The organism is Deltaproteobacteria bacterium (assembly GCA_035063765.1).
GTDB lineage: Bacteria > Myxococcota_A > UBA9160 > UBA9160 > PR03 > CAADGG01.
Genome location: JAPSFT010000006.1, coordinates 57,672 through 114,592 on the forward strand (window position 1 = coordinate 57,672; position 56,921 = coordinate 114,592).

The window sequence follows — 56,921 nt, forward strand, 5'->3', positions numbered from 1 at the left end:
CGGGGCCGAGGCGCCGAAGCGGTCGATGCCGACGACGAGGCCCTTCGGGCCGACGAAGCGGCGGAAGCTCTCGCCGCGTGCCGCCTCGACGGCGACGACCGGCGTGGCCCCGCCCGCCAGGAGCGTGCGGCGCCAGTCCTCGGGCTGCGCGGCGAAGAGCTCGAGGCAGGGAGCCGAGACGACGCGCGCGGCGATCCCGTCGGCGGCGAGCTTGGCGGCGGCCTCCACCGAGAGCGAGACCTCGGAGCCCGTCGCGAGCAGCACCACGTCCGGCTTGGCCCCGGGCTCCACGACCCCGTAGCCGCCGCGCCAGACGTCCGCGGGCACGAAGCCCTTCGGCCGCACGAGCGGCGGCAGGTCCTGGCGCGTGAGCGCCAGCGCCACCGGGCCGCGCGCGCGCTCGAGCGCCCACGCCCAGGCCATCGCAGTCTCGACGCCGTCGGCGGGCCGGAACAGCGTCAGGCCCGGGATCACGCGCAGCGCGTCGAGGTGCTCGATCGGCTGGTGGGTGGGGCCGTCCTCGCCGAGGAAGATCGAGTCGTGCGTGAAGACGTAGACCACGCGCACGCCCATCAGGCAGGCCAGCCGGAGCGCCGGGCGCAGGTAGTCGCTGAAGACCAGGAAGGTGCCGGCGTAGGGCACGAAGGTGCCGTCGAGCGAGATGCCGTTCGAGGCCGCGGCCATGGCGTGCTCGCGGATCCCGTAGTGGAGGTTGCGGCCCGCGAAGGGGTCGGTCCCGCCGCCAGCGGCCGGCCCCACGTCGCCGCCGTCCTGGATGCGCGTCACGTTCGACTCGGCGAGGTCCGCCGAGCCCCCGACGAGCCAGGGCAGCGCCTGCGCGGCGTGCTGGATCACCGCGCCGGAGTGCTTGCGCGTCGAGGCCTTCTTGCCCTCGAGCGCCGCCGCCACCCCGGCTGCGAAGCCCTCGGGCACGTGCTTCGCGCGCAGCGCGTCCCAGCGTGCCGCGCGCTCGGGATCGGCCGCGCGCCAGCGCGCCAGGCCGGCGTCCGCCTCGGCGCGCTCGGCGCGCTTGGCGGCGATGCGCGCGTCCAGGTAGGCGCGCACGTCCTCGGGGACCAGGAAGGTGGGCTCGAGCGGCCAGCCGGCCGCCTCCTTGGTGGCGCGCGTCTCGTCGGGCCCGAGCGGTGCGCCGTGGGTCTTCGACTGGCCGGCGAGATGCGGGCTGCCGTAGCCGATCGTGGTGCGCAGCAGGATCAGCGAGGGACGCGCGGTCTCGGCGCGCGCGGCCTCGAGCGCGCGGCGCAGGGCAGCCGCGTCGTTGCCGTCGGCGATCGACTGGACGTGCCAGCGCTGCGCCGTGAAGCGCATCGCCACGTCCTCGCTGAACGCGATCGTGGTCGGGCCGTCGATCGTGATGTGGTTGTCGTCGTAGAGGTAGACGAGGTTGCCGAGGCCCAGGTGCCCGGCCAGCGAGCCGGCCTCGGCCGAGATCCCTTCCATCAGGTCGCCGTCGCTGACGATGCCGTAGACGAAGTGGTTGCCCGGCCCGTCGGGGCCGAAACGCGCGCGGGTCATGCGCGCGGCGATCGCCATCCCGACGCCCGTCGCGAAGCCCTGGCCGAGCGGGCCGGTGGTGGTCTCGACGCCGGGCGTGTGGCCGTGCTCGGGATGGCCGGGCGTCCGCGAGCCGAGCTGGCGGAAGCCGCGCAGGTCGTCGAGCGTGAGCCCGAAGCCGAACAGGTGGAGCAGCGAGTAGAGCAGCATCGAGGCGTGCCCGTTCGAGAGCACGAAGCGGTCGCGCAGCGCCCAGGCCGGGTCGCCCGGGTCGAAGCGCAGGTGCTGGTCCCAGAGCTCGAAGGCCGCGGCCGCGAGCCCCATCGGCGCGCCGGGATGCCCGCTCTTCGCGCGCTCGACCGCGTCGATCGCGAGGAAGCGGATCGTGTGTTCGATGCGCGCGCGCAGCGCGGGAGAGGGGGGCGTCATCGCGGCTCCGCGGAAGGGTCGAAGAGGGAGTCCGACGATACCGCTCCGTCGCGACCGGGCAACGCCCGCGGGGGCTAGACTGCGCCGGCGCCGTGCCACGAGGAGCTGCTCGGATGGGACGAGGGCTGCGAAGACGATCCGCCGCGCTGGTGCTCACGGCCGCGCTCGCCGGGCTCGCCGGCGCCGGCGCTCCCGGCTGCGCGTCGCTCGGCGTCGGCGCGGAGCCGATCGAGGTGAACCTGGCCGGGCTCACGCCGTTGCCGAGCACGGCCTTCGAGCACCGGCTGCGGGTGGACCTGCGCCTGCGCAACCCGAACCAGCGCGCCTACCGGATCGACGGGATCCGCTTCCGGCTGCTCGTGAACGGCGAGCGCCTCGCGTCGGGCCAGGCCGAGGTCGAGGCCGTGCTGCCCCGCCTCGGCGAGGTCGTGGTGCCGGTGACCGCCACCACGACCCTGCTCGACCTCGTGAACCAGGTGGTCGCGCTCGGGATCCGGGAGGAGGCGGGCCAGAGCGAGCTCGACTACGAGCTCACGGGCCGGATCTTCCTCGCCGGCTCGTGGGGCGGCATCGACTTCGAGCGGCGCGGCAGCACGGCCGACCTGCGCCGCCCCCGCTGAGCGGCTCGCGATCGGTCCGGAAGAGCCGCTCCGCGAGGGGATGGTCGGGGTGGTGGGATTCGAACCCACGACGCGGAACCCCCAAAGTTCCGGCTCTAGCCGCTGAGCTACACCCCGAGGTCCGGAAGGCTAGCAGGCGCGCCGCTCAGGCGAGCTGGATCAGGCCGAAGACCTTCTCCTCGATCCACTCGACGAGCGCGCGCAGCGCGTCGGGGGAGATCTCGTGCCCCATGCCGAGCTCGCGGTAGGTGAGCGACACGCCGTAGGAGAGCAGCGCGTCGCGCGACTCCTGGGCGCGCGCGACCGGGATCATCGGGTCGTCGCTGCCGTGCACGACGAGCACCGGGAGGTTCTTGTGCGCATCGGCCGGCGGGGCCTGCGCGGCCAGCTCGGGCGGCAGCCACGAGGAGAGCGCCGCGAGCCCCGCGAAGCGCTCGGGGCGGCGCAGGAAGAGGTCGTAGGCCATGACGCCGCCCTGGCTGAAGCCGAGCAGCAGGACCTTGCGCCGGTCGGCCGGATAGCGCTCGAGCGCCTGGTCGACGAAGGCCTCGAGCGCGCGGGCCGCCCTCCCCACCTCGCTCGGGTCGGGCTCGCGGCCGCCGGCCAGCGGGAACCACGCCCAGCCGATCACGACCCCCGGCCGGTCCGGCATCCCGACGCCCACCGGGCCCTGCGGGCAGACCATCAACGCCTCGCCGCCGCGCAGGAACGGGGCGAGCCCGAGCAGGTCGTTGGCGCTCGCGCCGAAGCCGTGGATCGCGAGGATGGTGGGAAACGGGCCGTCTCCCTCGGGGACGTAGGCGGTGTGGACCAGGTTCATGGCCGCGCACCGTAGCGGCGCGCGCGAGGCGCTGCCTGCTTCACGAGCCCTTCCCCGGAGTGCTATCCCCACCGCTCCATGCCCCGAAGCCTCCTCGACAAGGTCTGGGACGCCCACACCGTCCGCGAGCTGCCGGGCGGGCAGACGCAGCTCTTCATCGGCCTGCACCTGATCCACGAGGTCACGAGCCCGCAGGCCTTCGCCGCCCTGCGCGAGGCCCGGCTCGGGGTGCGCTTCCCGAAGCGCACCTTCGCGACCGTCGACCACATCATCCCGACCGATTCCCAGCGGCGGCCGCTCGGAGACCCGCTCGCCGAGGAGATGCTCCAGCACCTCGAGCGCAACTGCGCCGAGCACGGGATCGCCTTCTTCGGGCCGGGCAGCGGCCGGCAGGGGATCGTGCACGTGATCGGGCCGGAGCTCGGGCTCACCCAGCCCGGCCTGACGATCGCCTGCGGCGACTCCCACACCTCGACCCACGGCGCCTTCGGCGCGGTGGCGTTCGGGATCGGCACGAGCCAGGTGCGCGACGTGCTCGCCACCCAGTGCCTCGCGCTCGCGCGGCCGAAGGTCCGGCGCATCGAGGTGACGGGCAAGCTCGCGCCCGGCGTCTACGCGAAGGACGTGATCCTGACCATCATCCGCCGGCTCGGCGTGAAGGGCGGGATCGGCTACGCCTACGAGTACGCGGGCCCGGTCGTCGACGCGATGACGCTCGAGGAGCGCATGACCGTGTGCAACATGTCGATCGAGGGCGGCGCGCGCTGCGGCTACGTGAACCCCGACGAGACCACCTTCGCGTACCTCCAGGGGCGCGAGTACGCGCCCGCCGGGGCGGCCTTCGAGCGCGCCGTCGCCTGGTGGCGCGCGATCGCGAGCGACCCCGGTGCGGCCTACGCCGACCGCGTCGAGATCGAGGGCCACGCGCTCGCGCCGACCGTCACCTACGGCATCACCCCCGGCCAGGCGGTGGCCGTGGACGAGCGCGTCCCCTTCCCCGCCGACCTGCCCGCCGAGGAGCGCGCCGGCGTCGAGGAGGCGCTCGGCTTCATGGAGCTGAGGCCCGGCGAGCCGATCGCGGGCGTCAAGATCGACGTCGCCTTCATCGGCTCGTGCACGAACGGCCGGATCTCCGACCTGCGCGAGGCCGCCCGCGTGGCGCAGCTCGGGCGCGTGGCGCCCGGCGTGCGCACCTTCGTGGTGCCCGGCTCGCAGGAGGTGCAGCGCCAGGCCGAGGCCGAGGGCCTGCCCGAGATCTTCCGCGCCGCCGGCTTCGACTGGCGCGAGCCCGGCTGCTCGATGTGCCTCGCCATGAACCCCGACAAGCTGCGCGGCCGCGAGCTCTGCGCCTCGACCAGCAACCGCAACTTCAAGGGCCGCCAGGGCTCGCCGACCGGCCGTACGCTCCTGATGTCGCCGGCGATGGTGGCGGCGGCCGCGATCCGGGGCCACGTCGTCGACGTCCGCGAGGTGCTGGGATGAGTTCGGACGCCCGGGTCGTTCGCGTCGAGGGCCGCGGCTGCGTGCTGCGCGGCGACGACATCGACACCGACCGGATCATCCCGGCGCGCTTCCTGCGCTGCGTCACCTTCGACGAGGTCGGCGCGCACGCCTTCGAGGACGACCGCCTCCAGGCCAAGGGCAACCACCCGCTCGACGACCCGCGCTTCGCGGGCGCCCGCCTCCTGCTCGTCGGACGCAACTTCGGCTGCGGCTCCTCGCGCGAGCACGCGCCGCAGGCGCTCTGGCGTTTCGGCTTCCAGGCCTTCGTCGGCGAGTCGTTCGCCGAGATCTTCTTCGGCAACTGCGTGGCGCTCGGGCTGCCGTGCGTGACCCTGCCGCGCGCCGAGCTCACGAGGCTGATGGAGTCGGTGGAGCTCGACCCGCGCCAGGAACTGGTCCTCGACCTCGCCAAGGGCACGCTCGCCTCGAAGCTCGGCGCACAGGCCGTCGCGATGCCCGACGGCGCGCGCCGCCAGCTCGTGGAGGGCGCCTGGGACGCTACCGCCGTGCTGCTGGCCGCGGGCGACGCGATCGAGGCGACCGCGGCGCGGCTGCCCTACGTCGGGGGCTACACCGCGTAGCGACGCGCCATCCCTCTCCGCGCCGCCTCGAGCACCTGGTGCCTGCCGAGCAGCCGCAACGCCTCGGCGTTGCTCGCCGGCGGCCCCCAGCCCTCGGACGCGCACAGGTGCTGCGCCACGTTCAGGCAGCCCTCGATCGCGGTGACGAAGCGGTACTTCAACGCCGCGAGCCGGTCGGCGTCGGCGCTGAGCGCGGCGCGGTCCTCGCTCGCACGCCCGCGCAGCCACCCGAGATCTTCGCTCACCCGCTGGAGGAGCCGCCGGACGCGCCGCTCATCGACCACCCGCGCGCTCCTCGAAGAAGATCCGGTCGAGCGCGCGCTGGCGGTCCTCCTCGTCGAGGTAGACGAGCCGGGTCTGCGCCTGCCAGGCCACCCGGGCCGGCGGGTCGTCGTCGAAGAGCAGCTCGCCGTGAAGCGCGACGCGGCCGGCCAGCTCGAGCGGCGCTCCGTTCAGGACCAGCAGGTCCACGCCGTCGGGCAGGCTCAGGTCCCAAGGCGCCGGGGCGGCGCCGGGCCACCAAGCGGCCACGTCGAGGTCGGAGTCCGGGCGCGCCGTCCCCGTCGCGCGCGAGCCGTGCACGAAGGCGAAGCGAGCACCCGCTCTACGCAGCCCGGTGACGATGGCGTCGCGCGAGGGACCGCTCACGGGGGCCGAGCTTAGCGGCCCCGGAACTTCGCGTCGCGCTTCTCGAGGAAGGCGTCCATCCCCTCGGCGTGGTCCTCGCTCGCGAAGACGAGGCCGAAGGCCTGCTGCTCGAGGGCGTGGGCGACCCGCAGGTCGGCGTCCTGCGCCTCCTGCAGGACGCGCTTGGCGAGCGCGACCGCGACGGGGCCCTTCGCCGCGATCCGCTCGCCGGCCGCGACGGCGGCCGCGACGAGTGCGTCCGGCTCGAAGACGCGGTTCGCGAGGCCGATGCGCAGCGCGGTGTCGGCGTCGATCGGCTCGCCGCCGAGGACCAGCTCCTTCGTCCACGCGGGCCCCACGCGGCGCACGAGCCGGCTCGTGCCGCCGAAGCCGGGCAGGAGACCCAGGTTCACCTCGGGCTGCCCGAAGCGCGCCTTCGCGGAGGCGTAGATCCAGTCGCAGGCGAGCGCCAGCTCGCAGCCGCCGCCGAGCGCGAAGCCGTTCACGGCGGCGAGGGTGGGCACCGGGAGCGCTTCGAGCGACGCGAAGGTCTCGTGCCCGAGCCGGCTGAAGGCCTCCGCCTCGACCGGCCCGAGCCGCCGCATCCCGGCGATGTCGGCGCCGGCCGCGAAGGCACGACCCGCCCCGGTCACGACCACCGCGCGCACGCTGCCGTCGGCCGCGAGCTCCGCGACGCGCGCGCGCAGCCGCTCGAGCGTGGCGCGGTCGAGGGCGTTCAGCGCCGCGGGCCGGTCGAGGGTCAGGAGCGCGACCGCCCCACCCGCCCCCCGGCGCTCCGATCGTACGAGCTCGTCCGCCATCGGTGTCGCCCTCCCTTCCGGACCGTGGAAACGCCGCAGGGTAACAGCCCGCGAAGCCCTCCGATCGGAGCGGGCGCGAGGCCCCGCGACGCCGTGGTATCGTGCGCGGGCGCCGGCCACGGAGGAGCCCGCGTGCCCGACGATCGACGCCCCTCGGCCCTTGCCGTCCTCGCCGCCGGAGCGGCCGACGCCGGCGTCACGCTGGCGGTCGCGGGCCCGCTCCTCGCGCACCTCGCCCTCGTGCGGCCCCTCACCGGCTTCGCGACCTTCGCGCTCGGAGCGCTCCTCGCGCTCGCCGGCCTCGTGCTCGGCGGCTTCGGGCTGCGCGCGACGCGCGGCGGCCGGCCCGGCCGGCGGCTCGCCTGGTTCGCGGTTGCGGCCGGGGCCGCCGTGCTCGCGGCGCTCCTCGCCGGCGCGCTCCCGGGGCGCGGCGCGCCGCGCATCAACGACGTCACGACGAGCCCCGACGATCCCCCCACCTTCGAGGCCGCGGCCGGCGAGGCGGCGAACCGCGGGCGGGACATGGCCTATCCCGCCGAGTTCGCCGCGATCCAGCGCGCGGCCTACCCGGACCTGGCCCCGATCCGGCTCGGGCTCGCGCCGGCCGAGGCCTTCGCGCGCGCCCAGGAGACCGCCCGCGCGCTCGGCTGGGAGGTGACGCTCGTCGATCCTGCTCGCGGCATCCTCGAGGCGCGAGCGGTGTCGCGCCTGTTCCGCTTCGTCGACGACGTCGCGGTCCGGGTGCGTCCCGCCGACGGCGGCAGCGTGGTGGACCTGCGCTCGAAGTCGCGCGACGGCCAGGGCGACCTCGGTGCCAACGCCGCGCGGATCCGCGCCTTCGCCGCCGCGCTGAAGGGCTAGGCGCGGGCAGCCCGCTCCCCGAGCTCCTCCAGCGCGCGCTGCTTCGCCCACCGGTAGTCGGCCTTCCCGCTCGGCGCACGCACCATCTCGTCGACGAACACGAAGGCCTTCGGGAGCTTGTAGTGCGCGACGTGCTCCGCGGCGGCGGCGCGCAGCGCCGTCTCGTCGGCCGCGTGGCCCGGGCGCAGCTTCACGAGCGCCGTTACCTGCTGCCCCCAGCGCTCGCTCGGCGTACCGACGACCACGCAGTCGTAGACGCCGGGGTGGTGCTTGAGGGCGTGCTCCACCTCCTCGGCGAAGATCTTCTCGCCGCCCGAGTTGATGCACACCGAGTCGCGGCCGAGCAGCTTGAGGACGCCGTCGGGCCCGACCTGCGCGCGGTCGCCGGGCACGGCGTAGCGCCGGCCGCCCACCACCGGGAAGGTCGTCGCGGTCTTCCCGGCGTCCTTCAGGTAGCCGAGCGGGATGTGGCCCTCGCGGGCGAGCCAGCCGATCTCGTCCGAGCCCTGCTCGACGAGCCCCGAGAGGTCGTCCTTCAGGACCACGTTGCCGGAGGAGAGCGCGAAGTCGCCGGTGGAGGCCTTCTTGCCGCCCTCGGAGAACTGGGCAGCCTGCGCGCCACTCTCCGAGGAGCCGAGCGCGTCGAGGATCCGGAGGCTCGGGAGGCGCGCCAGGAACTCGTCCTTCAGCGCGGCGGTCAGGATCGCGCCGCCGGAGGTGAGCAACGCGAACGAGGAGAGGTCGTAGGTCTTGCGCCCGAGCTGGTCGACCAGGGGCCGGCCGAAGGCGTCGCCCACGATCGTGAGCAGGTTCACCTTCTCGCGCTCGATGGTCGCCCAGATGTCGTCGGGGTCGAGGCTGCGCGGCTTCGACTGCACCACCACCGTGCCGCCCGCCGCGAAGATGTTGAAGGCCACCCAGTGCGCGGCGCCGTGCATGAAGGGCGGCGCCGGCAGCGAGCGCACGCTGCCGGCCTGCGCGCGCGCCACCGCCTCCTCGAGCGTGGCGGGCGGGAAGGGCCCGCCCATCGCGGCGCGGAAGATGTCCTCCTGGCGCCAGAGCACGCCCTTCGGCATCCCGGTCGTGCCGCCGGTGTAGAGGATGTAGAGGTCGTCGGGCGAGAGGCCCTGGGGCGGCTCGGGCTTCGCGGCGGCGAGCGCGGTCTCGTAGTCGAGCGCGCCGGGCAGCAGCGCCTCCCCGGATTCGTCGCCCACCTGCAGCCAGAGCTTCACCTTCGGCAGCCGCTCGCGCAGGCGCGCGAGGGTCGGGGCGAAGCTCGCGTGGTAGAGCACCGCGCGCGCGTCGGCGTTGTCGAAGAGGTAGAGCAGCTCCTCGTCGACGTAGCGGTAGTTCACGTTGAAGGGCGCGCAGCGCGCCTTGTAGGCGCCGAGCATCCCCTCCAGGTACTCGTTGCCGTTGAAGAGGTAGAGCGCCACGTGGTCCTGGCCGCTCTCGTGGTTCGGGAGGGAGGCGCGCTCCGCGTGGCAGCCGAGCCCGTGCGCGCGCAGCACCGCGGCGAGGCGCCGCGTGCGGTCGGTGACGTCGGCGTAGGAGAGGCGGCGGTCGCGGAACAGGATGCACTCGCGATCGGGCACGGCCGCGGCGATGGCTTCGTGGAGGGCGGCGAGGTTCAGCATGCGGTCTCCGGGGCTCGGGAAGGCGGCCGGGCAGACTACTACGGACGGCGCCAGCGGGCGAGGTGGCGCAGCGCCGCGAGGGCCTCCGCCGTCGCGGCGACGCGATCGCCGCCGCCTGCGGCCGGCCAGCCGCCGTCGCCCTCCTGCGCGGCGAGCAGGGCCGGCGCGATCTCGCCCGGCGCGAGGCGCGCGCCGGGAAGGGTCGGCGCGTCGGCGAGCAGGAGCACGCGGGCCGCTTGCGCGGCGCCGAGCCGGCCGCTGCGGAAGCCGCGCTCCCACTCGCGCCCGCACCATTGGAGGGCCGCGTCGGCGATCTCCGGGTTCGCGTTCGCGAGCCAGCCGGCGTAGGCCGCGAGGCGCCCGAAGTCGCCGTCCTTCACCCGCTCGGGGGCCCAGCGCGCCGAGAGCCAGGCGCCCGCGCGGCGCAGCGGCGCCGGCCGCGCGAAGGCGCTGCGGGCCAGCAGCCCGGCCGCGATGCCGGTCGTGACGAGCGCCGCCTGCTCGCCCGCGCCCCCGGCGGCGAAGGCGCCGTCGCTGCGCTGCGCGGCCTCGATGGCGCGCACCGCCGGGTCCGCCGCCGACCGGTCGAGGGCACCCGCCTCGGCGAGGAGCGCGAGGGCGCGCAGGGCGGCGGCGGGCGTGTCCGCGGCGGGCAGGACCGCAAGGAGCGCCTCGGGCGGCGCCTCGCCGAGGAGCTGCGCGAGGCGCGCCCGCTCGAGCGGATCGCCCTCGCGCGCCGCCGCCGCGAAGGCGCGGGCCCGCTCGAAGGCCGCCTCGAGACCGCCTGCCGTCACCTCCCGCCGCTTCGCTCAGTGTCCCGCCGGCTCGTCGGCCTTGGTCCGGTGGCGCGTTCCGTCCGGGTGCTCCGGCGGGCTGTAGAGCGTGTAGAGCCGCAGCGGCTGGTCCGGCGACGTGTTGACGACGTTGTGCTCGACGCCTGCCGGGATCACCACGGCGACGCCGTCGGCGAGGCGGTGCTCCTCTCCGTTCAGCACGACCTGGCCGGTCCCGGCCTCGACCCGGATGAACTGATCGTGCTCCTCGTGGACCTCGAGGCCGATCTCGTCTCCCGGCTGGAGCGTCATCAGGACGAGCTGCGTATGGCGTCCCGTGAAGAGCACGCGGCGATAGTCCTGGTTCGCGAGCGTGTCGCGCTCGATGTTCGTCACGTATCCGACCACGGCCCACCTCCTCCGGCGCTGGATCCTCGCCGGCACCGCGGCGGCGAGGGCAGCGCGAGGTGTAGCCCACGGGCGCCGCGCGGCTAGCCTCGGCGCGATGGACAACGGGAAGGGCGGCGCGATGGGCACCGCGACGGACGGCGCAACGGAAGACGGGGTGGAGGCGCTGGCCGGGCTCGCGCTCGACCTGCGCTGGTCCTGGGAGCACAGCGGCGACGAGCTCTGGGCCGCGATCGACCCGGGGCTCTGGGCGGCGACGCACAACCCGCTGGTGGTCCTGCAGACGGCCTCCCAGGCGCGGCTGCACGCGCTCCTGGCGCAGCCCTCCTTCCAGGCGCGCGTCGCGCGCCTGCGCGACCAGCAGCGCGCCTACTTCGATGCGCAGGGCTGGTTCCCGAGCCGGCACGCCGGCGCGCCCCTCCAGCGTGTCGCGTACTTCTGCATGGAGTTCGCGCTGAGCGAAGCCCTGCCCGTCTACTCGGGCGGCCTCGGCAACGTCGCCGGCGACCAGCTCAAGGCCGCGAGCGACCTCGCAGTCCCCGTGGTCGGCGTCGGCCTCCTGTACCAGCGGGGCTACTTCCGCCAGATCGTCTCCGCGGACGGGGACCAGGAGGAGCTCTACCCGTTCAACGACCCGGGCCAGCTCCCGATCACGCCGGTGCGCGACGAGACCGGCGAGTGGCTGCGCCTGCCCATCGAGCTCCCCGGCTTCCAGCTCCGGCTCCGGGCCTGGCAGGTCCGAGTCGGGCGCCGGCGGCTCTACCTCCTCGACAGCAACGACCCGGCGAACCCGCCGGCCTACCGCGGCATCACGAGCGAGCTCTACGGTGGCGGGGTCGAGCAGCGGCTCCGGCAGGAGCTGCTGCTCGGGATCGGCGGCTGGCGCCTGCTGCGCGCGCTGGGCCTCGAGCCCGAGGTCTGTCACCTGAACGAAGGGCACGCCGCCTTCGCCGTGCTCGAGCGCGCCCGGGCCTTCATGGAGGACAGCGGGCAGCCCTTCGACGTCGCGCTCGCGGTCACGCGCGCCGGCAACCTCTTCACCACGCACACGCCGGTCGCCGCGGGCTTCGACCGCTTCGAGCCGGACCTGATCGACCGGGCCCTGCGGCGTTACGCCGAGGAGGAGCTCGGGATTCCGCTTCGGGAGCTGCTCGCGCTCGGCCGGCGCGATCCCGGCGACGCCCACGAGCCCTTCAACATGGCCTACCTCGCGATCCGCGGGAGCGCGGCGGTGAACGGCGTGAGCCGCCTGCACGGCGCCGTGAGCCGGCGGCTGTTCCAGGACCTGTTCCCGCGCTGGCCGGAGGCCGAGGTGCCGGTCGGGCACGTGACCAACGGCGTGCACACGCCGACCTGGGATTCCCCCGAGGCCGACGCGCTCTGGACCACGGCCTGCGGCGCCGAGCGCTGGCGCGGCACGATGGAAGGCGTGGCGCGCGACATCCGCTCTGCACCGGACGACGAGCTGTGGGCGATGCGTCGCCAGTCGCGTGCGGACCTGGTCGCCTTCGCACGCGAGCGCGCCGGGTACGAGCTGGCCGCGAGGGGGGCACCCGCGGCGGAGCAGGATCTGGCGCGGCGCTGCCTCGATCCCGACACGCTCACGCTCGCCTTCGCGCGCCGCTTCGCCACCTACAAGCGCCCGACCCTGCTGCTCCACGATCCGGAGCGGCTGCTGCGGATCCTGACCGACCGCGACCGGCCGGTGCAGCTCGTCCTCGCCGGCAAGGCCCACCCCGCGGACGAGCCTGGCCAGGCGATGATCCGCCGCTGGTTCGGGTTCCTCCGGCGCCCGGAGGTCCAGGGACGCGCGGTCTTCCTGCCGGACTACGACCTGCTCCTGGCCGAGCATCTCGTGCAGGGCGCCGACCTCTGGATCAACACGCCCCGCCGCCCCTGGGAGGCCAGCGGCACGAGCGGCATGAAGGTGCTGGTGAACGGCGGCCTCAATCTCTCGGAGCTCGACGGCTGGTGGGCGGAGGCGTACGCGCCCGAGGTCGGCTGGGCGCTCGGCGACGGGCGCGAGCACGGCGACGACCCCGCGTGGGACGCCGCGGAGGCGCAGGCGCTCTACGCGCTGCTCGAAGGCGAGGTCGTGCCGGCCTTCTACGACCGCGACGAGCGCGGGATCCCGCAGCGCTGGGTGGCCCGGATGCGGGAGAGCATGGCCCGGCTCACGCCGCGCTTCTCGGCCAATCGCGTCGTCCGCGAGTACACCGAGCAGCACTACCTGCCCGCGGCCGAGGGCTACCGGGCGCGGGCGGCGGACAAGGGCGCGGCCGGGGCCGGCCTGCGCGCCTGGCAGCGGCGGCTCGCCGAGCACTGGCGGGACGTGCGCTTCGGGGCGCTGCGCGTCGAGACCCGGGACGGCCGCCATCACTTCGCGATCCCGCTCGAGCTCGGCGGGCTCGATCCCGAGGCCGTGCGCGTCGAGCTCTACGCCGATCCGTCCGGCGGCGAGCCTGCCCTTGCGCCGATGGCGCGCGAACGGCGCCCGGACGGCAGCTACGAATACCGGGGACGGGTGCCGGCCCTGCGTCCGGCCGGCGACTACACCCCGCGCCTCGTGCCCCACCACCCGCTCGCCCGCGTCCCGCTCGAGGCGCCCTGGATCCTGTGGCAACGCTGAGCCGGCGCGGGACGCGCCCGTCCCCGCGCTGGCGAGCCGCTCAGCCCCGCAGCAGGAGCCCCGTCAGATAGCGGCCTTCGGGATGGTCGAGGGCCACCGGGTGGTCGCTCGGCGCGCCGAGCTCGGCCTGCACCGCGAGCGGGCGGCCGGCGTCGAGCGAGGCGCCGAAGGCGATCTTGCGGAAGAGCTCCGGCCCGACGTGATGCGAGCACGAGAACGCGAGGAGCAGCGCGCCCGGCGCCGCCAGCCGCAGCGCGCCGAGCAGCGCGTCCTTGTAGGCGCGCGCCGCGCGCTCGACGTCGCCCGCGCGGCGCGCGAGGGGCGGCGGGTCCACGACCACGAGGTCGTAGCGCTCGCCGTCGCGGCGCAGGAAGCGGAAGGCGTCGTCGCGCTCGAGGCGGCACGGCAGCGCGGGTGACCACGGCGCGAGGTTGCGGGCGGCCAGCGCGAGCGCGTCCGCCGAGCTGTCGACGACCGTGAGCGAGGCCGCGCCGCCGCGAGCAGCGGCCACCGCGAAGCCACCCGTGTAGGCGAAGAGGTCGAGGGCGCGGCGGCCGCGCGCGAGGCGCTCGACGAGGTCGCGCGCATCGCGCTGGTCGAGGTAGAAGCCGGTCTTCTGCCCGCCGGCCGCGTCGACGAGGTAGCCCCGCCCGCGCTCGGTGATCGCGACCGGCGCCGCCGGCGGCGCGCCCCAGAGCGGCCCCTGGTGCGCGGCCATCCCCTCGCGCCGGGCGGCAGCCGCGTCGGGCCGCTCGAAGCCGGCCGCCGCGCCGGTCGCCGCGCGCAGCGCCTCCGCCACCAGCGCCCGGCGCGCCTCCATGCCCGCGGTCGCGAGCCGCGCCACGACGAGGTCGCCGTAGCGGTCCGCGACGAGGCCGGGCAGCCCGTCGCCCTCGGCGTTCACGAGACGGACCGCGTCGGTGCCGGCGAGCAGCGGATCCGCGCCACGCCGCGCGACGGCCTCCGCGATCCGCGCCGCGACGAGCTCGTCGCCCGCGGCGTCCTTGGCGAACGCGAGCAGCCGCACCCGGATCTGCGAGTGGGGCGACCAGTGGCCGTGGCCGAGCGCCTCGCCCTCGGCGGAGACGACGCGGACCCACGCGCCCGGCTCGGCCGCTCCCTCGAGCCGCGCCACCGCGCCCGACAGCACCCAGGGGTGGCGCCGGCGCACCGAGCGATCGCGGCCGGGGAGGAGGACGACGTCGGCCATGCCGGACGATCGGGGATCGGGCCCGGGGCGTCCACTCCGGGGCGCGCCGGGAGGCCGTCTAGCGCAGCGGCAGCGGCGGCACCGCGCCGGCGGCCATCGCCAGGCCGTAGAGCACGGCCGCGACGCCCATCGCGACGTAGAGCGCAAGGAAGAAGTGGAAGGCAGCGGGCTGCTCGTCGCGGCGCGGCCGGTAGGCCGAGAGCCCGCGCGATCCCGCCGGCAGCTCGCCCCTGCGCCAGCCCTGGCGCGCCACGGCGAGCGCGCCCAGGCCGACGCCGATCAGGAACGAGGCTCCGAGCCACGCGGGCATCGTCATGTCCGGTCCCTTCGGCGCGCCGGCCCGGCGGCCTGAGCCACGACTCTGGGAAGCCGGGGTCCCTCGGCGCGGCGCGGGACCAGCCGGAATGGCAGCATCCGAAGCCAGGAGGAGGGATCGACATGGCGAACACGACCGGCATCCTGCTCTTCCCCGACGTCGAGGAGCTCGACTTCGCGGGCCCCTGGGAGGTGCTCGCCGCCGCCGCGAGCTTCGGGCCCGGGCTGGGCGACCGCGTCGTCACGATCGCCGAGCGAGCGGAGCCCGTGCGCGCCGCCAAGGGCCTGCGCGTGCTGCCCGATCACCGCTTCGCCGACGCGCCTCCCCTCGACATCGTGCTCGTGCCCGGCGGCCAGGGCACCCGGCGCGAGGTCGCGAACCCGGCGCTGATCGATTGGCTGCGCAAGGCCGCGGAGCCCTGCGCCTGGGTCACGAGCGTGTGTACGGGAGCCCTGCTCCTGCACGAGGCCGGCCTCGCGCGCGGCAAGCGCGTCACCACGCACTGGGCCTTCGTGCCGGCGCTGCGCGAGCGCGGCGAGATCGAGGTGCTCGAGCAGGTGCGCTACGTGCGCGACGGCCGCCTCGTCACGGCGGCCGGCGTGTCGGCGGGCATCGACATGGCGCTCTGGCTGGTGGGGCAGCTCCACGGCCCGGCCCACGCGCGCGCCGTGCAGCGCTTCATCCAGTACGACCCGGCGCCGCCCTACACCGCCGAGACCTGAGGTGGCGGAGGCCGAGCCGCCGGGGGCTGCGCGACCGGCTCGCGACCGCCCGAGCGCAGGGCGCCGGACCCGACGGGCCCGGCTGGCGCGTCGAGCCGGGTCACGCGCCGCCGGGTCCTGCACCGCCGGCCACGGGGGCCGGATGGCGGGCGGCGACCGTCACGAGCGGTGCCGGCCCGGGTGCCAGCGCCGCCTCGATCTGCTCGAGCGTGAGCCCCTTCGTCTCGGGCGCCCACTTGAGCACGATCAGCGCACCGAGGATCGGCCCGAAGGCCACCACCGTCACCGACCACGAGATCCCGAGCGCCGTGATGAAGGTGCCGACCAGCAGCGGCACGACCACCTCGGTGACCCGTCCGAACAGGTTCGTGGTCCAGCCGTAGCCGGTGGCGCGGATCTCGGTCGGGAAGAGCTCCGAGGCGTAGACGTGGGTGGCGGTGATCGCGGCCAGGAAGCAGAAGACCGTGAAGATGTGCCAGACGTACTGGCCGAAGATCGTCGTGGTCTGGAACAGGAAGGTGATCCCGATGGCGCCGAGGACGTAGAAGGCGGCGCAGGTCCCCTTGCGGCCGATCCGGTCGATCAGGACACCGCCGGCCACGTGCCCGAGCACGCCGACCGCGTAGCCCCAGAACACGATGTCGCCCGCGCGCGCCGGGCTCATCCCGAGCTGCTCGCGCGCGTAGATCATCCAGAACGCGACGGCCGGTGCGACCACCAGGTGCACGCAGTTCCAGAGCAGCGCGACGATCAGGGTCCGGCGCCGGTAGCGGGGCTGCCACGGGATGCGCGCGTGGGCAAGGTGCTGGCGCCACGAGATCGCCGGCGCCGCGGCGCGCACCTGCTCGAAGCGGCGCGTCTCGCGCATCCCGAGGCGCAGCGCGAAGACGACGGCGAGCGGCAGCACGCCGAGTGCGTAGAGGACGCGCCAGGAGGCGCCGTCGGCGGGCCGCCCGGCGAGCCCTTGCAGCCACGCGACGACGCCGACTCCGCTGTCGTGCAGCAGGTTGCCGGCGGCGCCGTCCTCGAGCAGCACGAAGGGCTGCACCTTCGCCATCACCACGACGCCGAGCGTCGCGAAGCTCGTGAGCACCGCGATCGCGCGCCCGCGCCAGCGCGTCGGGAACTCCTCGCCCACCATGATGATCGCGAGCGCGTACTCGGCGGTGAGGAAGAGCCGGGCGAGGAACTGGCAGAGCGCGAACTCCACCTTGTCGTCGGCGAGCGCGGTCATGCCGGTGGCCAGCGTGAAGCCGACCACCGTGAGCATCATCATCGTACGGCGGCCGAAGCGGTCGGCCTGGAGCAGGAAGAAGAACGACGCGATCATGCCGAGCCGGCACAGCCCGTAGATCGTGCTCCACTCGCCGAGCGAGATGCCGAGGGTCTTGCGCACGTCGGGTGCCGCGAAGGTCATCATGGCGGCGTCGAAGCCGTCGAAGAGCGTCGCGGTGGAGAGCAGGACGAAGAGGAAGGCGTGGTAGCGGCCGGGGCGCTCGTCCTCGGGCGGCGCACGGACGGGACTCGGGGGCGCGGCCATCGGCGCCACTCTACCACCTCAGGGAGGGGGATCGTCGAGCGCGAAGCGGACCGGCACCTCGATGCGCCCGTAGACCCAGGGCAGCGGGCCCGCGCGCCCGACGGTGCGGAGCGCCGCGCGGTCGAGGACGTCGTGGCCCGAGGAGCGGGCGAGCTCGACCGCGTGGGCCACCCCGGCGCGGTCGACCTCGAAGCGCAGCCAGGCGGTGCCCTCGAGCTCGAGGCGGCGGGCGATGGGGGGATACTCGAGGACGGCGGCCAGGCGGCGGCGGATCTCCTCGAGCCGCTCCTCGACGCTCGGGCCCGCGGGCTGCGCGTCCTGGAAGCGCGGGCCGCCTGGGGTTGCGTCCTGGAAGCGCGGGACGCCCGGCTGCGCGCCGCCGGCGCGCAGATCCGCGCCGTCGCGCGCCCCCGCCGGCGCGGGCGCCACGACCGACAGGGCGGCGAGCGCCAGGGGCGCGAGCGCCCGCGCGCGACGCCGCGGCACGGCTAGCCGCCTCCGGCGGGCCGCAGCCCGAGCAGCGCCTCGCGCAGGCGCGCGCAGCCCGCGGCGTCGAGCTGCGCGCGCAGGGACGTCCAGTCCGCGGCGTCGAGCGCCGCCGCGTCGAGCGGGACGAGCCGCGCCGCGGCCCCGACGATGCGCGCGCCGAGCCGCTCGAGCTCGGGGCGGATCTGGGTCGCGAGGTCGAGCGCCGGCCCCTCCGGCGCGTGCGCCGGCCGGCCCGCCTGGATCGCCTTCGCGACCTCGATCTGGAGCGCGAACAGGCGCCCCGCCGTCCCGGGGTCGAGCCCGGCCGCGGCGGCGGCCGCGCGCGCCGCGTCGAGCACGACCCGCTCGCGCGCCGGGTCGCGGATCGGGAGCCCCCGCGCTTGCTTCCAGGCCGCCACCGCCGGCATGTACGCGAGCCGGCGGGCGAGGAGGTCGAGCAGGTGGTCGAGCTCGCTGCGCGGCGCCGGGCCGCCCAGCCAGCGCGCCCGCAGCGCGCGCAGCTCCTCCTCGTGTGCGCCGAGCCAGGCATCGAGGCGCGGGCCCAGCTCGGCAGCGCGCGCCGGCGCCACCCAGAGCACCTTGCGGTCGGCGGGCGGCTCGCAGCGCAGCGGCGCCGCGGGCGGGAGCCCGAGCCAGGCGCGCTCGAAGGAGTCGGTGACGACGGCGTCGGCGCGCCCCTCGGCGAGCGCCGCGCCGAGCGCGCGGTTGTCGTCGAGCGCGTGGATCACGGCGTCCGGGAAGCGGCGGCGCGCGAAGCGCTCGAGCACGCCGCCGCGGTTCACGGCGACACGGCGAGGTGTGAGGTCGCCGGCCACGCAGGGCCCCCCGGCCGCGACCGCGCGCGTCATCCAGCCCACCACCGCGCGCCAGGGCCGCCAGGTGACGCCGCTCATCGCGACGTCCATCTCGCCGGCGGCCAGGCGCGTCTCGAGCTCCGGCCAGCGGAAGCGCACCCACTCGACCGCGAGCCCCTGATCGGCCGCGAGGCGCTCGGCGAGCTCGACGTCGAAGCCTGCGAGCGGCGCCCCGCTGGAGCCGCCGCCGGCCGGCCACGAGAACGGCGGGTAGTCCCCACTGGTCCCGATCCGCAGGGTCGCGCGCGGGGGCTCGGACGGCGGCGCGGGAGGCGCCGGCGCCTCGCCTGCGCACGCGAGCACGCCGAGCGCGGCGAGCAGGAGCCGGAGCGATCGCCCGCGCGCCAGGGGACGGCCCTCGCGGCTGGCATCAACGCCGTGTGAGGGCGACGCTTCCGTACTGGTCCCACTCGGGGGCGATCACGAGGCCGCTGCGGGTGCGCTCGACGCGCCAGGCGCCCTTGCGCAGCTCGAGGCGGCCGTTGCGGTAGACGCCCTCCTGGGCGCGCCCGCCGCCGACCAGGCGGACGCCCCCGTCGCGCCGCACCTGGAGGACGACCTCGACGCGCTCACGCTCGTCCCAGCCCGTGAACTCCCCGACGAGCCAGTCGGGCGCGACGGGCGTCACGTCCGGCCCTGCCTCCCCGTAGCGATGCGGGCGGCGCTGGTAGCCGTCGGCGTAGCCCGCGCGGAAGCCCGGCTCGCCGCCGCGGTCGTACTCGCCGGTCCAGCGCTCGTAGTCCGGCGTGCGGCCCTGCTCGCGGTCGCCCCAGCCGCGCGAGTAGCCGTCGTCGTAGGCGTGGTCGATCGCGCTGCGGGGCGCGGGCGCTTCGTAGCCTTCGTGATCCTCGTAGTGGGCCGGCGGACGAACGCGCTTCGGCGGAGCGCCAGGGGGTGCGGAGCCCGGGCCGTCGAGCGCGCACCCCGAAGCGCCGAACGCGAGACCGATCGCTGCCGCACCGATCCTCCGTCGCCGCCGCCGCGCTGCCGCGACGCCGAGCACCGCGCACGCGCTGAGTCCGCCCGCCAGCGCGCCCGCCTCGGGCACGGGGCGGATCTCGACCACGTGCTGGGCGCTCTCCGGGTCCGCCACGTAGGAGAGCAGCTCGCGCGTGGGGTCCCAGCTCTGCGACCAGCTCCCGCCGGGATCGCTCGTCACGAGCTCGAATCCCTCCGGGTAGTGACGCCCGGCCGGGACGTAGATCTCGGTCGCGCCCGTGACGCCCGGCTTCTCGTCGAACTCGACCCGCAGCACGCGCGTCGCGGGGTCGAAGTCCACGAAGCGCGGCGTGCCCGCGACGCGCTGGGGATAGGCGCGCGTGAGCACGTCGGCGGTCTCCGTCTCGTTGCGCTCGCCGTCGATCGGGCCCCAGCCCCCGAGCGAGTAGTCCCAGAACGCCCAGCCGCTGGCGGTGTGGTCGGCCATGCGCGCCACCGCCTCGAGGTACCCGCGCCAGTTCACGACGCCGCGGCCCGTGCCCCACTCGCCGATCAGGAGCGGCGCCACCTGGGCGTCGATCTCGGTCTTCCGGTTCGCCGCCCAGTCCTCGAGGCTGGTGTCGGTCTCCGGGTCCCAGACGCCGGTGACGTCGGGGCCGATCGCGTAGTAGTGCGGGAAGTAGGCCAGGCGGGGCTCCCCCGCGCGCACGTCGTCCAGCACGCCGAGGTAGGAGGGCTGACCCGCGTTGACGCCGACCGAGCGGGGCTCGTAGAAGATCCAGCCGTCGCTGTCCACCGTCCGGATCGCGGCGATGCAGCGCTCGAGGAACTCCTGGTAGGCGCCGCCCTCCCACCCCGCGATGTCGCCGAAGAAGGCGCTGCCCGGCCACGGCTCGTTCATCAGGTCGTAGCCGAGCACGTTCGGGGTGTCGCGGAAGCGGGCGGCCACGTGCGCCCAGGCCGCGGCGTAGCGGTCCTGGAGATCCGGGTGCCCGGCGTGGTCCCAGAAGTTGTCGAAGGCTCGCAGGATCGCCGGCTGCAGGTAGTCCAGGAACCACGAGGGCTGGGGCTCGAAGGGCAGGCCGTCGGTCAGGAACGCCCAGGGCGGCGCTCCGTTGTGGCCGATGTAGCGGCCGTCGCGGTCGATCTTCCCGTACACGTCCTGGTGCATGTCGAGGACGACGTAGATCCCGGCGTCCGCGAACCACTGCATGCGCTCGGCGACCCAGCCGAGGTAGACGTCGTCGTAGACGCCTTCCACCGGCTCGATCGCATCCCACTGGAGGAGGAAGCGGACGAAGTTGAAGCCGAAGTCGTCGGCGAGCCGCTGGACGTCGGCCTGCTCGACGAAGGGGAGCCGCAGCGGGTCGTCCTTGGTCGAGTTCGAGACGTTGATGCCGTGCAGGATCAGCGCGCGGCCCTGCTCGTCGGTGAGGAACCGGGGGTTCTCGGCGACCGGGTGCATGCCGGTCGCGGCGAGCAGCAGGGCGGCCAGGAACAGCAGTCGGGGGCGCATCTCGTCCTCCGGCAGGGGGGCCCTCGCGGGAACGACAGACCCTACCCGGAGACGCCGCGGCGTCGAGCGGCGGCGAGCGCCGCGAGCGCCGCGAGCCCACTCGCCAGCGCACCCGCCTCGGGCGCCGGGTGGATCTCGACGACGTGCTGCGCGCTCCCCGGGTCCGCCAGGTAGGAGAGCACCTCGCGCGCGGCGTCCCAGCTCTGCGACCAGGTTCCGTCGGGATCGCTCGTCACGAGCTCGAAGCCCTCCGGGTAGTGGCGTTCGGCCGGGACGTAGATCTCGGTCGCGCCCGTGACGCCCGCCTTCTCGTCGAACTCGACGCGCAGGACGCGCGTCGCGGGGTCGAAGTCCACGAAGCGCGGGGTGCCCGCGACGCGCTGGGGATAGGCGCGCGTGAGCACGTCGGCGGTCTCGTTCTCGCTGCGGTCGCCGTCGATCGGGCCCCAGCCCCCGAGCCCGTACTCCCAGTAGGCCCAGCCGCTGGTCGCGTGGTCGGCCATGCGCGCGGCGTCCTCGAGGTAGCGGCGCCAGTTCTCGACGTGGCGGCCCGTGCCCCACTCCCCGATCAGGAGCGGCGCCACCTGGGCGTCGATCTCGATCTTCCGGCTCGCGGTCCAGCGCTCGATGCTGGTGTCGGTCTCCGGGTCGTACACGCCTGCGACGTCGGGGCCGAGGGCGTAGTAGTGCGGGAAGTAGGCGAGACGGGGGTCGCCCGGGCGCGGGTCGTCGAGCACGCCGATCCAGGAGCGCTGCCCGTCGTTCGGGCCGGCCGCGCGCGGCTCGAAGAAGATCCAGCCGTCGGCGTCCTCGACGCGGATCGCCGCGATGCAGCGCTCGAGGAACTCCTGGTAGGGGCCGGCGTCCCAGGCCGCGAGGTCTCCGTACACGGCGGTGCCGGCCCAGGGCTCGTTCATCAGGTCGTAGCCGAGCACGTTCGGGGTGTCGCGGAAGCGGGCGGCCACGTGCGCCCAGGCCGCCGCGTAGCGGTCCTGCAGGTTCGGATGCCCGGCGTGGTCCCAGAAGTGGTCGAAGGCCCGCATCACGGCCTCGTCGAGGTAGTCGCCGAACCAGAACGAAGGGTTGTGCTCGAAGGGGAGTCCGTCGCTCAGGAACGCCCAGGGCGGCGCGCCGTTGTAGCCGATCGGACCGCGACCCAGGTTGTCCGTCTTGCCATACACGTCCTGGTGCATGTCGAGGACGACGTAGATCCCGGCGTCCGCGAACCATTGCATGCGCTCGGCGACCCAGTCGAGGTAGACGTCGTCGTAGGCGCCCTCCACCGGCTCGAGCGCATCCCACTGGAGCAGGAAGCGCGCGAAGTTGAAGCCGAAGTCGTCGGCGAGCCGCTGGACGTCCGCCTGCTCCACCCACGGCATGCGCAGCGGGTCGTCCTTCGTCGAGCTCGAGACGTTGATGCCGTGCAGGATCAGCGCGCGGCCCTGCTCGTCGGTGAGGAATTGGGGGTTCTCGGCGACCGGGTGCATGCCGGTCGCGGCGGGCAGCAGGCAGGCGAGGAGCAGGAGCCGGGGTCGCATCGAACCCTCCGCGGGTCTCGGGGAACGAGCAGGCTAGGGACGGCGTGAAACCGTGTCGAGGTGGGACGCCCGGCCCCGGCGCTCCTGCTAGGCTGGCCAGCCGTGTCCGCTCCCGAGGCCCCGTCCAGGCTCCGCCACGCGCTGCGCGTCGTCGTCCGGATCGCGCAGCTCGTCGCCGGCAGCACCGTCGCCCTCGCGGTGTTCGCCCGCGAGGCCTGGCGCTGCCGCCACGAGGGCCGCGACGGCTGGCTGCGCGCCTTCGCCCGCGCGCACGTGGTGCTCTGCGAGCGGCTCGGCGCCACCTTCATCAAGGTGGGTCAGATCGCGTCGACGCGCGGTGACCTCCTGCCGCCGCCGGTCGTCGAGGAGCTGGCGCGCCTGCGCGACCAGGTGCCGCCCTTCCCCTTCGTGCAGGTGCGCGAGACGGTCGAGCGCAGCCTCGGCCGCCCGCTCGACGAGGTCTTCGCGCGCTTCGAGCCGGCGCCGGTGGCTGCTGCCTCGGTGGCGCAGGTGCACGAGGCGGTGTTGCGGGAGGGCGGCGCGCGCGTCGCGGTGAAGGTGCGCCGCCCCGACATCCTCGAGAAGGTGCGTCTCGACCGCGCGATCCTGCTGGTCGCCGCACGCTTCGGGGAGCGCGTCGCGCCCTCGCTGCGGCTGGTCTCGCTGGCCGGGGCGGTCGAGGCCTTCTGCGACGCCGTCGAGCACCAGCTCCACCTCACGAACGAGGCCGCCCACAACCGCCGTTTCCAGGCCAACTTCGCCGACGACCCCGAGATCCACTTCCCCGACCTCCACCCCGACGCCTGCTCCGACGAGGTGCTCACGATGGAGTTCGTCGAGGGGCTGCGCGAGGAGGAGCTCGAGGCGCACGGGGCGGATCTGCACCGGATCGTGCAGAACGGCATGCGCTGCGTGAGCCGGATGATCTTCCTGCACGGCTTCGTGCACGCCGACCTCCATCCCGGGAACCTGCGCTTCGACCCGGGCGGCCGGATCACGCTCTTCGACCTGGGGCTCGTGGGTGAGGTCGGGGACCGCGAGCGCCTCACCAACGCGCGCCTGCTGTTCGCCTTCGCGACCGGCGACGGGGCCACCGTCGCGCGGCTCTTCTACGACAACGCCGAGCACAAGGCGACGCCCGACTACGGCGCCTACGAGCGCGAGATGCGCGAGTACGTCGAGCGCATGCGCAAGCGCGGCCTCGGCAACGTCGAGCTGGCGCTCGAGATCGGCCGCATGCTCGACATCCTGCGCCGCTACCGCATCCAGGCCAGCAGCCACATGACGATGGTGAACCTGGCCCTCGCCACCGCCGAGGGCCTCGGCAAGCGGCTGGCCCCCGAGCTGGCGCTGGCGGACGAGGCGCTGCCGTACCTGGCGGAGGCGCTCGGGGTGCCGGCGCCCGCTCGGGCGCAGCACGCGGGGTAGGTGCCCGGCAGGCGCCGGTCCCCGCGAATCCCCGCCTCCGGCGGCTACTCTCGGCAGATGAACCGGCTCGCCGACGAGACATCGGCCTATCTCCGCCAGCACATGCACAACCCCGTCGACTGGTTCGCGTGGGGGGAACCGGCGCGTTCGGCCGCGGCGGCGCGCGACGTCCCGATGCTGGTGTCGATCGGCTACAGCGCCTGCCACTGGTGCCACGTGATGGAGCGCGAGTCGTTCGAGGACCCGGCGACGGCCGAGGTGATGAACCGCCTCTTCGTGAACGTGAAGGTGGACCGCGAGGAGCGGCCCGACGTCGACCGCATCTACATGGACTTCCTGGTCCGCACCGCCGGGCACGGCGGCTGGCCGCTGACCGCCTTCTGCACGCCGGAGGGACGGCCCTTCTACGCGGGTACGTACTTTCCGCCCGAGCGGCGCCACGGGCTCCCGGCGTTTCGCGAGCTGCTCCAGGCGATCGCCGAGGCCTGGCGCGCGCGAAGGGACGAGATCGAGCGCAGCGCCGCGGAGGCGGTGGCGGGGCTGGCGCGGCGGCCTTCGGGGGTCGCGAGCGAGCCGCCCGGGGTCGCGAGCCTGCGCCAGGCCGCGACGCGCCTCCTGGCCGGCGCCGACACCGACCACGGTGGCTTCGGCGGCGCGCCGAAGTTCCCGACCCCGACCTCGCACGAGGCCCTGCTCGCCGCCGCCGACGTGCTGCCCGCCGAGGCGGCGCGCGCCGCGCTCGGCCACGTCGTCGCGAGCTGCCGCGAGATGGCGCGACGCGGCCTCTTCGACCACGTGGGCGGCGGCTTCCACCGCTACTGCGTCGACGCCAACTGGACCGTCCCGCACTTCGAGAAGATGCTCTACGACCAGGGCCAGCTCCTGCGGGTCTACGCCGAAGCGTGGCGGCGCTCGGGCGGTGCCGACGACGATCTCGCCTGGCCGATCCGCGAGACGGTCGCCTGGCTGCGCCGCGAGATGGCGGCGCCCGACGGCGGCTGGTTCGCCTCGCAGGATGCCGACAGCGAGGGCGAGGAGGGCCGCTACTACGTCTGGACGCCCGCGCAGCTCGCGGACGCGCTCGGCACCGAGCGCGCGGCCACCTTCGCCGCGGCCTACGGGGTCACGGAGGCGGGCAACTTCGAGCACGGCACGAGCCAGCTCGTCGACGTGGCGCGCGCGCCGCGCGCACGCTTCGCGGCCGAGCGCGAGGCCTTGAGGGTGGCGCGTGCGAAACGCGTGCCTCCCGGCACGGACCGCAAGCGGGTCGCGTCGTGGAACGCCTGGCTGATCTCGGGCCTGGTGCGGGCCGGGAGCCTGCTCGGCGAGCGCGCCGAGCCCGGGGGCCGAGCCGGGTCCCCGGACGGCGCCCGGCCTTCGGACGCGGGCCTGCTCGCCGACGCCGCCGCGGGCGCCGCCTTCGTGCTCGCGAAGATGCGCGACGAGCGCGGGCGGCTGCTCCACGTCTACGACGAGGGCCGCGCGCGCGTGCTGGGCTTCCTCGAGGACGTGGCGGGGATGCTCGAGGCGACGCTCGACCTCTACCGCGCCACCGGCGAGCCGCCCTGGCTCGCCCATGCGCTCGCGCTCGCCGAGGACCTCGTCGCCCGCTTCTGGGACGCCGGCGAGGCGGAGCTCTTCCTGGCGCCGGCCGACGGCGAGCGCCTCGTGCACCGCCCGCGTGCGGAGCCCGACGGTGCCACGCCGCACGCGGCCGGCACGGCGGCGCTCGGCCTCCTGCGCGCGGCCGCGCTCGCCGGCCGCCGCGACTGGGAGCAGGTGGTGGAGCGCGTCCTGCGCGCGCACGCCTTCCCGATCGAGCGCGCCCCCGAGGCCTACCCGACCCTCGCCCGCGCGGCGGCGCTCGCCGAGCGCGGCGTCTCGGTGGCCGTCGTCGTCGGCGGCGACGGCGGCGCGTGCCGCGCGCTGGCCGAGCGCGCGCGCCGCGTGCTCGCGCCGGAGGACGCGGTGGTGTCGGTGGCGCCCGGGGCGCCGCCGCCCGCGGGCCTCGACCCGGGCTGGCTCGCCGGGCGCACGCCGCAGGGCGGCGCCACCGCCTGGGTGTGCCGAGGCACGAGCTGCTCGCTACCCATCACCGATCCCGAAGCGCTCACCCCGCTCCCGTCCCCGTCCCAGCCGGAGGCCCCTGCCCGATGACGGATCCGAAGCACCCGCCGCAGCACCCGCCGCACCCCAGCGCCGGCGCCGGCTCGCACGGCAAGCTGCGTGCGCTGCACGGCGGCCACGACGACGGCCTCGAGCCGCTGCGCGCGCTCGACCTCGGCGCCGCCGGCTCGGTCGACGCACTGGTGCGCGGCATGGCCGCGACCGCCTTCGGCGGCCGCCGGCTCGGGGAGGCCGCTGACGTGCTCGAGGCGATGGTGCGCGACCCCGCCTGCTTTCGCGTGCTCACGCTCTCGGGCGCCATGACGATCGCCAAGCAGGGCCTCGTGATCTGCGAGATGATCGACCGCGGCTGGGTGCAGGCGGTGATCGCGACCGGGGCGCTCGTGACCCACGGCTTCGTCGAGGGCGCGGGCATGCTGCACTTCAAGCATCGCGCCTCGATGGACGACGAGGAGCTCTTCGCCAAGGGCTACAACCGCGTCTACGACACGCTCGAGCTCGAGCAGAACCTCGACGACGCCGAGAAGATCGTGAACGCCGTGCTCGAGGGGCTGCCCGAGGGCGTCACCCTGTCGAGTCATCTCGTCACGGCGGCCCTGGGGCGCTACCTCGGCGCACACAGCGAGGGGCGCGCCGTCCTGAAGAGCGCGGTCGCGCACGACGTGCCGGTCTTCATCCCGGCCTTCACGGACTCCGAGCTCGGCCTCGACGTCGCGGTCTACAACCGGCGCCGTGAGCTGCAGGGCCGCCCGCGCCGCCCCTTCGACCCGTTCCTCGACCTCGAGGCCTACACGGATCGGGTCCGGCGGGCGGAGCGCATCGGCATCTTCACGATCGGCGGCGGCGTGCCGCGCAACTGGGCCCAGCAGGTCGGGCCCTATCTCGAGATCTCCGAGAAGCGGCTCGGCCTCGAGGAGCCCGTGCGCCGCTTCCAGTACGGCGTGCGGATCTGCCCGGAGCCGGCGCACTGGGGAGGGCTCTCGGGCTGCACCTACTCGGAGGGCGTCTCCTGGGGCAAGTTCGTGCCCGAGAACGAGGGCGGGCGCTTCGCCGAGGTGCTCGCCGACGCCACCATCGCCTGGCCGCTCGTGGTGCGGGCGGTGATGGAGCGCATCGACCGCGAGCGCGCGTAGCCGGGCGCCGCCCGCGAGCGCGCGCGGGCGCGCGTCGCCCGGGGCGGGCGCCGCGGGGCGGGCGCGCGTCAGGCGTCGTCGTCGTCGCCGAGCGGAAAGGGGCCGGCGTAGCCGCGCGTGCTGCGCTGGAGCAGGTAGCCCCCGCAGTTGCCGGCGATCGCCGGGGTGCCGCTCGCCGCACCGGCGGCCCAGCCCTGGAGCGCGGCCATGACGCCGCCGTGGCTCACGACCAACACCTCGACACCGAGATGGCGCTCCGCGATCGCGTCGAGGGCCGGTCCCACGCGCGTGAACACCTCCTCGAGCGTCTCGCCGCCCGGGGGGCGGAAGCGCCAGCGGTCGGTCTGGCGCTCGCCGCGCAGCGAGGCGTAGGGCTGGCCACGCAACGAGCCGAAGTCCTGCTCGCGCAGCTCCTCGACCGCGATCGGTTCGAGCCCGAGCACGCCCCCGATCAGGCGCGCCGTCTCGAGCGCGCGCACGAACGGGCTCGCATAGAGCGCCACCGGGTCGAAGCGCGCCTGGATGCGCCGCGCCCGCGCGAGCGCCTCCTCGCGCCCGCGGCGCGACAGCGGCTCGTGCGGCCCGCGCGTGAAGCGCCCCTCCGCGTTCGCCACGCTCTCCCCATGCCGGATCAGGATCAGCCGCGCCATCGCCCCAGCTTAGCGGGGACACAGTTCGGCCGGGACTGTCCCCTCTTACTCTCCCCTCTTACTCCGCGCGGGGGAGCCAGAGGGTGAACTCGGCGCCGCCGGAGGGGCGGTTGGCGGCTTCGAGGCGGCCGTCGTTGCGGCGCGCGAGGTCGTAGCTGAGCGAGAGCCCGAGGCCGGTGCCGACGCCGGGGGGCTTGGTCGTGAAGAAGGGATCGAAGACACGCGGCAGCACGTCGGCCGCGAGGCCGCAGCCGCGGTCGCGGACGTGCAGCGCCACGCCCTGCTCCGCCGCTTCCACCTCGACCTCGACGTCGGGCACGCCCGCGCTCGCCTGCACTGCATTCACGAGCAGGTTGAGCGCGATCTGCACCAGCTCGCCCTCGACCGCACGCACCGGCGGCACCCGCACGAGCCGGCAACGGATCGAATCCTCGGGCAGCCCGACCCCCGCCATCGCCGCGGCCGCCTCCGCCACCTGCGCCAGGTCCACGAGCGCGGGGCGCGACTCGCTCTCCGGCTCGCTGCGTGCGAAGCTGCGCAGCCGCGCCACGAGCTGCACGATCCGGTCGACCCCCTCCTGCGTATCGGTCAGGAGCTCCGCGCCCTCCGCCGCCAGCACCCGCACCTCGGGCGGCAGGCCGCCACCGAAGCCGGGGGCCGCCAGCTCGGCGGTCATCTTCTCGAGCTGCGCGAGGTTGGCCCGGATGAAGGCGAGCGGGTTGTTCACCTCGTGGGCGATCCCCGCGGTGAGGAAGCCCAGCGCCTCGAGCCGCGCCGCCAGGGCGAGCCGCCGTTCGGCGTTCTGTGCGTCGGTGCGATCGGCGAGGAACGCTGCGCTGCCGACCACCGCAACCGCGCTGCGCAGCGGGAAGCGCCGCACCTCGATCACCGCGTCGGCGCGGGCGCACACGCTCTCGATCAGCTCGTCGATGCCGAGCCCGCGCAGCTCGCTCGTGCCGGTGAGCCGGCGCGCGGCCCAGTTGGCATCGACGACGCGACCCTCGAGGTCGGCGACCACGATCCCGACCTCGACCTGCTCGAGCAGCTCGCTGCGCGCGAGCGGCAGGTAGAGCAGGAGCCCCGAGTCGACCACCGCGATCCGGATCATCAACGCGCCGAAGCCGAGCAAGATCGGCGTCGGGTCGGCAATCGGGATTCCCCAGGCGTTGGCGGCCAGGTACACCGCGTTCCCGACCAGCGGCGTCAGGGTCCCAGCGGTGAGCACCGCCAGGCGCGCGGGCTCGGCCCGCCGCAGCCGCACCGCGGCGCGTGCGAAGTAGACCCAGCCCGTCACGATCAGCAGCCAGGCGTAGCCCGCCATCGCCCAGAACAGCGGGCCCCGGCGCGGCGGCGAGTAGGCGGGATCGATGAACAGGCCGCCCGAGTCCCAGAACAGGCAGGAGTAGAAGAAGGCGAGCGGCACGGCCGCCGCAGTGAGCACCCATGACGCATGGCGCCACCAGCGCGGCCGCCCCGCCTGCGCCGCAACCGCCAGCCAGGCCAGCGGCAGCAGGCAGATCCCGAGATACTGGACCTGGAACGCAAGCTGCCGCTCCGCCGCCGTGCCCACCCGCGCGAACAGCAGCTCGCCCGTCGCGAACAGCCCACAGGCCACCGCCAGCACCACGACCCAGAGCGCGCGCCGCCGCGAGCCGGTCGCCGTCAGCAGGTCGAGCGCCAGCCAGCCGCAGATGGCAACGGTCGCGACGAGGCCGAGGTCGTAGAGCATCCCGTCGCTGCATCGGCCATGCCGATCCCCCTGTTGAGCGGCGCGGACCCCGGCGCCCCGGATCCGGCGCTAGAGTCCGCCGCGTGCCCGCCCCCCAGATGCGCGCCGCGGCGGTGCGCGGTCGCGGCCAGATCGAGGTCGCCCTGCGCCCCCTCCCCGAGCCCGGTCCCGGCGAGGTGCGCGTTCGCGTCGAGGCCTGCGGCATCTGCGGCAGCGACCTGCACCTCTACGAGCAGGGCTTCTTCCCGCCCGGCGCCACCCCCGGGCACGAGCCGGCCGGCCGGATCGACGCGATCGGCCCCGGTGCGGCGAGCCCCGCCCTCGGCACCCGCGTCGCGATCGAGCCGATCCGGGGCTGCGGCACCTGCGCCCCGTGCCGCTCGGGCCGCTACTCGATCTGCCGCGACGCCAAGCTTGCAGGCGTACACGTGCCCGGCGGCCTCGCCGAGGCGATCGTCGTCCCCGCCGCCAACGTCTACCCCGTGCCCGACGATCTCGACCCGCGCGTCGCGGCCCTGGTCGAGCCGATGGCGGTGGTGGTGCACGCCCTGCACCGGATCGCCTTCCAGCCGGGCCAGCGCGTGCTCGTGCTCGGCGCCGGCTCGGTCGGCCTGCTCGCCGCCGCCGCCGCGCGCCGGCTCGGCGCGCGCGAGGTCTGGGTGAGCGCGCGCCACCCGCACCAGGCCGCGCTCGCCCGCGCCGTCGGCGCCACGCGCGTGCTCGACGAGAAGGAGGCGAGCCCGGAGGCGCTCGACGCGCTCGGCCGCAGGACCCCGATCGACGCCGTCCTCGAGACCGTGGGCGGGCGGGCCGACACGCTGCGCACCGCGGCGGCCGCGGCACGTCCGGGCGGCGCCGTCGCGGTGGTGGGCGTCTTCTGGGGATCGCTCGCGCTCGACCCGATGCCGCTCCTGCTGAAGGAGCTGACGCTCGCCTGGTCGTACTGCTACGGCGAGGATCCCGCCCACGGCGCGGACTTCGCCGAAGCGGTCGGCATCGTCGCCGCCGCGCGCGAGGCGCTGGCACCGCTCGTCACCCACAGCGTCCCGCTCGCCGACGTCGAGCGCGGCTTCGCCCTCGCGGCCGACCGCCGGGCGGGCACCCTCAAGGTCAGCGTGATCCCGTAGCCCCACAAGGAGCAGCAATGGACTTCGAGCCCTCCGACAAGTGCAAGGCGATCCTCCGCGAAGTCGAGCGCTTCATGGACGAGAACGTCTACCCGAACGAGCGCGTCTACCAGGAGCAGGTCGAGGCCGGCGGCGACCCGCACGCCGAGCCGCCGGTGATGCTGGAGATCCGCGCCAAGGCCAAGGGCCTCGGCCTGTGGAACCTGTTCCTGCCCGACGCCGAGTACGGCGCCGGCCTCACGAACCTCGACTACGCGCCGCTCTGCGAGGTGATGGGCCGGAGCCCCCTCGGCGCGCGCGCCTTCAACTGCCAGGCGCCCGACACCGGCAACGCCGAGATCCTCGCCGAGTTCGGTACGCCCGAGCAGAAGCGGCAGTGGCTCGAGCCGCTGCTCGACGGCACGATCCGCTCCTGCTTCTCGATGACCGAGCCCGAGACCTCGGGCGCCGACCCGACCGGCCTCCAGACCCGCGTACGCCGCGACGGCGACCAGTACGTGATCGACGGCCACAAGTGGTTCACCTCGGGCGCGATCGGGGCGCGCTTCGCGATCGTGATGGCGGTCAACGACCCGCAGGCGCCGATGCACGAGCGCGCCACCATGGTGATCGTCCCCACCGACGCGCCCGGCTTCCGGATCGCGCGCGCCGTCTCGGTCATGGGCCACGCCGGCGGCGGCGGCCACTGCGAGATCTACTACGACGACTGTCGCGTCCCGGTGGCGAACCGCCTCGGCCCCGAAGGCGGCGGCTTCGTCATCGCCCAGGCCCGGCTCGGCCCCGGCCGCATCCACCACTGCATGCGCGCCATCGGCATGGCCGAGCGCGCCTTCGAGATCATGTGCCGCCACGCCAACACGCGCCGCGCCTTCGGCACGACGCTCGGCGAGAAGCAGTTCGTCCAGGAGTGGATCGCCACCTCGCGGATGGAGATCGACCAGGCCCGCCTCCTCACCCTGTACGCCGCCTGGAAGATGGACACCTACGGCAAGAAGGTGGCCCGCCAGGAGATCTCCATGATCAAGGTGGTCGCCCCCAACATGCTCATGAACGTCCTCGACCGCGCCATCCAGTGCCTCGGCTCCCTCGGCGTCTCCGACGACACCCCGATCGCCGCCCTGTGGCGCCACGGCCGCACCCTGCGGCTGGCCGACGGGCCGGACGAGGTGCACAAGATGGTGATCGCGCGGAGGGAGCTGCATCGGTTTGCTTGAGCAGAATGGCCTAGCAGGAAGTCCATTCGGGCTATGTGACCCCATCTGACACAGGCTTGTTTGACGCTGTTTTCATTCGACCACTGCATGTAGGGGGTGCAGAGGATGGCGGCGGCAGGAGTCAGAGGGCATGGGTTTGGACCCCGTGCCTCACTCGCACCGGCTGCCACTCGGCTGGGTTGGAACCAGCCATGAAAGGCACCCCCGCGGCTCCATTGAAGCTTGGTCGTGTCCGTAGCAGTTGCTGGCGCTTTTCCATCTTCCCGCGGAGCGAAACGACCCTCATCTGTACGGAGGCGAAAGGCATGTCACTCACGATCGATCGACTTCGGGATCTCATTCGAAACGACGCGGCCCTCCGGCGGGCGCGCCGCCTTCAGCCCACAGAGGGGCCCGGAGCGAAGCTCTTCCCCCCCACTTACCCTGGGACACGCCCCGGCGATCCTCCCCGCCACATCTTCGAACACCGGCGGATCGGCGGCGGCGACGTGCTCTGCGTTCTGATCGACAGCGTCCAGAGCCAGGCGAATCGGCTCGAAGAGGCGCTCCGCGACGCACGCGAGAACTGCGTCGCCTTTCCCGCGATCAGCGTCGACTTCTCGGATACTGCAGTCGGTGACATCGGTCGGATCACGACGCTCGATGCTCCGCATCGTGTGTTCGACGCGATCATCCGTGATTCCGAGCTCGACGGCGTGCGTTTCCGCGACACCGAGGCGGGCAAGCGGATCCTCGCGAGCAAGGCAGCGCACGCGCGCGCTGTCTACGAGCTCTCGCCGACGGCGCTCGTGTTCGGCGCGTGGAACAGCACGGGCGAAGGCGGTGGCCTCGGCGCCAAGTTCCCGCGTGCCGTCGTCTCGGAGATCGTGGGAATCGGTGTGGCGCAGGAGCCCGGCGCGAGTTCCGAGGGGTCGCGGCCCTCCGGTCGCCGACCGGGAAGCCGCATCGACCCGCTCGGGATCCGCTCGGGCGTGCGCGTCTACAAGCTCGAGGGCGGCGATTGGAGCCTCGAGAAGCCCAAGAAGGGCGGAAAGGAGGTGAAGCCCTCGGAAGTCAACCACTCGAACATCGCGCCGACCATCCAGGAACTCGGCGTGAGCGTCGACCATGTCCTGCACACCTTCGTGATCTCGGCCGCAGCACTGCGTCGGCTTCGGTTCGCCAACGGCAGCACGGAGGCCGACGAGGTGGCGCGCACGGCGCTGGCGGCGCTCGCTCTAGTCGCGGTCACGGCGCAGGACCGCGCCGGCTACTTCTTGCGCTCGCGATGCGATCTCGTCCCCGAGCCTGATTCGCCGGCGGGGTTCGAGATCGTGAGGACTGATGGCCGGACGGAAAGCGTCGAGGCCGACCTCGAATCCGCCGCCAGGCTCCTGCAACAGGCGGTGAACGCCGCGAAGGATGCTGGCATCCTGTGGAACGCAGAAGATCTCATGCTGAAACCCCAAGCGAAGCTGGTCGGGCTCGTCAAGCAGAGCCGGGAGCTTGCCCTCGTGGGCGCCGAGGAGCAGCAGGAGGACTGAGATGCTCACCCTCGAGATCGAGCTTTTGACGAGCGTCTACCGAGCGGTCCTGCCGGACGGGTCGGCGCCCGAGTGGCCACCGCACCCGGACCGCGTCTTCTCGGCCCTCGTCCAGGCATGGGGAGATGGCGGAGAGCGAGAGGATGAGCGCCAGGCCCTGGAATGGCTCGAGTCCCTCGAGGAGCCGCCGCTGATCGAGGCGAGCGGGGAATGGTTCCAGCGCGATTCCGCCTCCGTTTTCGTCCCTCCCAACGATGCTCGCAACGGCGAGTTGGCGCTCCTTCCGGATAGACGCCCCCGCCAGTCCCGCTCGTTCGCGGCCTGCGTGCCTGCGGATCCCGTCGTCCGCATACGGTGGCGCGGTGCGCCGCCAAGCTCGCATGAATCGGCTCTGCACCGCCTCGCACATCGGGTCGCGAGCCTCGGTCATTCTTCGTCGCTCGTCCGGTTGTCGATCGCCGGAGAGGCTCCTTTGGCGCCCGAGCGGACTTGGAGACCGAGCGAAGGAGGTGCCCACTCACTGCGATCTCTCTACCGCGGACGACTCGCAGATCTTATTGCCCGGTACAACACCGGACGCCGTCCGATGACCCGGAGCACGATCCGCTATGCCGCACCAGAGGAGGAAGCCGACCACGCCACGCCCTCCAGCGTCTTCGGTGGATCGCGCGACTGGTTCGTCTTCGAAGACGTGGATGGGAACGCGCCCGACGTGCTCGGCTTCGCGCACATCGCGCGACGGCTCCGGCACGCACTGATGTCGTTTGCATCCCAGCCGCCTCCGGAGACGCTCTCGGGACATGCTCCTGATGGAAGCGCCAGTCAGCGCCCTCACGCAGCCATCGTCCCGCTCCTCGACGTGGGTTGGGAGCATTCGCGTGGAGGGCTCCTGGGACTCGCGGTCGTCCTGCCGCGCGAGATACCAGCCGCCGAAAGGGCGGCGATACTAGACGCGCTCGCCCGCTTCGCCCGTGTCGACGAAGGACCCACGGCACTCGCCGTGCTGAACTTCGCGCTCTCCCGTTGGCGCCTCCGCCGAGTCGCGCTTCCGGAGCGCGCATCGCTCGGCCCGGGACGCTGGTGCGGCACGGGATCGACCTGGGCCAGTGCGACGCCCGTCGTGCTCGACCGCTTCGCAGACCATGCCGACCCCGCAGAGGAGGCTCGCATCATCGCGGCGAGCTGTAGGAGCATCAGCCTTCCGGAGCCCGTTTCTATCGAGATCCACAAGTACTCGGCGCTTCGCGGCGCGCCCGAGGCCTATCCTGCTCGCGGCGCCGCCAACCGCCCGACCTGGGTGTTTCCGACGGGCTCCAGGCTCGCCCAAAGGCCTCGTCGCCACGTCTTCCTGGAGTTCGCCGAGCCGCTCACGGGCCCCGTCATCCTCGGCGCGGGGCGCTATCAAGGCTTCGGGCTCTGTCTTCCGGTCTCCGGACGGTGACGCCGATGAGCATTGAAACGCTTCAGCTTTCCGCGTTCCCGCGGTTCTTCGAAGAGGTCCACCAGGTTCGGCCGTTTCCGTGGCAGCTCCGGCTCGCCGAGCGCGTATTCCACGACGGCTGGCCTCGTGCGCTGGACGTGCCCACAGGAGCCGGAAAGACATCGGCGATCGACGTCGCTGTCTTCCACCTCGCCTGCCAGATGGACCCTGCCTCACCGGCGAACCGTCGCGCAGCTTGCCGGATCCTCTTCGTGGTCGATCGCCGGATCGTGGTCGACGACGTCACTCGTCACGCCGAGCAGATCGCCGCTGCCGTCGAGGAGCGGCGCGGACCTCTCACGCGTCTCGTTGCCGAGCGCCTCCAAGCGCTGGCCGAGTCGGAACGCCGTCCACTCGAGGTCGTTCGCCTTCGTGGAGGAGCGCCCAAGGAGCCCGACTGGGTCCGCACGCCGACGCAGCCGATCGTGGTCGTCTCGACCGTCGACCAAGTGGGATCCCGTCTCCTCTTCCGGGGCTATGGCGTGAGCCCGTCGATGCGGCCCGTGCACGCGGGTCTCCTCGGAAGCGACTCCCTGCTCCTCCTGGATGAAGCACATCTCTCCCAGCCCTTCGTGACGACGGCCCAGGCGATCAGCGATCACCAGCGGGCGTCGGCATCGAACGCTCTCCCGGCTGCACCCCTCCAGGCTGTCACGCTTTCCGCGACTCAGCTAGAACCGTCGCCTGAGCTTCTGACCGCAGCTGATCGAGAGCACCCGATCCTCGGCCCTCGCCTCTCGGCCACCAAAGTCACCCGCCTCGACCTCCTCTCCTGCAAGTCCGACTCGTCCGAGCACATCGACGGAATCGTCGAGCGCACCTGCGTACTGGCAGCCGGTGAGGGCACGTACGAGCCACGGGCGATGGCCATCATCCTCAATCGGGTGCAGCGCGCTCGCCGTGTCTTCGAGGGCTTGCAGAAGATGATCACCGGGGCGGACATAGTGCTCCTGATCGGCCGCTCCCGGCCCCTTGCACGCAACCGCGCCCTGGCAGATGTACTCCCGCGCATCAAGGCCAAGCGTGATCGCACTGTCGGCGGTGTTTCCCTGGAGAGGCCGGTGATCGTCGTTGCCACCCAGTGCGTCGAGGTTGGAGCGGATCTGGATTTCGACGCCCTGGTGACCGAGATCGCGCCGCTCGATTCCCTCCGCCAGCGGTTCGGACGCCTCGACCGAATGGGAAAATGCTCGGCTGCCGCGCGCACGCTCATCATCGCCGCCGCGGATCAGGTAGGTGCGCGCTCGAAACCGGATCCGGTGTACGGAACGGCAATTGCAGCGACATGGAATTGGCTGGTCGACCACGCCTCCAAGAGGAAAGCCGGAAAGACAAAGGTTCTCGAGATCGATTTCGGAGTGGAGGCGTCCACCGCCTGGCTGCCTACCGAGCCCGCCACGCTCTCGTCGTTGGTTGCTCCTCGCGCGGATGCGCCCATGATGCACCCCGCCTTCGTCGATGGTTGGTCACGAACCTCTCCGTCCCCGACGAACGAGGCGGATGTCGCGCTCTTCCTTCACGGCCCGGAGAGCACGGGAGAGGTGCAGATCATCTGGCGGGACGACCTCGAGCGTCCCGCGCGGGCGTCCTGGACAGAGAAGGTCGCCGTATGCCCTCCATCGACCTGGGAGGCCGTGCCGGTTCCAGTCTGGGAAGCCCGCCGTTGGCTTCAAGGCCTCGAGGGCGACCCCCAACTAGACGACCTCGAGGTGTCACCTGCGCCGGAAGTCGAGCGAAGTGGCAGACGCGGCTATCAGGTCTTGCGCTGGAAGGGGACAGCACAGGAGTCCAAGCTGATCTACGCCACGGACGTGCGGCCGGGAGACGTCCTGGTGGCGCCCGCGGGCGATGGCGGCTGTGACATGTGGGGGTGGAATCCCGCCTCGCGCGAGGTGGTGGAGGATCTCGGATACGAGGCGAACCGCGAGCACCGTCGCGTCGAAGTGCTGCGCCTCTCCCCGCGACTTCTCGAGCGCGATGTTCTACGAGACACGCCGGTCGACGAGCAGGCGCAACTGAAGGCGCGCGCCGCCGCTCGCCGACTGAAGGATTGTCTTCCTGGACTCCTCGACGCAACAGAGGCCGAGGTGATGGTGCGGCTTCGCGAGCTTCCCGATCTTCCACCGAAGTGGCGTCGCTTACTCGACTCGGACACGGCGCGTCTGCTACGCGCAGAGGAGACGACCTCGGACGGCAGGGCGCCGTCCCTCGAATCTGGCCTTCCGCTTGCAGTCGTCCTGCGCGTGGAACGACTCATCAACGACGCGACGACCGAAGACGACGAGGGCTCGCGCAGGAGCTTCCGAGCGATCCGCTTGAGCGACCACTCGCAGGGGGTATCGAGCCTGGCGCGCTCGTTCGCCGAGAAGTGCGGCCTCCCCCCTTCGCTGATCGATGATGTGGCGCTGGCAGCCTTCCTACACGATGCGGGGAAGGCTCACCCCGCGTTCAAGATGTGGCTGTACGGAGGGGACGAGCTGGCCGCCACCGGTCCCGCTCTCGCCAAGAGCGGCCGGCGGTACCTCCCGCAGCGGGCACGCCGGCTCGCAGGGCTGCCGCAGGGCGCCCGTCACGAAGTGGCGTCTCTCGCCTTCGCAGAGGCGCACCCGAAGCTGCAGGAGTCGAACGATCCGGCACTCGTGCTCTGGCTCGTCGGCACGCATCATGGCTGGGGACGGCCGTTCTTCCCGGGCGTCGATTGGCCGAATGGAGGCGACGTCTTCTCAGCAGATATCGGCGACGGCGTGGTGAAGGCGACCGCGCGGCCGCTTTCCGAGCTGACTGCTCGCTGGCTCGCTCTTCGCGACGACGTAGTCCACCGCTATGGACCTTGGGGCCTGGCGCGGCTCGAGGCCATTCTTCGTCTTGCCGACCATCGGCGCTCGCAGTTGGAGCAAGAACCCGAAGCAGTGACGGGGAACGGGGGGAGGAGCGTCCAGGGCAAGAAGGACTCCTTGGAGCAAGACTCATGACTTTACCGGCGTCGCCGCTGGGAACCGCTCCCGAAGGATCTGTTCTGCGCATGCCGGGCCTGGAGGTCGACAATCTCCTTGCCCAACTCGCGAGCTGGGGTCTTCTGAGGGCATTGGATGAAGCTCGACCGGTCTGGTTGCCGCGTCTGTCCTGGGCGGGTCCCCCGTGGTGCGCTCGCCTCCACTTGGCAGATGAAGCCGACGAGGCCGAGGTCGCCCAGGTGGCGAACGAGGGAGTGCTCTCGATCGCCCGCCGGTTCGACGTCGGCTCGCATCGCAACGTGAGCTTCGACGAGGACGCCTATCTCGAGCATCTGCAGCACGTTCGAGGTGACGAACAGGGCTCCGGACTCGCTGCCGCACTGACGGCACAGCGACCGCATCGTCGGGATGGCACGCTCATGCCTTCGCCGTTCGTCCTGATGTTCGGCCAGGGACACCAGCACTTCCTGGAGCGGCTCGTCGACGTTCCGCTCGGAGTGCTTCCGAAGCGCCTTCAACGGCGGAAGCCGGCTCCGAACCTCAACGATCCGGCCAGGATCGCCGACGCACTCTTCGCCCCCTGGCGCCGCGACGACGAAACCGATGCGTTCCGTTGGGATCCCAAGGAGGACCAGAGGTACGCGCTTCGCTTCGACGATCCCAGCGAAGCCGGCGCTGCTGCCACCGTCCACGGTGCCAACCGCCTGGCCACCTTGGCGTTCGCCTCTCTCACGTGCGCGCCCAGGCGCGATGCTCCGGGCGTCGCCGCGGTGCGCCGCGCCCGGGCCACGATCGAGTTCATCTGGCCCATCTGGGACGTTCCGCTCGGCTTGGGAGGGATTCTTTCCCTGCTCTCCCATCCAGACGTGATCGCGGGCCGGCTCCAGAACGTCCGCGCGTTCGGCGTGCGAGAGATCTACCGAGCCCGACGAATCTCCAACGGCAAGTTCATGAACGTCTCGTGGGCGCAGCCGTTTGCGGGCGATCCCCTCGGAGGGCAGCGACGCTCCTCCCGTTGACTGGGATGGGATGAAAAGGGTTGACTTTCGTCTTTTGTTCGCATAGCGTACTCCCATCCGCTCGTGGGCTGGAGAGAGTCGCTTCGATGAGCATCGGGGTCAGCGTCGTTCCTCCCGTCCAATCCAGTGAAGACTCCGAGACCACCCTCGCCCACCTCTCCGCCGCCACCGGCCCCCTCCGCCACGCCCTCGCCGCCATCGCCGCGCGCCTGCTCGAGACCCGCGCCTACGAGCCCCTCTGCTACGCCCGGATCGGCGACTACGCGCGTGAGCGCGTCGGTCTCTCCGCACGCCAGCTCCACGACCTTGCGCACGTGCACCGCACGCTGGCTGCGCTGCCGTCCCTCGAGCGCGCCCTGCTCGGCAACGAGCTGCCCTGGAGCAAGGTCAGGCTCGTCGCCCGGGTGGCGACGCCGGCCGACGAGAAGGCCTGGATCGCGCGCGCCCGCGTGCTGCCGATCCGCCGGCTCGAGGCCGCGGTGCGGGCGAGCACGCCCGCCGGGCCGCCGGTCGAGCCCGACGACGGCCTCGCCTGCACGCGGCTCACCGTGCGCTGCACGCTCGCGGTGCGCGAGAAGTGGCGCCTCGCCCACGAGATGGCCGAGCGCGTCGCCGGGCAGCGCCTGCGGGCCGACGAGGCGCTCGAGTGGGTCACGGCGGAGGCCTGCTCGAGCGCCGCGATCGATCCGGCGCCGGAGCCCGACCCGGTGGACTACGAGCGGTGGAGTGCCGGCGCGGCGGACCAGGAAGGCGCACCAGACCCTCTCGACGACGTCGGGGACGCCAGGGCCCTGCCCGCGCTCGAGCTGCCCGCGATCGCGTCCCTCCGTGACGGGCTCGACGAGGCCGATCCCATCGAGCTCGATAGGCGGCTGCGCCTCGCGGTCCGGCTCGAGCAGACCCTGGACGCGGCGATCGCGCCGCTGCTGCGCATCGTGACGTCGGCCGAGTACGAGTGGAGCGGCCCCTCCTACCTGACGCTCGCGACCTACGCGACCGAGCACCTGGGCATGTCCGCCAGCAAGGCCCGCGCTCTCCTCCGCATCGAGCGCGCGGGTGACGTCTGCCCGGAGCTGCGGGAGGCCTTCCGCACCGGCCGCCTCTCGTGGGCCAAGGCGCAGTGCCTCCTGTCGCTCCTGCTGCTCGACGTTCCGGGCGAGTGGCGCCCGCGCTGGGTGGCATGGGCCGAGCGCGTCACCGTGCGGCGCCTCGAGGCCGACGTCGAGCGCGCACTTCTGCTGCGCGCCGGCACCCACTTCGCCTGGCAGCGCTGCAAGTACCACCCGGAGCAGGCGCAGGATCCGATCCCGGAGCACGAGCAGCAGATGTGTGCAGAGGAGATCGACACCGAGGCGACCGAGACGCTCCGCTGGCGCGTCGCGCGCGAGGTCGCCGGGCTGTTCCGGGCCGCACACCAGACCTTTCGCGTGCAGTTGCAGTCCTGCGGCCTGCGCCATCCCTCCGGCGGCCAGGCCTTCGAGGCCATGATCGACCACGCGATCGTGTCGTGGAGTCGCTTGGATCCCGATGGCCCTCGCCCCGATCCCGTGATCGAGCGCGACGGCTACCGGTGCGCGGTGCCCGGGTGCTCGTCCCGGCGCAACCTCCACGATCACCACATCGTGTTCCGCTCGGCGGGAGGCTCGAACGCGCCGGACAATCGGATCACGCTCTGCGCGTTCCACCACCACCGATGCCTCCACGCCGGCCGCCTGCGGGTGCGTGGCCACGCGCCGGACCACCTCGTGTTCGAGCTGGGTGTGCTGGGAGGAGAAGGGCCGCTCGCGCGCTATCGCTCGGGAGACATCGCGGTCGGTCTGCACCACGCCGACAACCTTTCGCATCGAGCGGGTCGGTTCCTGCCGGCGCTCGCGGCCGCGGTCCCCGCAGCCCCGTAGCGACCTCCCCGCAGTCGGACGGCTCCATCCATCTGCGCGGATGGCCGAAGAATGGGCATCGGCCACCTCTCCGCCTTGCGGAGGCCCGCGATGCCCGATCTCGACCCGCCCCTCGTCCCCGCCCGCATGCTCAACGAGTTCGTGTACTGCCCGCGCCTTGCCATCCTCGAGTGGGTCGATGGCGAGTTCGCACCGAATGCAGACACGGTGGAGGGCGCGGTTCGCCACGCTTCGGTCGACCGGCCGGGATACAGGGTCCGCCTTCGCCAGCGGACGCCCAGCGACGACCCCGGCGCGGACCAACCGGCCCGCGCCCCGATCGAGCAGATCCGATCCGTCGAGCTGTCGGACGCCGGGCTCGGCCTGATCGCGAAGATCGACCTGGTCGAGATCGATCGCGATCGCGTGCAGCCCGTCGACACGAAGAAGGGAAAGCGCCCGCACGTCGAGCGCGGCGCCTACGAGCCCGAGCGCGTGCAGGTCTGCGCCCAGGGGCTCCTGCTGCGCAGCCACGGCTACCCGTGCGACTCGGGCATCCTCTACTTCGCTGGCTCGAACGAGCGCGTGGAGGTGCCCTTCGACGACGAGCTGGTGGCGCTCACGCGGAGCAAGCTCGGCGAGCTCCGCGAGGCCGCGGGCGCAGGCGTCCTGCCACCGCCGCTCGTCGACAGCCCCAAGTGCGTGCGCTGCTCGCTGGCCCCCATCTGCCTGCCCGACGAGACGCGCTTCCTGCGCGACGCCGGCTCCCCGCCCCGCCAGCTCCTCCCGGCCGCCGATCACACCTTCCCCCTCTACGTCCAGCAGCCCGGCGCGACCGTCCGAAAGGACGGCGACCTCCTCGTGGTCTTCGACAAGGACGAGAAGCTCGGGGAGATGCGGATCCGGGAGGTGTCGCAGCTCGTCCTGATGGGCCGCGTGTCGGCGACCGAGGCCGTCTACCGCGAGCTGCTGCGTCTCGGCAAGCCGATCGTTCACCTCTCGAGCGGAGGTTGGCTCGCCGGCGTCACCGACGGGCTTCCCCACGCCAACGTCCGCCTCCGCCAGGAGCAGTACCGGACCGCGGACGACGCGGCGAAGTGCCTCCGCATTGCGCGCTGGATCGTCGTCTCGAAACTCACGAACCAGCGCGTCCTGCTTCGCCGGAACGGCGGTGACGAGATTCCCGAGTCGACGATCGAAGGCATTCGGCACGCGGCGCAGGCTGCCCAGCGTGCGGAGACCATCGACACCCTGCGCGGGCACGAGGGCAACGGCGGACGCCTCTACTTCGGCCACTTCGCCGCGTTGCTCCGCCAGAGCCCGTTCCGCGAGCGCTTCGACCTCGAGGGGCGCAACCGCCGCCCTCCGCGCGACCCGGTGAATGGGCTGCTCTCGTTCGCGTACTCGATGCTCTCGCGCGAGTGGGTGACCACCTGTCGGACCGTCGGCCTGGATCCGTTCCTCGGCTTCTACCACGCACCCCGCTACGGAAGGCCATCGCTGGCGCTCGACCTGATGGAGGCCTTCCGGCCGATCTGCGCAGATTCCACCGTCGTCCGCGCCATCAACAACGGCGAGATCGGGCCCACCGACTTCGTCGAGCGCATGGGCTCCGTCAACCTGACCGACGGCGGACGGCGCAAGTTCCTGCGCAGCTTCGAGCAGCGCCTCGCGCAGGAGGTGGTCCATCCGGTGTTCGGCTATCGGCTGAGCTACCGGCGCGTGTTCGAGGTCGAGGCGCGGCTGCTCTCCCGCTACCTGCTCGGCGAGATTCCGACCTACGAGCCCATGACGACCCGGTGAGCGGATGCGCAAGCTCCTGATCGTCACCTACGACATCTCGAACCCGAAACGGCTTCGCAAGGTGTTCAAGGCCATGAAGGGATTCGGCCAGCATCTCCAGCTCTCGGTCTTCCGCTGCGACTTGACCGACATGGAGCGTTTCGAGATGATCGGCCTGCTGCAGGGGCTGATCCACCACGACGAGGATCAGATCCTGTTGATCGACCTCGGCGCGAGCGATGGCCGCACGCATCGCGTCGACTCGATCGGTCGCGTCGTCCCCCGCGAGCGGCGCGAGCCGCGGATCTTCTGACGCGGAGGAGCCCCCCGAGCCGTGGAAGCCGTGAGAGACGATTGCGCCGACCCCTCGCGAGGGCTCCGTTTGGCAGCGAGGAACGGCGAGCGCTCGCATGCCAGCCTTGCCAGCATGGACGGCAACCTCCAGCGTGAGTTGCGAGTCCAGGGGCAACCGCGCCCCCTGCCTATCCACGCCACGAGGCCAGCACTCGCGAACTGGCGCGATTCCGCCCGCGTTCCGGTACCTTGCGAGGGCGCGGTTTCCGCGGCTACCAAGCCGCGGCTCCATTGAAGCCTCGAATCCGAGTACGCACAGGTCTCGAAGTTCGCCGTTTCCGCGGCTACCAAGCCGCGGCTCCATTGAAGCCCGGCGATCCGCTGCGAGATCAGGAAGAGCACCTTGAGTTTCCGCGGCTACCAAGCCGCGGCTCCATTGAAGCCTCGACCCACGCCCGGTCGATCCCCTCCATCGACTTCGTTTCCGCGGCTACCAAGCCGCGGCTCCATTGAAGCGGTCCGGCCTTCGCGGCGAAGATTGCGGCGCGCTCGCTGTTTCCGCGGCTACCAAGCCGCGGCTCCATTGAAGCGCCCACCCCGCAAGCGCACGCACGATCGAGGCCTCGGGTTTCCGCGGCTACCAAGCCGCGGCTCCATTGAAGCGGCTCCGACGTGTACTCGATCGTCGGCGTGAAAGAGTTTCCGCGGCTACCAAGCCGCGGCTCCATTGAAGCGTGGCCTGTCCGGTCGCGCTCTCCGACATGCGCTCGGTTTCCGCGGCTACCAAGCCGCGGCTCCATTGAAGCCTCTGGAACGATGGCCCGACGCCGGAGGAGTGCGCGGTTTCCGCGGCTACCAAGCCGCGGCTCCATTGAAGCACCCCCGGGCGACCTTGATAAGCTGGGCGGCCCCCGGTTTCCGCGGCTACCAAGCCGCGGCTCCATTGAAGCCCTGAGCGCTGCGGTGAGCGCGCGCGCACTCTGGCTGTTTCCGCGGCTACCAAGCCGCGGCTCCATTGAAGCGGGCGCCTCCTGGGCGGGGTTGAGGACAACGCCGAGGTTTCCGCGGCTACCAAGCCGCGGCTCCATTGAAGCTACGCGATCCGCGGCACCTCGGGCCCCGGGAAGGAGTTTCCGCGGCTACCAAGCCGCGGCTCCATTGAAGCCACTTCGGCGCTGCGCTGATCTGGAAGCCCTGCCGGTTTCCGCGGCTACCAAGCCGCGGCTCCATTGAAGCGTGACGTGGGGCGCGCTCCCCGAGCCGAGCCTGAAGAGTTTCCGCGGCTACCAAGCCGCGGCTCCATTGAAGCTACCCGATGACCGCGCAGCAGCACACGATCCCGACGGCGTTTCCGCGGCTACCAAGCCGCGGCTCCATTGAAGCTCGCCATCGCGCGAGGGTGACCTCCAGCAGATCGCGGTTTCCGCGGCTACCAAGCCGCGGCTCCATTGAAGCCCGTTGGCGCCCGGTGACACCGGCATCGGACGCACGGTTTCCGCGGCTACCAAGCCGCGGCTCCATTGAAGCGCCCCGACGGCAGTGGGGGTAAACACGACGAGCGCGGTTTCCGCGGCTACCAAGCCGCGGCTCCATTGAAGCTTCTCGAGCACCCAGCCCTTGAACTCGGCGGCGGCGGTTTCCGCGGCTACCAAGCCGCGGCTCCATTGAAGCCGGTCTGCGGCGGACTTGCCGAACACATCATCGAGGTTTCCGCGGCTACCAAGCCGCGGCTCCATTGAAGCGCGATGTGCGCCTCGACGGTGCTCACGACGCGCTCGCAGTTTCCGCGGCTACCAAGCCGCGGCTCCATTGAAGCGAGGGGGATCTCGCTCACCCGGTCGGCAATCTTGCGGTTTCCGCGGCTACCAAGCCGCGGCTCCATTGAAGCCGCGTCAAACTGTATCCGATCGCCCCGCCGAGCGCGGTTTCCGCGGCTACCAAGCCGCGGCTCCATTGAAGCACGTTGAGGACGTTCGACTGATTCACGGTCATCCAGGTTTCCGCGGCTACCAAGCCGCGGCTCCATTGAAGCACCTCGAAGCGCCCGAACCGCGGCACATAGTCGCCGAGTTTCCGCGGCTACCAAGCCGCGGCTCCATTGAAGCGCGACGATGTCGCGGCGGATCTCGGCCTGCTCGCCCTGTTTCCGCGGCTACCAAGCCGCGGCTCCATTGAAGCTCGTGGAGCTGGCCGCGCAGCTCGCCGCGCTGATGGGTTTCCGCGGCTACCAAGCCGCGGCTCCATTGAAGCGAGGCGCTCTACGAGCGCACCGGGCTCCCGGCGGAGTTTCCGCGGCTACCAAGCCGCGGCTCCATTGAAGCGGAGCCCTGAGCGGCCTCCTCGGACCCGTCTCGAGTTTCCGCGGCTACCAAGCCGCGGCTCCATTGAAGCTTCAGCTCCGAGAGCAGCAGGAACGAGACGTGCCCGTGTTTCCGCGGCTACCAAGCCGCGGCTCCATTGAAGCGGCGTGATGGCCGCGGGGACGCCCTTGCTTCGAATGAAGCCCTTGCCTGCCGCCGCCTCCACTGCTTCGACGCCGCTGGCGCTCGTCCCCGCGGCCATCACGCCGCTTGGTGGAGGAGCGGATCGGACCGGAACGGAGCGGCCGCTACGCATCGCCCCGCGAGAACAGGGCGCCCCGAGGTGGTAGAGTCCGGCGAGCCCGGAGCCCCTCTTGCAGCTCGATCTCTTCCAGGGTGCGCATCTCCCGCTGGTCCGCGCGCGCGTCGCGCTCGAGGCGGGTGACATCCGCGGGGCGTGCGGTGCGCTGTCGGGCGCTTCGGACCGGGAATCGGCGCAGCTCTCTGCACGGCTGGCCCTGCTCGAGCAGCAGCTCCTGGGAAGGCCGGGCTCTGGCCCGCACCCGAGCCCGGAATCGAACGCGGACTCGAACTCGGGCTCGAACCCGAACTCGCCCTCGGCCGAGGAGGTCCACGCGGCCTTCGCGGCAGCTTCGGAGAGAGAGCTGACGCCGGCGCCACGACCGGGGCCGATCCCGCCCTCCGAATGGTTCCGCTTCTACGCGGGTCAGGTCGCGGAGGCGCTCGCGGCGGCGCCCGATCGGCGCTTCCGCGGGTGGTGCGGTCTGGACTGGGAGCTGGCGGCCGGGCGGACGCGCGCCGCGCTCGCGCGGGCGGAGGCGCTGGGCGACGCCGTGGAGCCCTGGACGCGGCTCGAGGCGGCGCGGGCCGCGCAGGCGGCCGGCGACGACCGGCGGGCCCGGGCCTGGATCCTGGCCGCCTGCCTGCGCTCGCGAGCGCCCCTCGATCCCCTCCCGCCGGCCCTCGCGGCGAGCGGCTGCCGGGCGCTGGACGCACCGGACGCTGCGCTCCCCCGGCTTCCGGCCCCGATCGAGGCGCTGTGGGTCGATGCCGAGGATCTCGGGCTTCCGGAGCCCGCGAGCGCCTGGATCCCCGCGCTCGGGGTCCTCGAAGGGGTGTTCCCGATCGCGGAGCTCTGCGCGCCCGAGGTCGTCACGGCGGCCGCCTTCGATGCCGGCGGCCCGGCCCCGGCTCGAGAGCCCGCCGCCCACGGCTTCCTGCGCGCGCTGGTCGCGGCCCGGGCCGCGCGCGCGCGCGAGCGGCCCGGCGGTTCGGGCTGCGGCGCGGCCGAGCTCGAGGCGCGGGGGCGCATGCGCCGCGCGGCGGGGGCTCTGCTCGAGCGCTACCTGGAGCAGCTCGGACTGGGGTTCCCGTGAACGCTGCGATCGGCGCCGTCCACGCGCCCGTCGTCGCCTGCCTCGCCGTCTCCAAGCGCTACGGCGAGCGCCTGGCGGTCGACGGCCTCGATCTCGGGGTGCCGCCCGGCACCTGCTTCGGGCTGCTCGGGCCGAACGGGGCCGGCAAGACGACGGCGCTGCGCATGATCTACGGCGTGACGCGGCCGACGGCGGGGCGCATCACGGCGTTCGGGCTCGACGTGGCGCGCGACACCCGGCGCGTCCGCGCGCGGCTCGGCGTGACGCTGCAGGAGAACGCGCTGGTGGAGGCGCTCGACGCGCGCGAGAACCTGCGCATCTTCGCGCGCTACCACCGGCTCCCGCACGCGGAGGCCGAACGCCGGATCGAGGAGCTGCTCGACTTCCTCGAGCTGCGCTCGCACGCGGGCCTGCCGGTGCGGGCGCTCTCGGGCGGGTTCCAGCGGCGGCTGGCGATCGCGCTCTCGCTCGTGAACCGCCCCGAGCTGCTGATCCTCGACGAGCCCACCACCGGCCTCGACCCCGCCGTGCGGCTGGCGCTCTGGGAGCGCGTGCGCGAGCTGCGCGCCCGCGGCACCACGATCCTGCTCACCACGCACTACATGGACGAGGCCGAGCGCCTGTGCGACCGGCTCGCGATCCTGGCGGCGGGCCGCGTGGTGGCGGAGGGCGCGCCCGCGGCGCTGATCCGCGAGCACCTGGCCGCGCAGGCCCTCGAGCTCGCCGTGGCACCCGCCGACGAGGCACGCGTGCTCGCCGGTCTCGACGGCGTGCGCCGGCTGCGCAGCGGCCGCCGCCTGGTGCTCTTCGCGGACGACGCCGCCGGGCTGCTGGTGACGCTGCGGGCGCGCCGCGCAGCGGGGGATCCTGCCGCCGTGGTCGTGCGGCCCGCCAACCTGGAGGACGTCTTCCTGGCCCTCACCGGTACCGGCCTGGAGGCCGCATGAGCCCTCGGGAGCTGCGGAGATGAGCGTCTCACGCTACGCGCTCGCGGTCTGGTGGCGGAACTTCTCGATGTACCGCCGCACCTGGAAGATGAACCTGCTGCCGAACTTCTTCGAGCCCCTCCTCTACCTGCTCTCGATCGGGATCGGCGTCGGCGCCTACGTGAGCCAGATGGGGGGCGTCTCCTACGTGGAGTTCCTGGCGCCCGGCCTGGTCGCGGTGGCGGCGATGAACGGCGCGAGCTTCGAGGTCACCTACAACGCCTTCGTGCGCATGAACTTCGAGAAGACCTACGCCGCGATGCTGACGACCCCGATCCAGCCCGACGACGTGCTGGCCGGCGAGGTGCTGTGGGCCGTGACGCGCGCCACGATCTACGGCGGCTGCTTCCTGATCGTGCTCGCGGCGCTCGGCCTGGCGCCGCTGCCAGCGGCGCTCTGGGCGTTGCCGATCCTGCCGCTCACGGGCCTGCTCTTCGCCGCGACCGGGATCGCCTTCTCGCTGCGCATCCCGACCATCGAGCCGCTCACCTTCTACTTCACGATCTTCCTGACGCCGCTCTTCCTGTTCTCGGACGTCTTCTTCCCGCTCCGCGAGCGGCTCTCGGGCGGCTGGCTGTGGGTGGCCGAGGCGCTGCCGCTGCTCCACCCGGTGCGCCTTGCGCGGCACGCCTTCCGCGGCGAGTGGTCCCCCGTGCTGCTCTGGGACCTCGCCTACGTGGTGGCGTTCTCGGCATTGCTGCTCGGGTTGGCCCTGCGCGTGACGCGGCGCCGCCTCGCGGCTTGAGGACGGCGCTGCCAGCCGGCCGCCGATCCGACGCACGCTCGACGAGCCCTGCTCAGCGCCTGCGGCGGCTGCCGTAGTCCTCGAAGGGGTCGTCGCGCTCGCGCACGGCCTGGCGGAAGCCCGCCTCCTGGGCGCGCCGCACGAAGTCGAGGCCCTCCTGGGTGTGGCGGGCGACGCCGTCGAAGAGCGTGCCGAGGGTCCGGCTCGCGGCGAAGCCCATGTTCTCCACGGTCTGGTTGCAGAGGAGCTTCATCATCACGAGCTGGCTCGCCGGGAGCCGCGCCATGCGCTCGGCGAGCGCGGTGGCGTGGGCCTCGAGCCGCTCGGGTGCGACGGTCTCGAGGATCAGGCCGATCTCGGCGGCCTTGCGCGCGGGGATCTCGTCCCCCGTCAGGAGGTAGCGCTTGGCCTGCTCGAGGCCCATCCGGTAGACCCACATCGCGGTCGTCGGCGTGCCCCAGACGCGGGCCGGCGGATAGCCGAAGACGGCGTCGTCGGCGGCCACGATCAGGTCGGCGCACAGCACCAGGTCGGTCCCGCCGCCGATGCACCAGCCCTGGACCGCGGCCAGGACCGGCTTCTTCGCGTACCAGAGCTTCAGGTAGGTGTCGACGAAGCGGCCCATCATGCGCAGGTCGGCGACCGAGTCCCAGACGCGCCGCCCGGACGCTGCCGCCCGCTCCGCCTGCGTGTAGGTGGTCTGCGAGGCCTCCGCCGCGGTGGACCAGTCGAGGCCGTAGCCCGCGCAGAAGGCCGGGCCCTCCGCGCGCAGGAGGACGACCCGCACGTCGCGGTCGTCGTCGGCCGCGTCGATCGCAGCGGCCAGCTCGTCGCGCAGCGCCGGGGTGATCGTGTTGTACTCGGCGGCGCGGCACAGCACGAGGTGGCGGACGCCGTTGCGGGTCTCCGCACGCAGGGTCGTCAAGAGGTCCCCTCCTGGGCCAGCCGCGGCGGCTGCGCCACGTCGAGCTTGTCCGCCACCACGCGCGCCAGGTGCTCGAGCAGCGCCGTGCGCCACGGACCGGTGTCAGCCGAGCCGGCGCGGATCCGCCGCACCAGCTCTTCGTTGCGGGCCGCGATCGCCTCGCGCAGCCCGGCGCGGGCGGCGGGCGGCTCGGCGTCGTCGCCGAGCAGCGCCGCGAGGCCGTCCCACTCGCGCGCCAGGTGGAGGTCCTCGGTCGCGAGCTCGCGGGCGACGATACGCACGACGTTCGCCGCCACCCGGGCGTGGAAGCGCGCCGGGCCGTCGAGGCCGGGCACCGCCGTCTCCTCGAGGAAGCGCTCGACGGCGGCGAGGAGCTCGCTGGCGCTCGGGCGGTCGTTCACGCCGCACCTCGCAGGAAGCGCAGCAGCTCGTCCTCGGCCTCGACCGTGCGCCGCCCGAGGGACGCCAGCTCGACCGAGCGCACGCGCCCGTCCAGGTACACGCGCGACTGCATCACGAAGACCAGCGCGAGCTTGAAGCTGCCGAAGGCCTCCCAGAAGCGCAGCGCCTCGAAGTCGACCCGGGTCCCGCTCGCGCGCTCGTAGGCCGCCACCACCTGCTCGCGCGTGCCGACGCCGCCGGCCGGCAGCGGCGCGCCGAAGCGCCAGGCGCGCGTGCACAGCCAGCCCAGGTCCTCGAGCGGGTCGCCCACGTGCACGAGCTCCCAGTCGAGGATCGCGCGCAGGCCGGCTTCGCCGACGACGACGTTGCCGACCCGGTAGTCGCCGTGCACGAGCGTCACGCGGGGTGGCGAGCCGGGCGCACCGGCGCTCGGCGGGTCGGGCGCGCGCTCGAGGAGCCAGCGCTCGGCGAGGTCGAGCACCGGGTGCGGCTCGACCACGAGCTCGCGCAGGCCGAGGGCGACGCGCTCCACCTCGACGCGCGCCGGCGAGCGGCCGGCCGGCGGGCGCGCGAGGCCGGCGAGGTCGGGCTGCTCGAGGTCGAGCGCGTGGATGCGCGCGAGCTGGGTCCCGAGCTCGCCGGGGAGCGCCTGGCGCGCTGCCGCGTAGCGCTCCTCGCGCAGGAGCCGGCGCGGCAGCGTCTCGCCCTCGACGCGCTCCATCAGGAAGAAGGGCGAGCCCAGGACGGAGGCGTCGTCGCAGGCCCAGTACACGCGCGGCACCGCGACGCCGCCGCGGGCCGCGGCGCGCAGCACGCGGAACTCGGTGCCCCGGTCGCCGCCGTCGCCGACGCGGCCGGGCGGGTCCTTGCGCAGGATCAGGGCCAGCGTCTCGACCCGGCCCGGCGCGCGCTCGATCGCGAGGTCCACCGACCAGATCTCGCGCGAGGCGCCGCCCGCGAGCCGGCGCAGGCCCTCGGCGCGGACGGCGCTCGCGGGCAGCCGCTCCTCGCCGGCGACGAAGGAGGCGAGGCGCTCGCGCATCTCGTCGGGCGTCACGGGCGGCCTCAGCGCAGCGCCTGCGGGTTGCGCGCCAGCTCCCGGGTCATGTTCTTGTGGTGTGCCTCGATCGTCCCGCCGCCGATCTCGATCAGCTTGGCGTCGCGCCACAGGCGCGAGACCACGTACTCGCCCATGTAGCCGTAGCCGCCGAGCACCTGGATCGCGGAGTCGGCGACGCGCTTGGCCATCTGCGAGGCAAAGAGCTTGGTGGCGTCGGCGTCGAGGCGCTGGCCCTTGGCCGCCAGGTCCATGCGGCGCGCCACGTCGTAGACGAAGGTGCGGGCGGCGCGCCACTCGGCGTAGCCCTCGGCGAGGTGGCGCTGGATCTGCCCGAACTCGCGGATCGCCTGGCCGAAGGCCTTGCGCTGGCCCGCGTAGTCGACCATCACGCGCAGGCAGCGCTGGGCGATGCCGAGCGACATCGCCGCCAGCGCGATCCGCTCGATCTCGAGGTTGCGCATCATGTGGAGCGTGCCCTCGCCCTCGGCGCCCATGCGGTTCGCGACCGGCACCGGCACCTCGTCGAAGACCAGCTCGGCGGTGAAGCTGGCCCGCATGCCGAGCTTGTCCTTCCACTTCTGGCCGAGCGAGAAGCCGGGCATGCCCTTCTCGACGAGGAACGAGCTGATCTGTCCGGGGGCCGTGGCGGCGTACACGACGAAGCAGTCGCCGAGGGTGTGCTCGTCGATGCCGCCGTTGGTGATGAAGGTCTTGCGGCCCGTCAGGCGGTAGACGTCGCCCTCGCGGCGCGCGCGGGTGCGCAGCGCCAGCACGTCGGTGCCGACTTCGGGCTCGGTCATGCACAGGCCGCCGATCCACTCGCCGCTGGCGGCACGCGGAAGGACGTGCTTCTTCTGCAGGTCGTTGCCGTTCACCGAGACGTTCTGGGCGAAGAGGATCGAGTGGGCGAGCACCGCCAGCGCGAAGCCGGGGTCCGCGGTGGAGAGCGCCTCGCAGACCTGCACCGCGGCGACGGCGTCGAGGCCGGCGCCGCCCTGCTCCTCGGGCAGGGTCACGCCGAGCAGGCCGAGCGCGCCGGCGCGCCGGAAGAGGGCGTGATGGAACTGCTCGTCGCGGTCGTGCGCAGCGGCCTGCGGCTCGACCTCACGCTCGACGAAGGTACGCAGCGTGTCGGCGAGCAGGGCGTGCTCGGGTGTCGGGGCGAAGAGATCGGGGGCGAGTCGGTCGGGGGGAGGCATCGGGGTCTCCGGAGGGCGACAACCTACCGGCTCGCCACGGCGCGCGCCGCCGCGGGCGGGTAGCATCGCGGGCGTGCAGCGCGACCTCGAGTGGGCGGGGTGGCTGGTGTCGCGGCGCGCGGCGGTGGACCGGGCGCTGGCGCTGGGCGCACAGGACCGCGGCGACGAGCCGCCGGCAGCGGGAAGCCCCGAGAGCGAAGCTCTGCGGCGCTTCCGCTCGTGGGCGGCGGCGTCGCTGCGGCGCGGCGCGAGCGACGCGGAGCCGGCGCTCGACGGCGTGCGCGTGGACCCGGAGCAGGCCCTGCGCGCGGTCGAGGACTGGTGCGACGCGGCCGTGGAGGTGGCGGGCGCGCACGGGGCGGAGCTGCGCGTGCTGCTCACGCCCCTCACGGCGCGCTTCGCGGCGGCGCTCACCGGAGCGCGGGTCGCGCGCCAGGCACGGCGCGCCCCGCGGCCGGCGCGGCGCGCGGTGGTGGGCGCCATCGACCGCATCGCCGACGCCTTCCTGGCCGTCGACCTGGCCGACGGCCTCGTGGTGGACGCCAACCCGGCTGCGGCCGCGCTGCTGCGCACGCCGCGCGAGCAGCTGCTCGGCGCCGCCGCGGAGCGCTTCGTCGCGCCCGACGACCGGGGCGCCTGGGTCGACGAGCTCGCCGAGCTCGTCGAGAGCGACGAGCCGCGCCGCTTCCGCGCCGTCTGGGTCGACGCCCTCGCCCACCCGATCGCCGTCGAAGCCCACGCCACCCGCCACCAGCCCACCCGCGACCGCCTCCTCGCTCTCATCCTCGCCCGCGTCCTCTGAGCGGGGACAGACCCGGCGATCCGGCGATTCGCAGGCCGCCCGAGCGAGGGGCGGCTAGCGAATCGCCGGATCGCCGGGTCTGTCCCCGAGTCGCCCGAGCCAGGTGGCGAGGCGGGACCAGGCTTCGCGGGCGATCGCGGGGCGGTAGAGGTCGGGGCGGGTGTCGTTCAGGAAGGCGTGGCCGGCGCCGGCGTAGAGCGAGACGACGTGGTCGGGGCCGGCCTTCGCGAGCTCGCGCTGGAGGGCGAGCACGTCCTCGACGGGGATGAAGCTGTCGTCGGCGCCGAAGAGCGCGAGCGTCGGGCAGCGCACCTGCGCGGCGGCCTCGAGCGGCGAGCGCGGCTTGCGGGCGGGGTCGAGCGGAGGCTCGCCGGGCGCCGGCGCGAGGAGCCCGTGCTCGTGCGAGAGCATCCCGTAGCAGGGCACGGCCGCGGCGAGCCCCGTGCACGCGGCTGCCGCGAGGATCGTGTACTGCCCGCCCATGCAGAAGCCCGTGATCCCGACCTCGCGGCCACGCGCGGCTCCGCCCGCCAGCGCGTCGATCGCCTCCTGCACCACCGCGAGCAGCTCGGGATCCGGAAGCCCGCGGATCCAGCGCCCCGGGTCGGCGCCCACCTCGCGCGACGGGAGCTTGCGATAGAGGTCCACCGCCAGCACCGCGAAACCGCCCGCTGCGAGCTTGCGCGCGAGGTGCCGCGTGTGCTCGGCGAGGCCCCAGACGTCGTGGATCATCACGACGCCGGGCGCCGGCTCCGGGCCGGGGCAGGCGAGGTAGCCGAGCTCCGTCTCCTCCGTCCGCACGGGCCGAGCATACCCGCGGCGGCCCCGCCGCGCGCGCCTATACTGCGCCGCCATGCCGTACCCGCGCGAGCTCCAGGTCGCCCTCGAAGCCGCCCGCGAGGCCGGCGCGATCCTGGAGCACTGGTACAACGTCGGCACCGGGCACTGGGAGAAGTCCCACGACAACCCGCTCACGATCGCCGACCTCGAGTCCGACCGCGCGATCGCCGCCCGCCTGCGCGCCGCCTTCCCCGGTGACGCCCTGCTCTCCGAGGAGACCGTCGACGACCCCGCCCGCCTGCGCCACGAGCGGGTCTGGATCGTGGACCCGATGGACGGCACCAAGGAGTTCACGAAGAAGATCCCCGAGTTCGGGGTCTCGATCGCGCTGGTCGAGGCGGGTGAGCCGGTCGTCGGCGTGATCCTGAACCCCGCCGCCGGCGTCGCGGTGTGGGCGAGCCGCGGCGAGGGCTGCTTCCGCGACGGCCGGCCCGTCTCGGTGTCGAAGGTCACGCGCCTCTCCGACGCCGTCGTGATCGCGAGCCGCACCGAGATCTCGCGCGACCAGTTCGCCCCCTACGAGGGCTGGTTCCGCGAGCTGCGCCCGGTCGGCTCGATCGCCTGGAAGCTCGCCTGCATCGCCTGCGGCGACGGCGACCTCAACGTCTCGGTGGCGCCGAAGAACGAGTGGGACGTCTGCGCCGGCGACGTGCTGGTGCGCGAGGCCGGCGGGGTCTATGCCGGCTTCGACGGCGCCCGGCGCGTCTACAACCAGGCGAAGACCCTGATCGAGACCGGCATGGCGGCCGGCCCGCCGGCGCTGGTCGAGGCCTTCAGCGCGCGCGAGCGTGCCCGCAGCGGGGGCTGAGCCGGGGCGCCGGCTTCACTCCGCCCGGCGCGGCCCGAAGCCGCTCCGGCGCAGCACCGCCTGCCCGCGCGCCGAGAGCACGGCATCGACGAACTCCTGCGCCGCCCCTGGCGTGCGCGCCGCCCGCAGCGGCGCGATCCAGTAGTCGACACCGTCCTGGGACGAGAAGCGCTGCGGCGCGAGCGCGAGCCCCGCGGCGACGAGCGGGGCCAGGGCCTCCGGACCCGCCGCGACGACGACGTCGGCCCGCTCGCCGCGCAGCGCCAGCGCCACGACCGTCGCCGGGTCCGCGAGGTAGAGCTCCGCGCGCGGCTCGTTGCCACACCAGTCGAAGGCGTCGATCGCGCGCAGGGCGCCCCCGATCGGCGCCGGCGCCAGCACCTGGAGCGGCACCCGCGTCTCGCCGGCCCCCGCCGCGAGCGGGAGCAACGCGGCCAGCAAGGCGAGCGCGCGGCGCGCGGGCCGCACCGCGCTCAGCTCCCGAGCCGCGCCCGCACCGCCTCCGCGACGACCCGCCCCTCGTGGGTGAGCAGCGAGCCGCGCACCACCTCGTCCTCGAGGTCGAGCGTGAGCGCGCCGTCCTTCACGAGCAGCGCCACCAGGTTCGCGAGGTTGCGCGCGTAGACGCGGCTGGCGTCGACCGCCGCGTCGGAGGGCAGGTTGGTCGGGCCCAGGATCGTGACGCCGTGGGCGACGACGGTCTCGTCCGCCCGCGTGAGGGCGCAGTTGCCGCCGCCTGCCGCCGCGAGATCGACGATCACGGCGCCCGGCTTCATGCCGGCCACCACCTCGGCCTCGATCAGCAGCGGCGCGCGCGCGCCGGGCACCTGGGCGGTCGTGATCACCGCGTCGGCCGCGCGCACGCGCTCGGAGAGGAGCGCGCGCTGCTTGGCCAGGAACTCGTCGCTCTGCGCCTTCGCGTAGCCGCCGGCGCCCTCGGCGCCGCTCGTGTCGAGCGGCAGCGCGAGGAAGCGCGCGCCCAGGCTCTCGACCTGCTCCTTCACGGCCGGCCGCGTGTCGTAGGCCTCCGTCACCGCGCCGAGCCTGCGGGCGGTGGCGATCGCCTGGAGTCCCGCGACACCGGCGCCGATCACGAGCAGTCGCGCCGCGGCGATCGTGCCGGCGGCGGTGGTCATCATGGGCAGCACCTTGCCGAGCGCGAGCGCCGCGAGCAGAACCGCCCGGTAGCCCGCCAGCGAGGCCTGCGAGGAGAGCGCGTCGATCGCCTGCGCGCGCGTGATGCGCGGCACGAGCTCCATCGCGAAGCTGGTGATGCCGCGCTCCGCGAGGCGCGCCGCGCGGGCGGGCTCGTCGAGCGGGCGCAGGAACGACACGAGCACGCTCCCGGGGCGCAGGAGCGCGAGCTCGGTGTCGTCGGGCGGCTGCACCTGCAGCACCAGGTCGGCCGCGCCGAGCAGGGCCGCGCGGTCGGCCACCACGCGCACGCCGGCGCGCTCGTAGGCCTCGTCCGGCGCCCCCGCACCGAGCCCGGCCCCCGCCTCGACGGCCAGCTCGAGCCCCGCCTTCGCGAGCTGCTTGGCCACTTCGGGCACGATCGCCACCCGGCGTTCGCCGGGCGCGGTCTCTCGGGGCGCAACGACCTTCATCCATCACTCCGGGGCGGGGGCGCGGCGCAGCATAGACGACCCGCACCGAGGACCGGAACCCCCCTCCTCAGGCGCAGAGCGCGTCGCTGCAGTCCCCGGCGAAGTGCTCCGGGACCTCGAGCTCCCCGCGCGCACCCCGCACCAGGACGGCCTCGGCCCCCTTCGAGCCCTCGCGGAACACCGTCACGCCCTTGAGGCCGCGCCGCCAGGCCGAGAGGTAGATCGCGCGCACGTCCTCGGGCGTCGCCCGCGCCGGCAGGTTCACCGTCTTCGAGACCGCGTTGTCGACGTGCTTCTGGAAGGCCTGCTGGACGTCGAGGTGCCGCTCGGGGGCGACGTCGTAGGCGCTCGGGAAGAGGCGCGCGACGGGCTCGGGGACGCCCGGCAGGTGGCGGGCGGAGCCCTCCGCCCGCACGCGCGCCACGAGCTCCTCGCTCCACGCCCCGGCCCGGCGCAGCGCGGCCTCGAAGCGCGGGTTCGTCTCCGGCAGCCGCGCGCCGTCGAGCACGTGGCGCACGAAGGCGAGCGCGAAGAAGGGCTCGATGCCGCCCGCGCAGCCGGCCAGGATCGAGATCGTCCCGGTCGGCGCGATCGAGGTGACGGTGGCATTGCGCAGGCGCAGGCCGCGCGCGGCCTGGCGCGAGCCCTCCCAGTTCGGGAAGGCGCCGCGCTCCTCGGCCAGCCGCGCCGAGGCGGTCTCGGCGCGCGCACGGATGCGCGCCATCAGCCGCTCGGCGAGCGCCGTGGCCTCGGGCGCGTCGTAGGGGATGCCGAGGTCCACGAGCAGGTCCGCGAAGCCCATCACGCCGAGCCCGATCTTGCGGTTGCCGCGCACGATCGCCGTGATCGCCGGGAACGGGTAGCGGCTGGCCTCGATCACGTCGTCGAGGAAACGCACGCCCAGGTCGACGGCGCGCTCGAGGCACTCCCAGTCGAGGCGGCCGTCGCGCACGAAGGCGTCGAGGCGCAGCGAGCCCAGGTTGCAGGCCTCGTTCGGGAGCAGCGGCAGCTCGCCGCAGGGATTGGTGGCCTCGAGCGGGCCGAGCTGCGGCGTCGGGTTCGCCCGGTTGACCGCGTCGATGAAGAGCAGGCCCGGGTCGCCGGTGGCCCAGGCGAAGCGCGCGATCTCGTCGAGCAGCCAGCGCGCGTCGAGGCTGCGCACGGG

48 protein-coding genes, 1 tRNA gene and 1 CRISPR repeat array (2 of these 50 cut by a window edge) are annotated in these 56,921 nt (G+C 73.5%); of the genes, 23 read left to right on the forward strand and 26 right to left on the reverse strand.

The features are described 5' to 3' along the window. A protein-coding gene (tkt, locus tag OZ948_05510) for a transketolase (protein ID MEB2344178.1) crosses the window boundary here: on the reverse strand, window positions 1-1,944 show its 5' portion. 78 nt of this gene lie to the left of the window's left edge; only the first 1,944 of its 2,022 coding nucleotides appear in the window; the start codon lies at window positions 1,942-1,944; its stop codon lies beyond the left edge, outside the window. Window positions 1,945-2,057: 113 nt separating this feature from the next. On the opposite strand from tkt, the gene OZ948_05515 reads away from it, so the two are divergent. Next, the gene (locus OZ948_05515; protein ID MEB2344179.1) at window positions 2,058-2,564 is read left to right on the forward strand and encodes an LEA type 2 family protein; all 507 of its coding nucleotides are present in this window, start codon (window positions 2,058-2,060) and stop codon (window positions 2,562-2,564) included. 41 nt (window positions 2,565-2,605) lie between these two features. On the opposite strand, the gene OZ948_05520 is transcribed toward OZ948_05515, so the two are convergent. After that, a tRNA-Pro gene (locus OZ948_05520) sits at window positions 2,606-2,681 on the reverse strand. Between the two features lie 28 nt (window positions 2,682-2,709). Further along, complete coding sequence (locus OZ948_05525) at window positions 2,710-3,384, reverse strand: dienelactone hydrolase family protein (GenBank protein MEB2344180.1); 675 nt, start codon at window positions 3,382-3,384, stop codon at window positions 2,710-2,712. 78 nt (window positions 3,385-3,462) lie between these two features. Here OZ948_05525 and leuC point away from each other — a divergent pair, with 78 nt between their 5' ends. Then, the gene (gene leuC, locus OZ948_05530) at window positions 3,463-4,866 is read left to right on the forward strand and encodes a 3-isopropylmalate dehydratase large subunit (protein ID MEB2344181.1); all 1,404 of its coding nucleotides are present in this window, start codon (window positions 3,463-3,465) and stop codon (window positions 4,864-4,866) included. Beyond that, window positions 4,863-5,468, forward strand: coding sequence for a 3-isopropylmalate dehydratase small subunit (locus tag OZ948_05535; protein MEB2344182.1), 606 nt, complete (start codon window positions 4,863-4,865; stop codon window positions 5,466-5,468). The genes leuC and OZ948_05535 overlap by 4 nt, the downstream gene beginning before the upstream one ends. Here the strand turns inward: OZ948_05535 and OZ948_05540 are convergent. From OZ948_05540 to OZ948_05550, 3 genes are read right to left on the reverse strand one after another with little or no spacing between them, the layout of a single operon-like run. Further along, entirely contained in the window at window positions 5,456-5,752 is a 297-nt protein-coding gene (locus tag OZ948_05540) for a DUF86 domain-containing protein (GenBank protein ID MEB2344183.1), read from the reverse strand. The two genes, OZ948_05535 and OZ948_05540, sit on opposite strands and share 13 nt — an antisense overlap. After that, window positions 5,742-6,116 carry a nucleotidyltransferase domain-containing protein gene (locus OZ948_05545; protein ID MEB2344184.1) on the reverse strand — a complete coding sequence of 125 codons (375 nt, stop codon included), beginning with the start codon at window positions 6,114-6,116 and terminating at the stop codon, window positions 5,742-5,744. Before OZ948_05545 ends, OZ948_05540 begins: the two co-directional genes overlap by 11 nt. A gap of 11 nt (window positions 6,117-6,127) precedes the next feature. Then, window positions 6,128-6,916, reverse strand: a complete 789-nt coding sequence (locus OZ948_05550) for an enoyl-CoA hydratase-related protein (GenBank protein MEB2344185.1) — start codon at window positions 6,914-6,916, stop codon at window positions 6,128-6,130. Window positions 6,917-7,048: 132 nt separating this feature from the next. On the opposite strand from OZ948_05550, the gene OZ948_05555 reads away from it, so the two are divergent. After that, complete coding sequence (locus tag OZ948_05555; GenBank protein ID MEB2344186.1) at window positions 7,049-7,777, forward strand: DUF1499 domain-containing protein; 729 nt, start codon at window positions 7,049-7,051, stop codon at window positions 7,775-7,777. On the opposite strand, the gene OZ948_05560 is transcribed toward OZ948_05555, so the two are convergent. From OZ948_05560 to OZ948_05570, 3 genes are read right to left on the reverse strand one after another with little or no spacing between them, the layout of a single operon-like run. After that, on the reverse strand, window positions 7,774-9,414 hold the full coding sequence (locus OZ948_05560; GenBank protein MEB2344187.1) for an acyl-CoA synthetase: 1,641 nt from the start codon (window positions 9,412-9,414) through the stop codon (window positions 7,774-7,776). The genes OZ948_05555 and OZ948_05560 overlap by 4 nt on opposite strands. A gap of 38 nt (window positions 9,415-9,452) precedes the next feature. Next, complete coding sequence (locus OZ948_05565; protein ID MEB2344188.1) at window positions 9,453-10,208, reverse strand: hypothetical protein; 756 nt, start codon at window positions 10,206-10,208, stop codon at window positions 9,453-9,455. Window positions 10,209-10,223: 15 nt separating this feature from the next. Further along, a complete protein-coding gene (locus tag OZ948_05570) occupies window positions 10,224-10,595 on the reverse strand; it encodes a cupin domain-containing protein (GenBank protein MEB2344189.1) in 372 nt (123 codons plus the stop codon). Window positions 10,596-10,692: 97 nt separating this feature from the next. Between OZ948_05570 and glgP the strand changes: the two genes are divergently transcribed. Continuing rightward, window positions 10,693-13,224 carry an alpha-glucan family phosphorylase gene (gene glgP, locus OZ948_05575; GenBank protein ID MEB2344190.1) on the forward strand — a complete coding sequence of 844 codons (2,532 nt, stop codon included), beginning with the start codon at window positions 10,693-10,695 and terminating at the stop codon, window positions 13,222-13,224. Between the two features lie 40 nt (window positions 13,225-13,264). Here the strand turns inward: glgP and OZ948_05580 are convergent, their stop codons facing one another. Next, window positions 13,265-14,434, reverse strand: coding sequence for a class I SAM-dependent rRNA methyltransferase (locus OZ948_05580; protein ID MEB2344191.1), 1,170 nt, complete (start codon window positions 14,432-14,434; stop codon window positions 13,265-13,267). A 58-nt stretch (window positions 14,435-14,492) separates the two neighbouring features. Next, on the reverse strand, window positions 14,493-14,750 hold the full coding sequence (locus OZ948_05585) for a hypothetical protein (GenBank protein ID MEB2344192.1): 258 nt from the start codon (window positions 14,748-14,750) through the stop codon (window positions 14,493-14,495). Between the two features lie 122 nt (window positions 14,751-14,872). Here OZ948_05585 and OZ948_05590 point away from each other — a divergent pair, with 122 nt between their 5' ends. Next, on the forward strand, window positions 14,873-15,472 hold the full coding sequence (locus tag OZ948_05590) for a DJ-1/PfpI family protein (GenBank protein MEB2344193.1): 600 nt from the start codon (window positions 14,873-14,875) through the stop codon (window positions 15,470-15,472). A 100-nt stretch (window positions 15,473-15,572) separates the two neighbouring features. On the opposite strand, the gene OZ948_05595 is transcribed toward OZ948_05590, so the two are convergent. From OZ948_05595 to OZ948_05615, 5 genes are all read right to left on the reverse strand, one after another. Further along, window positions 15,573-17,012 (reverse strand): MFS transporter, encoded by a 1,440-nt coding sequence (locus OZ948_05595; GenBank protein ID MEB2344194.1) that lies wholly within the window; start codon window positions 17,010-17,012, stop codon window positions 15,573-15,575. An 18-nt stretch (window positions 17,013-17,030) separates the two neighbouring features. After that, on the reverse strand, window positions 17,031-17,498 hold the full coding sequence (locus tag OZ948_05600) for an energy transducer TonB (GenBank protein MEB2344195.1): 468 nt from the start codon (window positions 17,496-17,498) through the stop codon (window positions 17,031-17,033). A gap of 2 nt (window positions 17,499-17,500) precedes the next feature. Continuing rightward, window positions 17,501-18,658, reverse strand: a complete 1,158-nt coding sequence (locus OZ948_05605; protein MEB2344196.1) for a transporter substrate-binding domain-containing protein — start codon at window positions 18,656-18,658, stop codon at window positions 17,501-17,503. 67 nt (window positions 18,659-18,725) lie between these two features. Further along, on the reverse strand, window positions 18,726-20,810 hold the full coding sequence (locus tag OZ948_05610; GenBank protein MEB2344197.1) for a cellulase family glycosylhydrolase: 2,085 nt from the start codon (window positions 20,808-20,810) through the stop codon (window positions 18,726-18,728). 41 nt (window positions 20,811-20,851) lie between these two features. Beyond that, window positions 20,852-22,348, reverse strand: coding sequence for a cellulase family glycosylhydrolase (locus OZ948_05615; protein MEB2344198.1), 1,497 nt, complete (start codon window positions 22,346-22,348; stop codon window positions 20,852-20,854). 102 nt (window positions 22,349-22,450) lie between these two features. On the opposite strand from OZ948_05615, the gene OZ948_05620 reads away from it, so the two are divergent. The 3 genes from OZ948_05620 to OZ948_05630 are packed head-to-tail and all read left to right on the forward strand — an operon-like array spanning window position 22,451 to window position 27,036. Further along, window positions 22,451-23,776, forward strand: coding sequence for an AarF/UbiB family protein (locus OZ948_05620; protein ID MEB2344199.1), 1,326 nt, complete (start codon window positions 22,451-22,453; stop codon window positions 23,774-23,776). A 57-nt stretch (window positions 23,777-23,833) separates the two neighbouring features. Further along, window positions 23,834-25,933, forward strand: a complete 2,100-nt coding sequence (locus OZ948_05625; GenBank protein MEB2344200.1) for a thioredoxin domain-containing protein — start codon at window positions 23,834-23,836, stop codon at window positions 25,931-25,933. Continuing rightward, a complete protein-coding gene (locus OZ948_05630) occupies window positions 25,930-27,036 on the forward strand; it encodes a deoxyhypusine synthase family protein (protein MEB2344201.1) in 1,107 nt (368 codons plus the stop codon). The genes OZ948_05625 and OZ948_05630 overlap by 4 nt, the downstream gene beginning before the upstream one ends. A 68-nt stretch (window positions 27,037-27,104) precedes the next feature. On the opposite strand, the gene OZ948_05635 is transcribed toward OZ948_05630, so the two are convergent. Then, a complete protein-coding gene (locus tag OZ948_05635) occupies window positions 27,105-27,686 on the reverse strand; it encodes a histidine phosphatase family protein (protein ID MEB2344202.1) in 582 nt (193 codons plus the stop codon). Window positions 27,687-27,744: 58 nt separating this feature from the next. Next, on the reverse strand, window positions 27,745-29,415 hold the full coding sequence (locus OZ948_05640) for an ATP-binding protein (GenBank protein MEB2344203.1): 1,671 nt from the start codon (window positions 29,413-29,415) through the stop codon (window positions 27,745-27,747). 83 nt (window positions 29,416-29,498) lie between these two features. Here OZ948_05640 and OZ948_05645 point away from each other — a divergent pair, with 83 nt between their 5' ends. The 12 genes from OZ948_05645 (at window position 29,499) to OZ948_05700 (ending at window position 48,113) form a co-directional block, all read left to right on the forward strand. After that, window positions 29,499-30,542 (forward strand): alcohol dehydrogenase catalytic domain-containing protein, encoded by a 1,044-nt coding sequence (locus OZ948_05645; GenBank protein MEB2344204.1) that lies wholly within the window; start codon window positions 29,499-29,501, stop codon window positions 30,540-30,542. Between the two features lie 17 nt (window positions 30,543-30,559). After that, window positions 30,560-31,756, forward strand: coding sequence for an acyl-CoA dehydrogenase family protein (locus OZ948_05650; protein ID MEB2344205.1), 1,197 nt, complete (start codon window positions 30,560-30,562; stop codon window positions 31,754-31,756). 305 nt (window positions 31,757-32,061) lie between these two features. Then, window positions 32,062-33,279, forward strand: coding sequence for a type I-U CRISPR-associated RAMP protein Csb1/Cas7u (gene cas7u, locus OZ948_05655; protein ID MEB2344206.1), 1,218 nt, complete (start codon window positions 32,062-32,064; stop codon window positions 33,277-33,279). Window position 33,280: 1 nt separating this feature from the next. Continuing rightward, entirely contained in the window at window positions 33,281-34,720 is a 1,440-nt protein-coding gene (csb2, locus tag OZ948_05660; protein ID MEB2344207.1) for a type I-U CRISPR-associated protein Csb2, read from the forward strand. 5 nt (window positions 34,721-34,725) lie between these two features. After that, the gene (gene cas3u, locus OZ948_05665) at window positions 34,726-37,731 is read left to right on the forward strand and encodes a type I-U CRISPR-associated helicase/endonuclease Cas3 (protein MEB2344208.1); all 3,006 of its coding nucleotides are present in this window, start codon (window positions 34,726-34,728) and stop codon (window positions 37,729-37,731) included. Window positions 37,732-37,781: 50 nt separating this feature from the next. Then, window positions 37,782-38,732: a hypothetical protein gene (locus OZ948_05670; GenBank protein MEB2344209.1), complete on the forward strand. Its 951-nt coding sequence runs from the start codon at window positions 37,782-37,784 to the stop codon at window positions 38,730-38,732. 86 nt (window positions 38,733-38,818) lie between these two features. Beyond that, a complete protein-coding gene (locus tag OZ948_05675; protein ID MEB2344210.1) occupies window positions 38,819-40,630 on the forward strand; it encodes a hypothetical protein in 1,812 nt (603 codons plus the stop codon). Window positions 40,631-40,720: 90 nt separating this feature from the next. Further along, window positions 40,721-42,412 carry a CRISPR-associated endonuclease Cas1 gene (gene cas1, locus OZ948_05680; GenBank protein ID MEB2344211.1) on the forward strand — a complete coding sequence of 564 codons (1,692 nt, stop codon included), beginning with the start codon at window positions 40,721-40,723 and terminating at the stop codon, window positions 42,410-42,412. A 4-nt stretch (window positions 42,413-42,416) separates the two neighbouring features. Continuing rightward, complete coding sequence (gene cas2 / locus OZ948_05685; protein ID MEB2344212.1) at window positions 42,417-42,704, forward strand: CRISPR-associated endonuclease Cas2; 288 nt, start codon at window positions 42,417-42,419, stop codon at window positions 42,702-42,704. Window positions 42,705-42,947: 243 nt separating this feature from the next. Next, window positions 42,948-45,149: direct repeats of the CRISPR family, unit length 36 nt; unit sequence GTTTCCGCGGCTACCAAGCCGCGGCTCCATTGAAGC. A 210-nt stretch (window positions 45,150-45,359) separates the two neighbouring features. Beyond that, the gene (locus OZ948_05690; protein MEB2344213.1) at window positions 45,360-46,382 is read left to right on the forward strand and encodes a hypothetical protein; all 1,023 of its coding nucleotides are present in this window, start codon (window positions 45,360-45,362) and stop codon (window positions 46,380-46,382) included. Continuing rightward, window positions 46,379-47,329, forward strand: a complete 951-nt coding sequence (locus OZ948_05695; protein MEB2344214.1) for an ABC transporter ATP-binding protein — start codon at window positions 46,379-46,381, stop codon at window positions 47,327-47,329. Before OZ948_05690 ends, OZ948_05695 begins: the two co-directional genes overlap by 4 nt. Window positions 47,330-47,348: 19 nt before the next feature. Beyond that, complete coding sequence (locus OZ948_05700; protein ID MEB2344215.1) at window positions 47,349-48,113, forward strand: ABC transporter permease; 765 nt, start codon at window positions 47,349-47,351, stop codon at window positions 48,111-48,113. 52 nt (window positions 48,114-48,165) lie between these two features. Here the strand turns inward: OZ948_05700 and OZ948_05705 are convergent, their stop codons facing one another. Genes OZ948_05705 through OZ948_05720 form a run of 4 tightly spaced genes read right to left on the reverse strand, consistent with a single transcriptional unit; the run spans window position 48,166 to window position 51,699 of the window. Beyond that, the gene (locus OZ948_05705) at window positions 48,166-49,038 is read right to left on the reverse strand and encodes a crotonase/enoyl-CoA hydratase family protein (protein MEB2344216.1); all 873 of its coding nucleotides are present in this window, start codon (window positions 49,036-49,038) and stop codon (window positions 48,166-48,168) included. Further along, complete coding sequence (locus OZ948_05710) at window positions 49,035-49,439, reverse strand: DUF6285 domain-containing protein (GenBank protein MEB2344217.1); 405 nt, start codon at window positions 49,437-49,439, stop codon at window positions 49,035-49,037. The genes OZ948_05705 and OZ948_05710 overlap by 4 nt, the downstream gene beginning before the upstream one ends. After that, on the reverse strand, window positions 49,436-50,497 hold the full coding sequence (locus tag OZ948_05715; protein ID MEB2344218.1) for a phosphotransferase family protein: 1,062 nt from the start codon (window positions 50,495-50,497) through the stop codon (window positions 49,436-49,438). Before OZ948_05715 ends, OZ948_05710 begins: the two co-directional genes overlap by 4 nt. 8 nt (window positions 50,498-50,505) lie before the next feature. Continuing rightward, window positions 50,506-51,699, reverse strand: coding sequence for an acyl-CoA dehydrogenase family protein (locus OZ948_05720; protein ID MEB2344219.1), 1,194 nt, complete (start codon window positions 51,697-51,699; stop codon window positions 50,506-50,508). A gap of 73 nt (window positions 51,700-51,772) precedes the next feature. Here OZ948_05720 and OZ948_05725 point away from each other — a divergent pair, with 73 nt between their 5' ends. Continuing rightward, window positions 51,773-52,501: a PAS domain-containing protein gene (locus OZ948_05725; protein MEB2344220.1), complete on the forward strand. Its 729-nt coding sequence runs from the start codon at window positions 51,773-51,775 to the stop codon at window positions 52,499-52,501. Window positions 52,502-52,555: 54 nt separating this feature from the next. On the opposite strand, the gene OZ948_05730 is transcribed toward OZ948_05725, so the two are convergent. Then, entirely contained in the window at window positions 52,556-53,302 is a 747-nt protein-coding gene (locus OZ948_05730; GenBank protein MEB2344221.1) for a dienelactone hydrolase family protein, read from the reverse strand. Between the two features lie 52 nt (window positions 53,303-53,354). On the opposite strand from OZ948_05730, the gene OZ948_05735 reads away from it, so the two are divergent. Next, window positions 53,355-54,149 carry a 3'(2'),5'-bisphosphate nucleotidase CysQ gene (locus OZ948_05735; protein MEB2344222.1) on the forward strand — a complete coding sequence of 265 codons (795 nt, stop codon included), beginning with the start codon at window positions 53,355-53,357 and terminating at the stop codon, window positions 54,147-54,149. 15 nt (window positions 54,150-54,164) lie between these two features. On the opposite strand, the gene OZ948_05740 is transcribed toward OZ948_05735, so the two are convergent. From OZ948_05740 to OZ948_05750, 3 genes are all read right to left on the reverse strand, one after another. Beyond that, the gene (locus tag OZ948_05740; GenBank protein ID MEB2344223.1) at window positions 54,165-54,617 is read right to left on the reverse strand and encodes a hypothetical protein; all 453 of its coding nucleotides are present in this window, start codon (window positions 54,615-54,617) and stop codon (window positions 54,165-54,167) included. A 5-nt stretch (window positions 54,618-54,622) separates the two neighbouring features. Then, window positions 54,623-55,756 (reverse strand): Re/Si-specific NAD(P)(+) transhydrogenase subunit alpha, encoded by a 1,134-nt coding sequence (locus OZ948_05745; GenBank protein ID MEB2344224.1) that lies wholly within the window; start codon window positions 55,754-55,756, stop codon window positions 54,623-54,625. 67 nt (window positions 55,757-55,823) lie between these two features. Then, window positions 55,824-56,921: the 3' portion of an adenosylcobalamin-dependent ribonucleoside-diphosphate reductase gene (locus OZ948_05750; GenBank protein ID MEB2344225.1), read on the reverse strand. Its footprint extends 657 nt past the window's final position; only the last 1,098 of its 1,755 coding nucleotides appear in the window; its start codon lies off the right edge, out of view — the gene reads right to left on this strand; it ends in the stop codon at window positions 55,824-55,826.

Bases quoted from the DNA above. Each gene is read 5' to 3' on its own strand.
- OZ948_05515 (MEB2344179.1), top strand. From the start codon at position 2,058: ATGGGACGAGGGCTGCGAAGACGATCCGCCGCGCTGGTGCTCACGGCC.
- OZ948_05525 (MEB2344180.1), bottom strand. From the start codon at position 3,384: ATGAACCTGGTCCACACCGCCTACGTCCCCGAGGGAGACGGCCCGTTT.
- leuC (MEB2344181.1), top strand. From the start codon at position 3,463: ATGCCCCGAAGCCTCCTCGACAAGGTCTGGGACGCCCACACCGTCCGC.
- OZ948_05535 (MEB2344182.1), top strand. From the start codon at position 4,863: ATGAGTTCGGACGCCCGGGTCGTTCGCGTCGAGGGCCGCGGCTGCGTG.
- OZ948_05550 (MEB2344185.1), bottom strand. From the start codon at position 6,916: ATGGCGGACGAGCTCGTACGATCGGAGCGCCGGGGGGCGGGTGGGGCG.
- OZ948_05560 (MEB2344187.1), bottom strand. From the start codon at position 9,414: ATGCTGAACCTCGCCGCCCTCCACGAAGCCATCGCCGCGGCCGTGCCC.
- glgP (MEB2344190.1), top strand. From the start codon at position 10,693: ATGGACAACGGGAAGGGCGGCGCGATGGGCACCGCGACGGACGGCGCA.
- OZ948_05580 (MEB2344191.1), bottom strand. From the start codon at position 14,434: ATGGCCGACGTCGTCCTCCTCCCCGGCCGCGATCGCTCGGTGCGCCGG.
- OZ948_05585 (MEB2344192.1), bottom strand. From the start codon at position 14,750: ATGACGATGCCCGCGTGGCTCGGAGCCTCGTTCCTGATCGGCGTCGGC.
- OZ948_05590 (MEB2344193.1), top strand. From the start codon at position 14,873: ATGGCGAACACGACCGGCATCCTGCTCTTCCCCGACGTCGAGGAGCTC.
- OZ948_05595 (MEB2344194.1), bottom strand. From the start codon at position 17,012: ATGGCCGCGCCCCCGAGTCCCGTCCGTGCGCCGCCCGAGGACGAGCGC.
- OZ948_05610 (MEB2344197.1), bottom strand. From the start codon at position 20,810: ATGCGCCCCCGACTGCTGTTCCTGGCCGCCCTGCTGCTCGCCGCGACC.
- OZ948_05615 (MEB2344198.1), bottom strand. From the start codon at position 22,348: ATGCGACCCCGGCTCCTGCTCCTCGCCTGCCTGCTGCCCGCCGCGACC.
- OZ948_05625 (MEB2344200.1), top strand. From the start codon at position 23,834: ATGAACCGGCTCGCCGACGAGACATCGGCCTATCTCCGCCAGCACATG.
- OZ948_05630 (MEB2344201.1), top strand. From the start codon at position 25,930: ATGACGGATCCGAAGCACCCGCCGCAGCACCCGCCGCACCCCAGCGCC.
- OZ948_05635 (MEB2344202.1), bottom strand. From the start codon at position 27,686: ATGGCGCGGCTGATCCTGATCCGGCATGGGGAGAGCGTGGCGAACGCG.
- OZ948_05640 (MEB2344203.1), bottom strand. From the start codon at position 29,415: ATGCTCTACGACCTCGGCCTCGTCGCGACCGTTGCCATCTGCGGCTGG.
- OZ948_05650 (MEB2344205.1), top strand. From the start codon at position 30,560: ATGGACTTCGAGCCCTCCGACAAGTGCAAGGCGATCCTCCGCGAAGTC.
- cas7u (MEB2344206.1), top strand. From the start codon at position 32,062: ATGTCACTCACGATCGATCGACTTCGGGATCTCATTCGAAACGACGCG.
- csb2 (MEB2344207.1), top strand. From the start codon at position 33,281: ATGCTCACCCTCGAGATCGAGCTTTTGACGAGCGTCTACCGAGCGGTC.
- cas3u (MEB2344208.1), top strand. From the start codon at position 34,726: ATGAGCATTGAAACGCTTCAGCTTTCCGCGTTCCCGCGGTTCTTCGAA.
- OZ948_05670 (MEB2344209.1), top strand. From the start codon at position 37,782: ATGCCGGGCCTGGAGGTCGACAATCTCCTTGCCCAACTCGCGAGCTGG.
- OZ948_05675 (MEB2344210.1), top strand. From the start codon at position 38,819: ATGAGCATCGGGGTCAGCGTCGTTCCTCCCGTCCAATCCAGTGAAGAC.
- cas1 (MEB2344211.1), top strand. From the start codon at position 40,721: ATGCCCGATCTCGACCCGCCCCTCGTCCCCGCCCGCATGCTCAACGAG.
- cas2 (MEB2344212.1), top strand. From the start codon at position 42,417: ATGCGCAAGCTCCTGATCGTCACCTACGACATCTCGAACCCGAAACGG.
- OZ948_05700 (MEB2344215.1), top strand. From the start codon at position 47,349: ATGAGCGTCTCACGCTACGCGCTCGCGGTCTGGTGGCGGAACTTCTCG.
- OZ948_05720 (MEB2344219.1), bottom strand. From the start codon at position 51,699: ATGCCTCCCCCCGACCGACTCGCCCCCGATCTCTTCGCCCCGACACCC.
- OZ948_05735 (MEB2344222.1), top strand. From the start codon at position 53,355: ATGCCGTACCCGCGCGAGCTCCAGGTCGCCCTCGAAGCCGCCCGCGAG.
- OZ948_05745 (MEB2344224.1), bottom strand. From the start codon at position 55,756: ATGAAGGTCGTTGCGCCCCGAGAGACCGCGCCCGGCGAACGCCGGGTG.